This is a genomic window from Methanoregula sp., from assembly GCF_035543475.1.
Classification (GTDB): Archaea; Halobacteriota; Methanomicrobia; order Methanomicrobiales; family Methanospirillaceae; genus Methanoregula.
The window spans coordinates 165941-221132 of sequence record NZ_DATKKA010000023.1; the positions used below are offsets into that span (position 1 = coordinate 165941).

Below are 55192 nucleotides of genomic sequence, written 5' to 3' on the forward strand. Positions count from 1 at the left end.
ATTCTCGATCTCGGCACCGGGCCGGGAGTCATACCGCTTGCCATTGATGATTTCTGGATGTGTCTTGATTCGGCCCGGGCGACCGTCCATTCGATCGAGCGTTCAAAAGAGAACATTGAGGCATTCGGTGCCCTGGCACAGAGCATTGCCACAAACAATTCCCCGGTGATGATAGAGCCCCCGCAGGAAGCGGATATTATCTCCTCCGGAGATGTGGCAATCCCCGACCATGTAGACCTGATGGTCTTTTCCAACGTGCTCAACGAACTGGCCGGCCTCCCGGTGGCAGCACGGGCAGACCTCGTTATGGAGTACGTAAAACGGCTTGCACCTGACGGGACGATCCTTATTATCGAACCGGCGGAAGAGGCGACCTCCACCGGCCTGCGTGTCCTTGCCCTTGCACTCAAGAAGCGGGGGCTCTCCATCTATGCGCCCTGCACCTTTGTCTGGGGGACCAACTGCACACCGGACCGGTGCTGGAGTTTCCAGACGGCCCCCTCCCTCCGGCCCACCCGGATCATGAACACGCTCTCGGCATGCAACGAACCGTTCCGGTACGTGAACACCGACATCAAGTACAGTTACGTGATTTTGCGCAAGGACGGGAAGGTCAGAACTTCCTGTAGTATCCCCAGGGGTACGAAAGCACAGCGTTTGTCCAAGGTACACCTGAACGTGGGAAAACGGATCACGGTAGTGGCGGCGAAGATGTCAGAGGATCTCGGGGATAAGGAGACCCATATCTTCAGGCTCTGCGACGGCTCTGCGGAAAAACCGGTCTACGCGGTGCTGCCCACGTTTCATATTATGCCCTCCAATCGCGAGCTGGGGTCTGCACCGTACGGGACCGTTCTTGAGATCCGGGACGTGCTGGTGCGGTACAACCCGGCGCACGATGCGTATAACCTACTGGTGAACAGGGAGACGGGGGTAACCCCCGTATCAAACCAGGGTGATCCGACCCGGTCTAATCCGGGCTCAATACGGCCTCCGCTGGGCATCCGGCACTCCCCAGAAAAGCCCAAATCGGGCTCCGTTTCAAAATAACCTTAAATCGGGCTTATTTTGGCAAACGGACGAAATAAAACGTTCACGTATTGCGTTTCTGTGGGCAGATCTCAGTTGAGATCGTGTCTTTGACTGTTGGAGAAATAACTGCCCTGCAAATGGCCTCCATGGGGCTGTAAAGGGTATTATATGGGGCTCAAATTAGGCGTATTTTTCGAAACGGAGCGCTATAATTGGGTTATTTTACGACCTCTCGAATCGGGGGTCAATTTGGGGTTTTCGTAATTTTCGCTCCTAAAATCCGGCAACCGGCCGGAGTACAATTAGAAAAAATCCCTTATGAGTCTGCATTCATTTCAGGGCTAATTCAGGACAATGCTATCGTGGTATCGGGTATTATTACATTCTTGCTCGGGTTTTTTCTTACAAAATGAGAGAAAGATGTACTGAGGGAGAGTAGTGTGCTCTCCGGCTCTCCCGGGTCTTTTTTTGCCAACCGGAAAACGGGGGATTGTAATCGTTGAAAAAATTTCCGGAGATCTTGAGGAAAAAGACACGCGGCTCTTCAATATCTGTAACGGTTTTTTGGAAAAACCGGTCTACGCAGTGCTGCCCACGTTTCATATTATGCCGGCCAATCGCGAGATGGGGTCTGGGCGCCGTACGGGATCGTGGTTGAGAGCCGGACGTGCTGTTGTGCGGTATAACCTGGCACATGAAGCATATAACCTGCTGGCGAGCAGGAATACGGAAATCAATTCCCAGCCCTGTGTGTAGAAAGACCTAATAAAAATCAGGGAGAACGGGTGGGTAGGCACGATCCCATTTGTTAACATGTTTTTCCAGATTGCCGGAAACCAAGATCTCCAGTCTAGGGGCCATTGATAGCCGTTTGTTGTGACGACGTCTTCATTCTGTTTTCGCCCAAGAATTAATAGTATTTTAGTATGACGATACCGATGTATCCAGCGCCTCCTGAAGTACCTGTCTGACCGCCGCCGCCACCGCCACCACCGTAGTAGGTAGCAGGGCTCCCTGAAGAAGCACCGGCGCCACCGTTGCCTCCACCACCGGCACCACCAGTACCAGCTGTTTGCCCGGCATAGGCACCGCCACCGCCACCACCGGCATATTGTGTGTTAGTCCCGGATATACTCGAATAGAGCCCAGGTCCACCAGCACCTCCTGTATAAGGAGCTGAACCGGTAACGGATCCACCAGCACCACCGGCGCCACCACCGCCACCGCCCATATAACTGCCTCCTGCAATGTTTGCTGTTCCACCGGCATATCCTTGACCCGCGGTTCCCGTTCCGGCAGTACCGGTCCTTGTGGCACCCCCGCCGGAACCTCCATTTGCTCCGCCATAAACCCCCGCGGCACCGCTACTACCGCCACCGCCCCCACCGGTTGCGGTAAACGTTGAAAATGTAGAGTTAGTCCCGTTTGTACCACGAGCGCTTGTACTTGTTGACCCTGCTCCACCGGTACCAATAGTTACCGAATAAGAAGTGGATAATCCACCTGTTATGGTGCCAGTGAGGAATCCACCAGCGCCACCGCCACCGCCGTAACGCCCGCCGCCACCACCGCCTCCCACTACGAGGTATTGGACGTTTGCGGCACCCGAAGGTACGGTCGATGTGCCTGATGATGTGAAAGTCTGGATTATGTAATAATCGTAGGCCCCTGTTCCGGTAGCGCTACCACCAGCTGTGGTGACAACAACGTTTGCTAACCCGGCTGATCCCGACGGAGTAGATGAAGGAGTGGTTGCGGTGAGCGAACTACTGTTACTGACCGAGATGCTGGTTGCTGTTATACCACCAATGGTGACACTGGTCGCTCCTGCAACAAAGTTCGTTCCGGTTATGGTGACACTGGTTCCTCCTGACGAAGGGCCGGTTGCCGGTGAAATACTGATAAACGTCGGAGCTGCTGTATAGGTGTATGCGTTGATCCCGGTTGCGCTGCCTCCAGGTGTGGTGATTATAACGTTTACCATCCCGGCTGCTTGGGCGGGTGTAGTTGCTGTGATTGAAGTATCGTTGTTCACTGTGAACGATGCCGGTGCACCGCCAAAGGTTACTGCAGTGGCACCCGTAAAGCCCGTCCCGGTGATTGTTACTATGGTACCTCCCGTTAACGGGCCGGCTGTTGGACTAAGGCTGGTATACATCGGGATCAGTGTAAACGATGCGGAAATAGTGTGAGCCGTTGTGACATTAGTAAACGTGTAACTCGTTATTGCACCCTGGGATACGCTGTCCACGGAAACCCCGGTGATATTGTACCCGGTATTCGGTGTGATGGTGAAGGACTGGCTCCCACCATAGGTCACACTCACGGTGCCACTCGGGGAGATACTTCCGCCAGCTGATGCTGATGCAGTTATCGTGCATGGTCCCGCCGGCCCGAAAGAGGAAGAGGCCACAATTACCGGAGATCCCGAACCAATATACTCGATCTGCACGCTCGATGGCGGAGTGGTTCCTGGGAGAGTATAGGTGAGGGTCTCTCCAATTGACCACGTTGCAGGGGGATTGAACTTCGACGTAAGGTCATTACCGTTTATCAGAATTAAATAGGTCCCGTTTTGAAGTGCATCCCCTCCATCATGCTTGATAGACACGGTCTGGCTCTGGATTGAGGTGACGACGCTGACCGAAGGGATCTTCTGGGCCTGGGGCTGGGAGAGCACAGCGACGGCAATGACCGATCCGGCAAGGACGACTATCGAAATCAACAGGACTGTCCCGATGATCTCGGAGACTGCATAATCCTGTCTTCTGCCGGATATTTTCATGAACTCCCCGCACTCTGCACATTGGCCGAAAGGTTTGCAGCTGCCACTTGAAGTGTAATATGTGGATTGCCATCGTTTATTCCATTTAATTGGATGTAACTGCCGTTGGTGACAGTACCAACGGTATAATACGTAGTCGGGATCCCCCCAGTCTGGTTTGCCGCTGAGTTCAGGTAGTTCGCCCACATTGTGGCAGCATTTGGATCCGGTGTTGTGATATTAATGCTTGCGTTCCATGTATTGGGACTGACTGGCGCATACGGCAGGCTGCCGGAATTGGAATCAAGGGACGTTGATACCTGTGCCGGGCTGGTACCACCGATCGCACCTGAGTTCGCAGGATCATATGCAATTACGATAATGTTCACGGTAATGTTTCCGTTCCCGTTGTTGACGAATATTATCTCCGGCGGAAGTTTGTACGTGATTCCGTCGATTTGGGAGAGAAACACCCCGCCCATCTGAGTATAGTAACTCTGGGGAATCCAGTAGTTGTTGCTGGCAGAGTACTCGATGGCACCGAGCGGAACTGAATAGGTATAGTTTGACTGGGCTTTGTAGGCATACTGGGTGGTTACTGTTGGAGAAGTGAGTGGTGGAGTCCCAATTGTTGAAAAAGTCATTGTTGCAGGATATGTGATAGTCGATTGTAATCCGTATGCCGCATCGAGCAGATTGATTGAATAAGGCGTATTGGGATTAATATTGGAATATACTACTGCCCTGTTCAGGGTTGTAACGCCATTTTTCATCACAGTCACCGTAATATCGGAACCATAACAGGATGACTGATAGGTCACATTGACATTATTTAAATTTGAGGAGGATGCAATCAGGCAATCGGATATATCCGGGGTAACATTGACAGAAACGTTCCAGCCACTCCCTGTGATCGCGACACTTCCGGGAGTCCCCCCCGTTGAGGTAATGTTCCAAAATGCATTTGGCGTTGAGAGGTTTATCAAGAGGCTCGAAGGAGCATTCGAATAAGTCTGGGTTGTGGGAATCGATATCGGACCAACTGATGTTGCTGCACTCGTATTGGAGATATAGGAAGTCGATGAAATCGTAAAAATTTCGGGGGTAGTTGTCCGCTGGTTAATCGCAAGTGAGCCACTCGACCCGACAGGCTGCAGGATTGGAATAATGCTGGTGCTTCCCTGTGCAGTCTGGCCGGCAGTGCCCAGCGGGAAGCTGGTACTTATAGCAAGACCAGTCTGGTGATTTGTCCAGAGCGAATCGACATTTATTTTGTACGCGATAAACTGGTCTTGTACATCGTTCATATGATTGATCTCATTTTCCCGGCCCTGCAATGGGACGCCGTAAACGAGGTACAGGGAGAATGCGGCCATAACGATCCCGATAATAAGCACGAACCCTATCACTTCAGAAAGGGCCTGCTCCCTGCCAGACCCCGCAGAACCGCATCTCATGTTCAGATTATTCGTATATGGCTCGGTTTATAAAGTTGTTAGTGTCCGTTTTCTCCATCCCTTGAGATCTCCGGCTGGATTTTCCTGAAAATCCCTTCATGCAGCCTGGGGGGATCAGGATCAGTATCTGGGATCTCTACCTCCGTGGAATTATATCGGCAAGATGTTTATAACCGGAGGTATAGATTAAAGCAGGGGGTTATCGATCTGGTCAAGAAAGGAAAATCCGGTTCAGGTACACCACAGAATATCTCGGGCAACGATGTCTTCAAAATGGTCTTTGACAGGATCCAGACCGGTATCCTGATCATCGATCCTGAGACCCATACGATTAGCGACGTTAACAACCATGCCGAATCGTTGCTTGGGGTAACAAAAGACAATCTTATCGGGAAAGTCTGCCATGACTTTGTCTGCCCGGCGCATTGTGGCCAGTGCCCGATCACCGATCTGCACACGCCGCTCCATAACGCTGAATGGGCCCTCATAACTCCCGGCGGCGAAAAGATCCCTATCCTGAAAACTGTGGCAAATGCGACTCTCGAAGGAAAAGAGTACCTGATTGAAAGTTTTGTGGATATCCGCGACCGGAAAAAGGCCGAGGATCGCCGGATCGCCCTCATCAGCTACCTCAACGAATCAGTCCTCCGGGTTAAAAAGCCCCTTGAGCTTACCGGTAAAAACCTCCTTGATATCGAACAGCAGCTCGGGTCCGGTGATTATTCCCCGGAGGATATACGGTTGCAGATACGGCTTCAGGCAAACAATATCATAACCATGGCAGCTACCCTGCAGGAACTGGCAGACAAGGCGGCAGAAGAACGGGAAGATATACCAGAACGGTTCCGGGAATTTTTCATCGGGAAGTGACGATATGGACCTTGTTCCGGACCTGAACCTTGCTACTGATACCCGGCTCTACCTCCTGCTCTCTGCTCCCCACGATATCAATGCGATGAATCTTCAGGTGATCAAAAAGATCCTTGCCTCGCAGTGTACTCCGCTCATCATCTCGTTAAACCAGCCAAGTCAGGTACTGGTCAAATCCTATGCAAAAGAAGGAATTGCCCTGGATCAGTACTATGTCATCGATGCCGTCACCCAGTATTCGGGAGGCTCCCCTCTCCCGAATGAACATATCCGGTATGTCCACCACCCGGCCGATCTGACCGGCCTTGGAATCGCCATCACGGAGTCTCTCCACCATATCCCCTCCCGGCGCATCTGCATCATCTTTGATTCGGTAAGCATGCTCCTGATCCATATACCCTCGGCGAGCGCCTCAAAATTTCTCCATTTTGTGATCAACAAGCTCAAGATATCTGAGATATCGGGAGTGTTTTTATGTGTTGAAAACGGTCTTGACCCTTCAATCCTTGCCCAGATGGAGGCGTTTGTTGATAAAATCGTGAGTTACGATGATCTCAAAAGGTCCTCATGACTCAAGCAGCGTTTTTGATACGATATATTCCCCTTTTGCTTCGCGGGTTGTACCAACAATAAGCCATTGTTCCGGTCCGTGCTGCTCCAGGATCCCGCAGGCCTCGATCGTCTCTCCCGTGAGTGCCTGTCCGCTGTATGTATGGGTGAACGAAAGGACCCGGCTCACCGACTCATGGTCAATGATATACACCGCCGGGTTGTCAAACGCAAGTGAGGCATCGGTCACGGTTGCCTCGATTGTCACCTTGCCGAGGTTTTCTCCTTTCCCGGCACCGGCTCCGGTGAGGTTGTCATAGGATCTCGTGTACAGGATATCGAAATAGGTACCGTCGATCTGACCCCGGTTCCACTTCCGCTGTTCATGGAGAACAAAAACCTCGTAGGAGATATCCGGTTTCCGTTTCTCATACACCCTGCGCCACATCTCCGGGGACATGCCTTCGATCCTGCCTTCGGCGATACCGCGCCGGACCTTAGCCTGTGCAAAAAACCAGTCTGTGCCGTACACCACCATGTCAATATCCGAACTCTCGTTTTCAAGACCGCACAGGAGCGACCCGGTACATCCGACTGCTCCCTGTGGCAGGGAGAAAAGTTCAAGCAGGCGCCTGACCCGGCTGTGAGATGAGGCGATACGGGCGATCTCCAGATCCGGCTTTAGTACCTGGCGCAGGTCCCCGAGCGGTATGCGCTGGACAAGCCCGGCGTACGCCGGTTTCTCGCGTGCAATCCGGGCATAAGCATCCTCAAAATCGTACTTGCGGTACTGCTGGCCGGAGGGACCTGTCCGCTCCCCCCCGCTCTCCGGAATATAACGAAGTACGCATCCCACTTCGTTTTCGTTGTCGTAGGTAGAGACCGCATAGATCCAGCCGTCAGGATCGACTACAAAATCGCGGAGCCGGATGGGAAGCATGAGAGCAGCCTCTGTGTCAGCAGGAACGGAGGAACGCTTCAATAGCATCTGCCTCGGCTCCACGCCGGACTATCTCTTTTCTGACCAGATCCACGACGGTGCTTGGGGTTCCTGGAAGCCTTCCTCCATCGATAAAAAGATCGCGGGGCACGGTGCATTCCTCCGGTGTCTGCGGGTCTTTTGCCCCCGAGAGATTCGCGCTGGTCGCGGTAATCGGTGCATCGAACCGCTCGATGACCTGGAGGGCTAGCTCATGGGCCGGGATACGGATGCCGATCATGCCGGTTCCGCCGGTCAGGATGCCGGGAAGCATCGTACGCGCCGGTACCACAACCGTCACCGCCCCCGGGAGAAACCTTTCTATGAACTCTTCCATAGTGCTGTCCACATGGGAGACTGCAGCCAGCATCTCAACATCACAGACCGCTATGGATATCGGTTTTGAGAAGTCCCGCTTCTTGGCCGCATAGACCTTTTCGATGGCCTCATCGGAAAAGGCATCGGCTCCCAGACCGTAGAGCGTATCGGTAGGGTACACGACGAGGCCGTCATGCATCAGCACCGAGACTGCCCGCTCGATGATATCCATTAAAATTCCCTGCCGCGGACCCTTTTTATATCGAATACTGCCTTGCTGCTTACCTGCATCACGGCAAATACGCCGGCCTGTATCGGATCGGTGACCACGAGATCGGCATGTTCGGGTACGGTCCCTGCCATCTTGAGTGCAATGACCGGGATGCCGGCCTCCCGGACCCGGTCTACGGCATTTGAGATCTCTCCGCCCATGATCGATCCGGCAAGCACGAGAATGGAGGCGCGGGGGAGACGGGAGACTGCATCAACCGCAAGCGCCAGAGTGCGTTCTCCTACGAGAGGGATGGTATCGACCGATATCCTCTCGCCACGGATATTGTGCCGGTCAGCCTCGTTGACAGCACCAAGTGCAACCTGGGCAACCTGTGCCCCGCCGCCAATGATGATGACCCGCGAACCGAAAATATCCCCGAACGGCTGAAAGCTCTTCACGTCCCTGACGGACTTTATCGCTTCGAGGTCGCGCACCAGATGTTCGCGGTCTTCGGGACCGTGTTCATATTCAAGGTAGAGCTCCCCCATCCCGGCATAAGGGCCGGAATCGAAGATCTCCTGGTTGATCATGAGGATATTTGCCCCATGACCGGCAATCACGGTTGCGATATCCCGCAGAACGCCACTGGTATTTTCCGCTATAATCCGCATTGCACAGCGTTCGTGTTCCGTGTCCATAACAACAGATGCGATAGCCGGGGATCGAACCCGGGTTAGAAGCTTGGGAAGCTCCTGTCCTGCCGCTAGACTACTATCGCGAGAATTACACCTGCTCTATGATATTGCCTTATTTCGAAGATAAATATAGTGTTCCCCCGGGGCATGGGCGGGTTTTAGAGATATTTTTATGAACGGCGGTGAAGCATTATAAACATACATTCAATGCGAATGCGATGGCAGCCCGGCCCATACCGGGACGCATCCACGTGATCATAAAAAATAACCGTATTCCGGGAGATCAGCATCATGAAATCATACCACATTTTCCTGATCCTTGTGCTGGCTGGAGCAGCCAGTATCCTGCTTTGTCCGGCAGTAATGGCGGACTCGGGGACCTCTGGTGTACTTTACCAGAACAATTTTGCGACCAATCCCCAGCTGACAACCAATAACCCCTCGTCGGACTACTGGGATCCCACCCAGGAGATGTACCATTTCGGTATAGAACCGAGTACCGGCAATTATGCCTATACCGCACCGATAACCTACAACAGTGGCTCGTTCACGCTGGAGTATGATATTATCATCGCACAGATGGATCCCGGCGCAACGTTCCGGATGGGTTTTACCGGGACCGATATGGACTTTAACAAGGGCCCCAACGTGATCACCGCTTTTACCAACAACAAGAATGGCCTGATCATGGTGCTTCATACAGTCTCCCCCAGTGCCATCCAGAAAGATGTAACCAGCGAGATGGCATCATACGGGGGGCCGACCGTTAATTACCAGCTTAATACCACCTACCATGTCAAGGTGGATTATAACAATGATACGAGCGTTGTGACCGAGACTGTCAGCAATAAACAGACCGGCCAGACGCTCTGGAGTTACTATACCACATCCCAGTCGCCTCTCAAGGGAATGAACCGGGTTTACTTAGGCAATGTCGGCGACTACGGCACAATGGGCCTGTATGCTATCGGGTGGATCGATAACATTCGTCTCTCGGTTCCGGTTGCCCCCACTCAGGCAACCCCTACCACTCAGCCCATAATCACCCAGCCCACGTATGCGATTAACCAGACCGTGACGACAAATCCCCTGGTCACCTACACTCCTATCCCCACGGGTACAAAGAAGTCCCCGTTATCTGGATGGGGTGCCGTGGTCGCTCTCGGGATCATCGGATTCCTTGCCGTCCTACAAGCTGCAGATAAAAAGAGATAAGGACCTCTTAACATGGAGCGCCGCGTGCTGCCGGTGGTGCGTCCATTCCCCATTTTTTGAAGCACCCTCGGGCGATCCGCTGGCAGGGACTCGGAATTATGTACTCCCGGGGGCCGGTTATATTCGCCGTAAGAACGGAAATTTTTCTTTTTAAGAAAAGATCGTGTTGTGATTTTTTAGAATCTCATCAGGGTACTGTCCGATGAGTACGTATTTTTTTAATGGGTACCTGCCTCCTGCTTTCCCTCTCATAATCATGGATTGGCCGACTAAAAGGGTCGAGGGGCTCCCGGATTTAATCAAAATGGCATTGTGAGAAGGGAACTGTATCTAAAAAAGTGGGTATGGGGTGGCTTATATGAAGCCTGGAGGATGTGCATTAGGGTTCCCTGACAGGACCGCTCCATGGGTGGTGCGTCCTTTCCGGGTATGGTGGGATGTTGCTGCTCATCTTAACTGTCAGACCATCCCTTCTGTCACTCATGGAAAATCCAGAGGCGTTTCAGGAAAGGATGCCGATGCAGTGGTCATTCGTTCATACGGATGCATGGTGCTGCCGGAGGAACCGGGCCCGGACAGGCAGGCTGCGTTGGAGCCATCCGGGGCCTGCCCTGAACCCCCGATGACCGTTTCCTGCCAAGCCGGAAACATATCCCCGGTCTTTCCTGCACTCACCGGATGTACCACAAGGCCGATCATGAGCAGGAGCATTGCCGTTCCCATCAGGATCTTGCCGGTATCCATGCGAGTGCCTCCGTTTCGTTCTGTTCATGGGTCGGTGACACGCCGATATATGTCCCGGGTATCACCTGATCTCAAAGTTACATCCAGCGACACATATATTGCCCCCATGATATCGGTTAGAGCATAGAACCTGCTGGTTACATGATACTACCACGAAATACCCAGACCTTACTTCTTTTTCTGCTGTGCGTGCAATAGGGTTATAGGACGATAAGGCAACCTACCTCTCAGGAAGAACATGAATCCTGCAGACAAAAATCCCACAATAGTTGTCGAGGATACGGAGGATTCTCTCGATGAACTCTCCGAATACCTGGATGTGCTTTCCAGCAGCGCACGGTTAAGGATTGTGAAATTCCTGGAAAAGAAACCGCGCGATGCGCGGGCTATTTCCCATGAGATTGAGACCAGCTACGAGAATACCAAAAAGCATCTCGACAAGCTCATGAGCATCGGGGTGATAAAAAAAGAAGCAGGTCTTGGGTCCCCCACCTCAAAAGGTATCCACCCGGTCTGGCAGTATTCTCTTGTCCCGGGAGGGCTGGAGTCCATTATCCGGAACCTCGGACTCTTCTCCAATACAAGGGTACAGATCATTGGCGGAGAGATTTCACGAAGGCTGGAATCGGTAAAAAGTACGCTTTCCAAAGAAATATTGGGAAATGTACCTGCAGTCATTGTCCTTGGCGGGCATGATGATGGCAAAACATACCTGTTAAGGAACGATGGTGTCCGGGTAGGACGCAGCGATCCGGAGCGTCCTGCAGGAGCAACCGGGGACGGAGATGTTGAAATCTCCGGGACATACACGGCAGTGACCCGAATCTCTAAGCCCCATGGGAAATTTCTCCTGAAAAAGGAAGGATGGTATTATGAAGATTGTGGGAGCACCGGGGGATCTGTCCTGAATAATGCGCGGCTGGAGCGCAATGTGCCCACTGCAGTCCACGATGGCGATCTGCTTGAGCTGGCAAAAGGGGCCGGCGGGGCAAGGCTGCTGTTAATTATCCCTAAAAATCCATAATTATATGTTATCCCCTTACGAACCTGCCGATGCATTCACCCGGCATAATTCCATAACCGCTGAATAAGGACATGATCGCAAAGACCGTACTCCCGCGGATGAGGCAACCCATAGCTCTGGTCCTCTTTTGCGGTGCAGCATTGCTTCTTATGAGCATGACCTGTATTCCCCCTGCAGCGGGTGCACAGTACGTGGTTGCACCTTCCGGGGCCGGTTTTTCGAGTATCCAGAGTGCGGTCACTTGGGCCTCCCCGCTCGATACAATCATCGTAAAGAGCGGGACATACCCGGGTACAGTCAAAATTGACAAGAAGATCACCTTGATCGGGGAAGACAGTGGCGCGGGGGCACCGGTCATTGATCCGGGGATGAAGGGTACCGCCATTGAAATTGATGCTGATGGATGTACGGTGGATGGTTTTACCATCCAGAACAGCGCGTCAGCAAGTGGTGTTCTCCTCACTTCAAGCGGAAATACGATCTCCAATAACAGTATTAACGGAAACGCAGTGGGGATCCAGATCTCAGGGGGAAACAGCAACTCCATTCTTGATAACAGTATTACGGACAGCAGCAGGGCTGGTATTGTGCTCAGGAATGCCCAGAATAACCTCATAGAGGGAAACCGGGTAACGAAAAATACCCTGGGAATATCCCTCGATGAACTTTCAGGATCCAACACAATCACGTTCAACACGTTCTCCAATACGGAAAACGTCCTGTCCCGGGGCACCAGCCAGCAGTGGGAATCCTCTGCAGTTCTCTCCTACATGTACATGGGGAAGTCGTTTACCGGAAAGCTCGGGAATTACTGGAGCGATTACCGGGGCAGTGACCAGAATTCGGATGGTATCGGAGATTCGCCGTATGTGGTCGGATCCGGATTAATTCGCACGTCAGGAACGGCCGTCGTCCAAAATGACGCCGACACTGCACCCCTGATGGATCCTATCGATTATTATCTGCAGGTTCGGCCTGCAGGTACCGGCACTTCGATCGCTCCGACGGTTCAGCCGGAAGTGTCTGCTACAGGGGCAGGAACCACATCAACAGGAGGAGGGTCCGGTGCACCTGTGGAACGTGCCGACCGGGGCCTCATCACGCTTATTGTCCTGATTCTTATCATCGGGATCCTTGGTGCCGGGGGAATACTCTTTATCCGCTCCCGTTCAAACCGCCCTGTCCGGTCATCTTCTGCCTCGTCATCTCCGGTGGATACCCATCCCCGCCCGGTGCTGGATCTGCATGGGGATGCCCAGCCTGAACCACCGGTTACGAACAAGGTTCAGCAGGATCCCGGTCCAAAGATTACCACACCTACACCGGAAACCGAGGTGGTACCTGCCCCCAAGGAAACCCCCCCTGCAGGACAAAAGTTCTATTTCCCTCCCGAACTCGAGAGCCGGTACACGGATATCCGCCATATCGGACGGGGAGGAGTTGCGCACGTCTTTGCCGCACATCGCAAATCTGACAATCTTCTGGTGGCAGTCAAGATCCCGATCAGTTTCGATGAGGTGACCGGCAAATGTTTCTTAAACGAGATTGCCGCATGGCAGACCCTCCGTCACAAAAACATTGTTGAGGTGCTGGAAGTCAACATTCTCCCCGTTCCCTATGTCGAGATGGAGTACGTGCCGGGATCGCTTGAATCGGTGGCAAAACCCCTGCCGGTCTGGAAGGCGGTGCATCTGGTCCACGGAATTGCAGACGGTCTTGCGTACGCCCATGCCCATGGAATTATCCACCGCGACATCAAGCCGCACAACATCCTTGTAACCGGAGATTTTGTTCCGAAGATCACGGACTGGGGCATGAGTAAGGTTATCGCGACCACGATGGAGAAATCAAGCGTTGCCGGCTTTTCTCTCTCGTATGCCGCGCCGGAGCAGGTCTCCCCGGCAGAATTCGGGAGGACCGATATCCGTACCGATATCTACCAGCTGGGTGCGCTCTTTTACGAACTGGTCACCGGATCGATACCGTTTGGGGGGGAGAGTATTGTGGAGGTTGGCAATGCGATTGTCAGGGAAGAACCGATACAGCCGACCGAATATAATCCCGATGCGGAGGCCGTTGAGAAGATAATCCTTAAATGCCTTGCCAAAAATCCTGCAGACCGGTACCAGACTGCCGGCGAGCTGCTGGATGCGCTGTCCCGCTACCTCGATGAGGATGATGAGTAAAGGGGATAAGCGCATGGGTGACAAACCGGTAACGTATGAGCCTGCTGTTTGCGGCCATTGCGGCGGCGAGGGGTGCCTCTACTGCAACAAAACAGGAAGTGTTCTTGTACGGGCGCCCAAAAAGATCTGTCCTGAATGCGAAGGAGTGGGCTGTCTCTATTGCGGGTTCACGGGATGGTCGCGCCCAAAAGGGAAATACGACTGACTCCCCTTAACGGAACGTTCCCTCTATCCGGTGCGGAAGGACGCATTCCTCAAACCGTTTCAGGAAATACCGGTCGGTCATGCCGGCAACAAAATCCCGGACAAGCTCTGCCGGTTCAGCAGCGTGGAGATATTCGCTGTTGACCCAGGACGCATGGATAAAGTCTGTAAAAATTTTTGAATGGTGCCGGCCTGCCTCAATATCGGAGAGATAGGTGGAAAAGAGGGTCCGGTACATTAACCTGATCTTTTCGCGTTCAGCCGTCAGTACCGGGTTATTGTAAATGCGATTCCGGGAGAAGGCACGGAGGAGGGAAAGCGCATATTCGACCTCCCGACTATAGGAGATATAACCTTCATCCTCAATATCGCTATTCTCCAGGAGATCATGGATCAGCGTGTCGATGATCGCACGGTTATCTACTCCGAAGATCTCCTGGCATGCTTTCGGGATCTCATACGGATCCCTGATAAGCCCGACCTCCTGCGCATCCTGGAGATCCCGGCCTATATAGGCAATCGTGTCAGCAAATTTCACCACGCACCCCTCCAGGGTCATAGGCGGGCCGGCACGGTTTCCCCTCTCGTTTGCCCTGACTTTGCAGTCAAAGGAAGCCCAGTCTGCGCAGGGTACAGGGGATATGCGCAGATCATCTGCTTCCCCATTGTGGCAGAGGATCCCATCCAGCACCTGCATGGTCAGATCCTGATCCTCAATTCGATCCAAGGATCTGACGCTCTGAACATTATGGAAAAACTTCCCCACACCATGTTCTTCACACAGATCTGAGAGGCATGCTTCACCGAAGTGCCCGTAGGGGATGTGACCGATATCATGCCCAAGGGCGATTGCCTCGATCAGGTCCTCGTTCAGGCGCAGGCATCTCCCTATCGTGCGGGCAATCTTCGAGACCAGCTGGACATGGATCACCCGGTGGGTGATGTGATCGTTCTCGACAAGATAGAAGACCTGAGTCTTGTCGATGTATCGCGTATATGCCCGGGTATGGATAATCCGGTCCGCGTCCCGGGAATAGGGGGTCCTGATGTCTTCCGGCTTCCGGTTCTTTCTCCGCCGGGCCTGGTCGCTTCGCGCAGCATGGAACGAGAGCAGTGCTTCGCGCTCCCGGGTATACTGGTGGATCGCGGGTGTACGGTCCTCTCTTTGCTGCACTTCCGGTTGAACCATACGTAGTTTCAACTTGGGAAGCGGCGGGCATTAAGGCTGACGCATATCGTATCTTTATCTCCCGTAGGTTACATAGGTCTCGCCGTACTGGACGACGTGGCCTGTCATTGCCTGTACCATCTCCTCTTTTGTGGCACCGGGCGCGAGTTCAAGCTCCGCGTCCAGACCATAGATCTTAAAGAAGTACCGGTGTGTCTGGCCGTGAGGCGGGCATGGTCCGGCATATCCAATCGTCCCGAAACTGTTCGTTCCCTGGACGGCCCGGATCGGGAAGGTGACTTTTGGATCCTTCGGGATTTTTTCCGGTATAAGCCGTGCAAGTTCTATATTCCAGGCCAGCCAGTGGATAAACCCCCCGCCGCCAGGGGCATCAGGATCGTTGCAGATAACGGCCAGACATTTCGAATGCCCTACATTTACTCCTCCGACTTCAATCTCGGGCGATATATCCTCGCCATCGCAGGTATAAGCACTTGGCAGGTTTTTTACGGAAATTCGTATGGTTAATGGTTCCATAACATGTAACCCCACATCTTGCATCATGGGCGGCGCGGCACATAAAAATTCTGCTTATCCGGTCAATTGAAGGATATCCAGACGTATCCGGATTGGACGCGCTCCACCTTCAGATATTCCCGATTGATCCGCTGTAAGGCAGCCGGACCTTTGCCCTCTCCACATATTTATTGTCTCACAAGGCGAACCTGAGAGGAAAGAAGTACTCAAGCGTACTCCAGAGGCAATCCATGGCAAAGAAATCTGCCGGCACCCTGCCGGATAAATCCAATAAAGAGACCTGCTCCCATGAATGCTCCAGCTGCGCGACGGCGGGGACTTGTTCTGACGCAAAAGCCGGCCTCCCTCCCAAGGCGGATATCGATGTACGACACGTTGTTCTGGTGCTCTCCGGGAAAGGGGGCGTGGGAAAATCCACCGTATCTGTCAACCTTGCCTATGCACTCTCCAGCCACGGTTTTAAAGTCGGCCTTCTTGATCTGGATATGCATGGCCCCAACATCCCCAAAATGCTCGGGATTGAGGATCATAAACTTGCTACCTTAGGAAACAAGATCGAACCGGTCCGAGTCACCGGTGCGCTTTCTGTAATCTCCATGGCCTTCCTGCTGCCGGATACGAGTACACCGATCATCTGGCGCGGGCCCATGAAGATGGCGGCGATCAACCAGTTCCTGACCGATGTCAACTGGGGATCCCTTGACTATCTTGTTGTGGATCTTCCTCCGGGTACCGGTGATGAGGCTCTCACGATTGCCCAGCTTGCACCCAACGTGCGCGGAGCCGTGATCGTCACGACACCCCAGGATGTTGCCACTCTGGACTCCAAAAAAGCAATAAAATTTGTGGAAAAACTTGGCCTGCCTGTTCTGGGCGTTATTGAGAATATGAGCGGAATGATCTGCCCCCACTGCGGCAAGGAAGTCGATCTCTTTGGTAAAGGTGGAGGCAGGAAGATTGCCGAAGAACTATCGGTTCCCTTCCTCGGCGCCATCCCGATCGATATCGACATGCGGAAGGCAGGGGACGAAGGCCGGCCGTTCATTGTCCGGCGTGGAGACAGCCCGACATGGGCGAGCGTGGACAAGGTTATGGAAGCGCTCATAAAAGAGGTCGAAGGATAAGCCGGTATGGATTACCTGAGGATTCTCTCCGGAAAAACTGCTCCTCTTCCCATCTATGAGCCGGTTATTGCCTGTCTTGAAAATCCCCAGGCATTTCCCGATCTTCTGGAACCAGTATACCGTGAGGCTATGAAACTTGACGATGAAACGCTCGACCAGTTCCGTTTCGCACTCCTGCGCCTCCAGCTCTACGCTGACATCCACCGGAATGAGGACCTGGAAAAAGCGATGCACATCCGCTATGTCTCGCAGGTGCTGGAAAAAGTGATCTTTGGGACTCTGGTAATGGAACCGCAGGAGCCTGAAGCCTCCTGATTTTTCCTGTACCGCAAAGATATTATCGGGTATCATATGCACGGATGATACCTATAAGTGTCCTCCCGGCCCATGCATAATCAGATATCCCTTAATAATCTGAGATTCTTTCTCCTTTCATACTCCCTCAACACGCTGATAAGATACCAACAAACGGATACCCATGACATCACGCATGCATGCCCCACATACCACCTGCCCTGGCTGTCAGGAAGAAGTATTTCTTGACGAGTTAGTGGGAGGCAAATGCCCCCTGTGCGGCTGCTCCCTTGAGGACTTCGAGGAGGCCGTCGGCGAGTATGATGGCATCCTTGACCGCTCCGATCTGTCGTGGCTAATTTTCAATTATTTTGTCTTCAAAAAATTTGTCGACCTGGGGGTTCCACCCTCGCAGATCATGGATTTCCTCTCCAGCTATGAGCAGGATGCAGAGAAACCCCGGGCGGAAGGGACAAAAACCGGGTTTTCGCTGGAACTCCCCATGGGTATAACAGACAGGATCCGGCCTAAAAGATGTGCAAAATGCCACCGGCTCTTTGTGCGGGGGGGACATAAACAGATTGTAGGGGACATGCAGTCCACCGTAGTGGGGATCCAGTACGTGTGTGACCGGTGCTAAACATTCTTTTTTCTTTATCCAAAATCAGTAGTTTTCTCACAATTTATTCCGGGCTGCAGGGGTATATCGCAAGGTAATGCACCACATGTGCCCCTTTTTACTTCCGAACTGAGGCCAGCATGATGATCGCGATGATCGCAAGGGCCGCACAACTGATAAGAAGTGGGAGGAGAACCCCGTAAGCGGTCACCCCGGCAGGCAATTCCGGCTGCAGCGGGAGGGAGGAGTTGGCGGCGATCCGGTACTCAAAAATGTTTATCCGGGCCGATGCAGTTCCCCCCGAGGTGTATTTTTGTTCACTGATCGTAATGGTATAGGTTCCTGCAGGCAGGCCGGGTTCATCCAGCGAATAGGTCCACTGGTTGGAATTGGGCCCCTGTACTACCGGCACCGTCTGTGAGGTTATAAGATCTCCCGAAGTTGCATTTTTTATTGCGACCTGCAGCTGGTCCTCGGGCCCCATATTGGTTGTACCCGTAATAAGGAGTGCTTCTCCGGTAGTCTGGTCGGGAAGATTACCCGTGTCATCTACACGGTTGATATGAATTGCCGGCTCTTCCACGTAGAAATAATACGGGGCAAACGTATCGTCTACATCAGGACGATCTGAGGCATTGATAATGGTTTCAGCCACCGGAGTGATATCTCCGGGAAACGAGGTGGGAGCACCGATGTTGGCGATGACTTTTCCCTGATCTGCAATGCGTATGCTTCCGTCGTTCCAGGGCAGAGGACCGATCTCAAAGCCGCGGTTCGCCCCCGGATCCTGGATCAGAAATGCATACTTCCCGGCAGAAAATCTTGTGGTCTCTTCAGGTTTAATGGTAAAGGTATAATTTCCTTTTTTATCCGGTGTGGTGGATTTTGTAGCAAAGTAATTCCTCCCCACAATCCAGAGCGTGACCGAACCGTTCTGGGCACCGGTACCTGAAAGGGTCACGGTATCCGCCTTTACAATGGTCTGGGGGCCACTCGTGAGCGCGGTAAGATCGGCGGAGCAGGGCATACTCAGCAGACATAAAAGTACCAGGAATGCAAACAGGGTTGTAGAGATCGTCCGAGATATCATTTGCTCCTCTGGCAACGAGTAAACTGCCCGGTGCGCTTTTGCTTGTGTAAATAGGGGGCGGTACTCTCTTTTAACATTAACTCCCCCATAGACCCTCATAAACCGACAGGCTGACTCCACCGGGTTACGGGAAGATCAATACGTCCTGCCGACAAGGGTGGCCTTGCCGGGTTTACCGCAGATGATGCAGGGCCCGTCTGTGGCATCGATATATTCCGAACGGACCTCAGTGCCGAGAAGGCTCGAGTTCGCCTTTTCTTCGATGGCGTCTCCGCAGGTACGGTCACGACACCAGTGTACCACGGCCACTTTTCCTTCGTTGAGGGCAGCGTTCAGCGTTTCCATCGTGGGTGCCGTGCAGAGCCGGGACCTGGCGTGCTCATCGGCTTTAGCCCGGATCTCCCCGGTAATCTCACCAAGGACCCTGTTGGCATCGCATCCTGCATTCTCAAGGGAGATCGTTGTCTTCTCCCCGGTCCGTTTGACCGCCATCGCTTTACCCGCATCGAGATCCCGTGGCCCCAGTTCGAGCCTGAGCGGGACACCCCGGATCTCCCACCAGTAATATTTGGCACCGGGCCGGAGATCCCGTTTGTCAAGCACAACCCGGAGTCCGGTTGCCTCGAGATCGCGTTTTAGTTTTTCTGCAGCCGAGAGTACATCGTCACGACGGTTACCGATCGTGATCGGGACAATAACCGCTTGGAATGTGGCAACCGCGGGGGGAAGAATCAGGCCTTTGTCATCTCCATGAACGGAGATCAGCGCCGCTATGCAGCGCTCGGAGATGCCATAGCAGGTCTGATAGGCATTTTGCTGCTCCCCGTTTTTATCCTCATACCGGATGGCAAATGTGCGTGAGAAGTGCTCCCCAAGGTGGTGGACAGTGCCTATCTGGAGGGTTTTGCCATTGGGCATGATCGCATCGACAGCGATGGTATAATCGGCCCCGGGGAATTTGTCCCAGTCGGGACGTTTGGAGATGATAATAGGAATACAGAGACTCCGGTAAAATTCACGGGTGAGGGCGATCTCGGACTCAACCTGGTCCTCTGCCTCGTCCCAGGTCGCGTGGACAGTATGGGATTCCATGAAGGAGGTGATCTCGCGTAGCCGGATCAACGGACGGGTTTGCTTGGTCTCGTACCGGAATGTATTGACGACCTGGTAGATCCTGATCGGGAGGTCAGCGTGGGATCGCACCCACAGGGCAAACATAGGGTAGATTGCGGTCTCACTTGTTGGCCGGAGGGCGAGCTTCACATCCAGCGGTGTTGTCCCCCCCTGGGTGACCCAGTAAACCTCGTTTTCGAATCCCTTGATGTGTTCGGCCTCTTTCATAAACTCCTGTTCCGGGATTAGGAGGGGAAAGAGTGCCTCCCGGTGGTCCCGGTCGAGCAGTTCGCGCAGGTGCTGGTACACGAACTTACGGATCGCAAACCCGTACGGGAACCAGACATAGAGTCCCTTTACCGGGTAGCGGACATCCATGATCTCCGCACGCCATAAAAGTTCGTTATACCATTCGGAAAAATCGGCCTTTTTTGGCAGGGCACCCGCATCCTCGTCCATGCACAACCTCTTAAGCTACTATCTGTATGATTGCCGGCGTAATAAAAGCCTCGACCACTGCTGCGACGGCGATAAGGGGCAATACGTACAGGAGGAAGGCCCGGGCAAGTCGCTGTGCTTCAGTTGCAGTATCGGCCGTCCCGTACCATTCTGCGATGAGGGCCTGTGCCATGCAGAACCCGAGTGCAGCAGCTATGATGAACGCCGGTATTTCGAAAATCCCATGGGGGACAATGGCAGCAGCGATAAAAAGGACCGAGTGGCCCTTGCTGATGATCTCGCTCACCGCACCGATTACGATGCCGTTCAGGCTCAGGATCAGAAGCGTGAGGATGCCAAAGGTAGCTCCCCCAAGAAAGAGCAGGATGCAGGCTTCGAGATTGTTTGCGAAGATCTTCAGGCACATATCAACAGGATTTTCAAGGGTAATCTGGCCGGCAATCTCTTTCTGGAACAGGGAGAGGAGTTCATTTCCTATCGCCGGGTTGTGCACCGTTCCCATCCATCCTGCAATCATAGAGGTGATAAAAAGAAGAACGGTGACAAGTGCGACTGTCCCAAGCGGGGAGAGCTCGGGAAGGGGCAAAACACCCGGTTCAGACATAGAGGACCATCCGGATCATATCGCGGACTCCCGGAGCAAGTCCGACAACAATCATCGCAAGGAGCACCAGGTGCCAGAATGCGGGATTTGCCTCCTTGCGGTAGAGCTGCATGATGTAAATGGCCGGGAAGAGGATGACCAGCTTCAGGGGATACATCACAAAGGCAGTTCCTGTCATATCGATAAGGTTGGAGCCGACCACATGCTGCTCGATATAATGTACTGCCGGGTGGAATGTGAGCCCGTAGCTGGTGGCGCTCGCATCCAGCATCTGGCCGAATATAAGGGCGATATAGAGCGGGTCCCGCACATACACCCAGGAGAGGACATATCGCATGCAGCCCCAGACAAGGACCGTCGCGGCAACCGCCATGAGCAGGATTATTGCCAGGATGAAGAGGTCGACGTGTGCATGGGCCATGCCCCAGGAGAGGAGGATAAGCGAGATAACAAAGACCGCCATACAGCCGATAAATGCATAAAATGACAGGAAATCCTTGATCAGGCCATGTTTCTTTGCGGTGCCCCCGATAAAGATCATTCCAAGGGTAAAAAAGAACAGGACAAAGTAGATCGGGGGTGTAACAATCAGATATTGCCAGTCTCCCGCCACCATCCCGGTATCCTGGATCACCCGGAGTACACCGCCGAGGACCACGTAGGGCAGGGTTGCAAGGACAAACGAGGAATCGAGTTTTATACCATGCTCTGCAAGCCATGCTGAATTCGAGAACCACCGGTATAGTAAATATACGCCCAGTATCAGGATGATGGCATAGGTGAGGGTCTCGACAATATTGTATGGCTCACCGTACTTCACGGGATCGATGTAATATTTGTATATGAAATCACTAATCATTCATTATCCGGATGAGCCCAGATACGATAAAAGTGCTTAAAGAGAAGGTCTTTGACAAGTCCAAATGGATGCAGTTACCCCGTGATGTGGTGATTGGCCATGATGTCCTCGGCCAGATACCCTCCGTCTGCAATGACCTCAAACTGGGTCGATCCGCTCTTCTCATCTCCGGCAGGAATACGATGGAACGCGCCGGAACATCCGTCCGTGACCTGCTCAGTAGTTCGGGTACTGTTGAGGTCTTTCTGGCAGAGGAAATCAGCCCGAGGATCATCACGGAAGCGGAGAAGGCAGCTGCGGGCATGGACTTTGTGATCGGTGTCGGGGGAGGCAGGGTGATCGACACCGCAAAGATCGTTTCGTACAACCTTGATCGCCAGTTTGTTTCGGTTCCGACGGCGGCATCCCATGATGGCATTGCCTCAGCCCGGGCATCGGTTCCTACCGGTGAGGGCAACGTTTCGCTCGAAGCACACCCGCCAATTGCGATCGTTGCAGATACTGCCATCATTGCTTCTGCGCCCCACCGTCTCCTTGCGGCGGGTTGTGCCGATGTGATCTCCAATTACACAGCAATCCTTGACTGGGAGATGGCCCACCGGGTCAAGGGCGAACCCATGAGTGAGTACGCGGTGGCCCTCTCGAAGATGACGGCAGAGATCCTGGTGAAAAATGCCGACCTCATAAAACCGAACCAGGAACAGTCGGCATGGTTTGTCACCAAAGCCCTTGTATCAAGCGGCGTTGCGATGAGCATCGCGGGATCGTCCCGGCCAGCAAGCGGCGGGGAGCACAAGTTCTCCCATGCCCTCGATCGTCTTGCCCCGAACAAAGCGCTGCATGGTGAGAGCTGTGGGATCGGGACGATCATCTCGATGTATCTCCATGGCGGTGACTGGCGGGGGATCCGGGAATCGCTCCGGACTATCGGTGCGCCGGTAACGCCGGCCGATGTCGGGATATCGGATGAGATCGCGGTCGAGGCACTCCTGATGGCAAAGACTATCCGCCCGGAACGCTTTACCATCTTTGATGTGGGCATCACCAGGGAATCTGCCGAGAAGCTCGTCCAGATGCTCTATGCCGAATGAATGGTGTATGCCTAAAGTAAGGGAAAAATACTATGGCTGAGACAAAAACAAAAGTGACCCTGGTGGGGACCGTTCTTGCAAAACCCGGGATTGAATTTGTCTACGAAGGCGAATCTTCTGAATGTGGAACCTGTAAAGTTAAAAAAGCCTGTAACAATCTCATCCGCGGCCACCGCTACCGGATTGTCACGATTCGCAGTACTCATCATGAATGTGCTGTTCATCTGAACGGGGCAACTGCCGTTGAGGTTATGGAAGCCCCGGTGAGTATGCTCATCTCTGCCGATATGGCAATGGTCAACTCAAAAATAAAGGTTGAGTTCTCCTGCAATAAGACCGATTGCCGGAGTTATCCCCTCTGCCGGCCTGATGGTGTGGTAGAAGGCGAAAAATATATGGTGACCGATGTGCTGGGAAACGCATCTGATATCTGCAGCAAGGGACGGTCCCTGAAGCTGGTCGAGATCAAACCGGTGTAATGGTTTTTCGTTACCTCTCTGGCAGTTCTGGGCCGGTTAATACCCTTTTTCCGGAACCTGACAGAATGAGGGGGTTGTGCTGTATACTTTTAGTTACTGCCTGTCCACCCGGATGTCCCACAATGCCCCTGCAATACGGAGCAGGTCGTCGTACCCTTCCATTGTCCTGCTCCACCGTTTCGGAATCGCTTCTATTCCCCAGTATGCTCCCGCAAGCGCCCCGCAGCATGCACCCACTGTATCCGCGTCACCGCCGAGATTGACCGCGGAGAGAAGGGCGTTCTCGAACGTGCGGGCGTTCATGAAACACGAAAGCGCTGCATGTGCACACAGCACGGCGTCCAGCGAGGGGATCATGCGGTACCTCTCGTAGCTGCCCAGTACTGCGAGTACTTCTGCATCCCGGCATTGTGAGCGTGCATGCCTAAAAGCCTGTCTTCGGGTTGCACCCCGGCATAAATCCGCCGCCATTATGTTCAGCCAAGCGGAGCAGTGGGCTACGACCGGATCGTAGTGGGTAAGATGCGAACACTCCATGCTAATCCCGTACACGGCACCCCCCGGATAAAAAATGCCGAGAGGAAAACCCCTCATCACGCTCCCGTTTGTCCGGCTTCCTCCATGAGCCCGGTGGACAAGCCATGCAGCACGATGCGGCGGGGTGCCGGAACTGATTAAAGTAAAAAAAGCTGAAGAGGTCGGACCATACCATTCCGGCCGATCCCGGTAACCGGAAAGAAGGCGCCGGATGAGGTCTGATGGCTGAAAACCCCCGCAAAAGAGAAGGGATTCTGCAACCGCACGAGCCTGAAGGGTATCATCCGTGTATTGGCCGGCTCTCCGGAAATGGCGCCCTCCGGGTCGCATATTTGTCATCCAAGCCTCATTTTGAGGAAATCCTTCCAAGGGCGCACCCAACGCGTCCCCAATTGCGAGTCCTGCGAGCAATCCCCTTGGGTGAAGGTATTCTCTTATAAATCTCACCAAAAAGGTATATGTGCAGTACAGAAAAATTAACTTTTCAGAGAGAAGGCGATAGTGTGCAAAAAGAAGAGTTACTGCATCTGCATATGCTGATGGTTCACATCAGGAAGTACTACGAGAACACAACCAACGAAGAAATAGTAACCGAACGCTACGATGCTCTCGAAATTTCCCCGGTTCATATCCATAAAGATAAAAAAGCCCACAAAGATGCACTCCTCACTCTTGGTGATGAGGTTGTTACCCATATAAGCGGACACCACCGCGTGCACGTGGTGAACTATTCTCCCGAGACCGCAACTGCCCCGACCCAGCAGGTTGCAGTCGAACATTAAGTCATGGATGAGGCACTGGCAATCCAGGAGATCATCTCCCGCCTCCTCACCCTTGCTCCCGGTGAAAACGGGATTGTAGCTGCCAAGATCGAAACCTGCCGGAAATACCGGCTGAGTGCCGTTCCCAAAAACTCGGCAATCCTTGCTGCCGCCACGCCGGAGGAGCGGGAGATCCTGCGCCGCATCCTGCTGGTCAAGCCTACCCGGACACTCTCGGGTGTCGCCCCGGTCGCGGTGATGACCTCGCCCTATCCATGCCCTCACGGCCGGTGCCTGCCTTGCCCGGGTGGCCCATCCCACCCGTTCAGTTCGCCCCAGAGTTATACCGGAGAGGAACCGGCAGCAAAACGGGCACGGGAGCATGGCTACGATCCTTTTGCCCAGGTCCATGCCCGGCTCGGCCAGTTCGAGACACTGGGCCACCGTGTCGAAAAAGTGGAGCTGATCGTGATGGGAGGGACGATGACTGCCCGCCCGATCGAGTACCAGCATGATTTTGTCTCCCGGTGCATCGAGGCGATGAACCTTTATCCTGAAAATACTCCTGCGGCATCTCCTCCTGCAGTTGAAGCAGTCCAGGCCGCAAACGAGACCGCGGACGTCCGGTGCGTGGCGATCACGTTCGAGACCCGCCCTGACTGGTGCAGGAAAGAACATATCGACCGGATGCTCGACCTCGGTGTCACCAAGGTGGAACTGGGCGTCCAGCACCTCGATGACGAGATCCTTGCGTTCAATCGCCGGGGGTGTACTGTTGCGGACACCGTTGAGGCAAACAGGCTTCTGCGGGACGCGGGAATCAAGGTCGGGTTCCATATGATGCCCAACCTGCCGCATTCGACGATAGCCGCGGACAAGGAGATGTTTGAGACCCTCTTTTCCGATCCCCGGTTCAAACCGGATTTTTTAAAGATCTACCCAACGCTGGTCACTCCCGGTTCGGAGATCGAGGAACACTGGGAACTCAAGAGGTATGCGCCATATGATGAGGATGAGCTCATCGATCTTATAGCGTACGCAAAAACGCTTATACCGGAGTACACGCGGCTCTCGCGGGTGCAGCGCGACATCCCGGCCAAGTTGATCGTGGCCGGGTCGCGGCATTCCAACTTCCGGCAGCTGGCCCAGAACCGGCTTTCCGCGCAGGGCCGGCATTGCCGATGCATCCGGTGCCGGGAGATTGGCCGTCTCCCCTCTGCAATCGAGGCGGAACTGCGGGTGATCCGGTACGAGTGTTGTGGAGGAACGGAACATTTTATCTCTGCGGTATCGGGAGATTCACTGATCGGGTTTACCCGGCTTCGTTTCCCCTCGTCAGAATTCCGCCCGGAACTTGCCGGTGCTGCGCTTCTCCGCGAGCTTCATGTCTATGGGAGCCTCGTCCCGGTAGGTATCGAGGCGGCAGAACAGGAAGAGTGGCAACACCGGAACTTCGGGCGGATACTCCTTTCAAAAGCCGAGGAGATCGCCCAGGCCGCAGGCTTTGAGCGCATGGCAATCATGAGCGGGATCGGTGTCCGGCCCTATTACCGGCGGCAGGGATATGAGCGGAAAGGGCCCTATATGGTAAAGGAGATGCCATGAACCCGGCCACTACCGAGTTTGTCCGGCAGCGTTTTGCGGAATACTATCGCAAGGCGATGCTGGTTTCCCCGTCATCGCTTGCACAGCGTGAATGGGGGCTGGTTCTCTTCAACCCGGGAGCCACCGAGATGCGGATGCGCCGGCATCTGGCCTTCCCCGAACGTACCGAGCTCTTCGATTATATCAGGAACCTGGTCCCCTCCCACGTCTATTACTCGAGTGCTTACTACGAGAAGCCGGATGCGCCCACCATGGCTGAAAAAGGCTGGTGCGGTGCCGACCTGATCTTCGATCTCGACGCGGATCACATCGTCAAAGGGCCCTACGGCATGATGCTCTCCCGGGTCAAAGAGGAAACCGGGAAGCTCCTCTTTATGCTCACCGGAGAGCTGGGGATCGATCCCAAACAGATCGAACTGGTCTTTTCCGGCGGGAGAGGGTACCACGTTCACGTACGGGACCTTGCCTTCCGCGGGTGGGGGAGCGCTGAACGGCGGGAACTGGTTGATTATGTCTGCGGGATCGGGATCGATCCGGCGGTGTTGCTGAACGGATCTCCGGAACCCGGATGGCCGGCCCGGTTCCGCAGTGCGCTGACAGATTACCTCGCGTGGCTGGGGACCTTAAACGAAGATGAGGCGATGGCCCGCCTTACTGCCCTTGAAGGTGTAGGAAAGGAATCAGCGGCCAGTTTTTTGAAAAAGCGGGATGAAATCATTACCAGCCTCCGTGGGGAAGTAGATCCGACACTCCTCAGGGATCGGGTTATAAAAGCAGTCGTGCACGAGACCGAGGGAGAGTTCCGGAAACGATTAAATGAGAAAGCCGCACTCGCGGATGAGCCGGTCACCACGGATATTAAGCGACTGATCAGGATGCCCACATCCCTCCACGGTGGCAGTGGGATGAGAGTGCAGTCCCTCGAGATCCGGGATCTTCCGGAGTTTGATCCACTCGTGGACGCGGTGGTCTTTTCATCCCGCGAGGTGCGGGTGGATACACGGTTTGGGCTTGCCATGCCGATGCTGGGAAGCACTTATCAGATCCAAAAAGGGATCTCTACAGTACCTGAGGCTGTGGCAGTCTTTCTCTGCTGTCGCGGCATCGCGGAAATTGCATAAATCTTCCGGCTCCGGGGCGCCATTCCATGGGATTTGATGATCTGCGAAGTATCCTTCTCACCGAACGTGAGACCGGCAAACTCATGCAGGTATCCCCGGATATCTTCGATCGCACCCATGCAGAGATTGCTGATCTCTTAAAGAAGGTCTATGCAATCGAAGATCCTCTCTCCGAAGAAGCCCGGGCGCTCATTGAAGAGACAATCGCCATGAAAGAGACCCTGCATGAGCTCTTCTCCATCCGTTCGCGCAAGATCCTCGCCCTTGCCCTGATGCATGCAGAGGGCAACTACTATGACCGCGAGGAGGTCAAGAGGATGCTGCCGGCCGAACGCGGGATGTTTGACCGGGTAGCTGCCGGTCTTCTTGAATGCCAGGATACCCTGCTCCACAACGCCCAGCATCTGCTCGTTCCTGTGCCTGCTACTGTGCAATCTGCGACCGCAACTGAAGAGGATGGCATGGATCTGGTTGGTGAGGACGTTGTTCTTGCTGAAGAAATCACTGGCGCCGCTCCCCCAACCTCTTCTCCCTCCACCTCGCCCTCCCTTGTCCCCCCGTATCTGCTGGTCCGGGTGCTTGAGGGAATGGATACTTTCATGGGAGTAGACGGGAGGATCTATACTCTTACCAAAGGGGATATTGTCACGCTTCCCGAAAGAAATGCCTCGGTCCTTTCTGACAGGAACCTTGTCAGCCCCATCACCCTCCCGTCCGGAAAATAACCGGATTACGGTTATCCCAGACAGATGAACGCCCGCCCACACCCGGGTGCATCCTAATCTTTTTAACATTCCGGCACCAAAACCTAAACACTCTTCGCCACGATGAGAATTTCATAACGATGGGGCAACAGTACGGTATACTGCCGTTGAACCCATATCTTAAATATGAACCTTAGCCAATAATACTGGGATTCAATAGCCAGTACGATCGGTGAAAACATCATGAAGATGCCAGCGAAATTCAAAACATACTGTCCTTTTTGCAGGAATCACCAGATCCATGAGGTGGAGAAGGTCAAGAAGAGCAAGACGACCGGCCTCCACTGGATCGACCGCCAGAAGGCACGCAGAGGCAAAGTGGGCAACATGGGCAAGTTCTCGAAAGTCCCCGGTGGCGACAAGCCCACAAAGAAGATCAATGTCAGGTACCGCTGCACCACGTGCGGAAAAGCCCACCTGCGTAAGGGATTCCGGGTAGCAAAGTTCGAATTGACGGAGTGAGTGATATGGTACGTGAAGCACGAGCGAACCGGAGCAGTTTCTTAAAGGTAAAGTGCCCGGACTGCGATAACGAGCAGACGGTCTTTTCCAAGGCGAGCACGACAGTCAAGTGTGTTGTCTGTGGCCGCGATCTCGCGACCCCCGCAGGTGGAAAGGCGAATTTAAAGGCTGAGATTATCTCAGAGTTCAAGTGAGTCCCGCATGCAGGAAAGAGACAGGGAATGGCCCCAGGAATCGGAACTTGTTGTCTGTACGGTAGAAAATGTCAAGGATTTCGTAGCGTTCGTATCGCTTGACGAGTATGGCGGCAGGCAGGGGCTCATCCCCATCTCTGAAATTGCAACCGGCTGGATAAAGTATATCCGTGACCATATCCGCGAGGGCCAAAAGATCGTCTGTAAGGTCCTCAACGTTGACCGGAGCCGTGGCCACATTGACCTTTCTTTAAAAGATGTCAATGAGCACCAGCGCCGCGAGAAGATCCGCGAGTGGAAGAACGAGTCCAAGGCGCGCAAATGGATCGGTTTTGTCGCGGAGAAGTCCGGTGAACCTGCAATCGCCATCGAAGATGTAATCCTTGATAAATATGGCGAACTGTACGCAGTCTTCGAAGATGTCGTCACCGACAGCGATGCAACAATCAAGAAACTGGGCCTCTCCAAAAAGGCGAGCGAAGCCCTGATCCACATCGCCCACGAAAGCGTCAAGATCCCCCGGGTCGAAGTCACCGGCCAGCTGATCCTGACGTCTGCTGAGGCGGATGGTGTGATGGTTATCCGGACTGCTTTGAAAAAGGCGAGCGAAGCAAAAACAGCCGGTGCAGAAATCGAGCTCCTGTACTTGGGAGCCCCGGTCTACCGGATCAAGGTGGTTGCCGCTGATTACAAGAAAGCGGAAAAGGCACTTGAGAAGGCGGCAAACGCCGCCATTTCCGTTGTAGAAAAAGGTGGCGGCGAAGGCAGACTCATCAAAAAACCCAAATCCGGGAAGAGTCAATGAGCGGAAAGATCCGTCGCTGCAGCGCAGATCATACATATACTCTTTCTTTGCAGTGTCCTGTATGCGGCAGACCGACGGCGATTGCCCACCCGGCCCGTTTTTCGGTACAGGATAGGTTCGGTCTTTTCCGGCGGATGGCGAAAAACAGGAATGCGTAATGATTGATGATATCAGCATCCGGTACACCGATACATTTACCGACAAAAACCTCACCGATCCGATCCTTATTGGGGGCCTCCCCGGCATAGGTCAGGTGGGCAAACTTGTTGCCGAGTACATGATCCACATGCTCGGGGCAGAAAAAATCGGGGAGATCCATTCCATTTACCTCCCGCCGCAGGTCATCATTGAAGAGACAGGTGTGGCCCGGTTGCCCCGGAATGAGATCTACCTGTACAGGGCCGGGCACCGGGACGTAGTTTTCATCGTAGGTGACTTCCAGAGCACTTCCAACGAAGGGCATTATCTCATGACCGATGCATATCTCGATATTGCTGCGGAACTGGGAATTAAATGCATCTATACTCTTGGGGGGTTCGGGGTCGGTCATCTGGTTTACGCACCGCGTGTCTTTGGAGCCACGAATAACGAGGCACTCAAGGCTGAAGTCATCCAGGCGGGCGTGACGTTTGACCGTGATGAGCCGGGCGGCGGGATCGTGGGGGCAGCCGGCCTTCTGCTCGGCATGGGCGGGATGAGGGGGATCGATGCAGTCTGCCTGATGGGCGAGACGAGCGGGTATGTGGTCGACCCAATGAGCGCTGCAGGTGTCCTTTCGGTTCTTTCAAAACTCATTGCAGTGCCCGTTGATCCCACTCAGCTCAATGTTCGTGCGGCCGAGATGGAAAAAGTCGTGCAGGGCCTTCTTGAGAGCGAAAAGAACCATCACGACGAAGAGCTGAGTTATATCGGCTGACAACCGGCGATCTCTCTTCTTTTATCCCATTTATCCTGGTGGCAGATTCCCGCTGCGTGCAGCGCAGCTCTCTCTGGTCTGTCTCATGTATGAATCATATCAGTTTATTTTATTAAGCAATGCAGTCCTGATTATACATTGGATAAATATACGAACGTTCTGAGGTGTTCCTATGCTTTCTGTCATGGTTATTGACGACGATCCCGCGATCCTGGACGTTACCCGGCAGGTGCTGGAACGGTCGCACGAGATCATCGTTCATCCGGTCAGTTCCTCACGGGAAGCCCTTGACGTACTCCAGAAGAACCGGTTCGACGCCATTGTGCTCGATTATGATCTACCGGATATCAACGGGATCGAACTGCTCAAGATCATCCGCGGCAAAGGGGATGTGACTCCGGTTATTATTTTTACCGGTGTTGGCAGGGAGCATGCAGCGATTGCCGCGCTCAACAACGGTGCCAACTTTTTCTTAAAAAAAGGCGAGAACGTGGAGATGCCGTTTGTCGAGCTGCAGCAGATGATCCGGCATGCGGTCGATCAGCGGTTTATGGGAAAGGCCATGGGCCTGTCCCGGAAGATCGTCTTTGATCTGATCAATTTCTCTCTTGATGCAGAGTTTGCGATCGACCCTGAAGGGAATGTCCTTGCATGGAACCGGGCCATAGAGCACCTTACCGGGGTTCCTTCGCCATCAATAGTTGATAAAGGAAATTTTATCTATGCAGAGCCGTTCTTTGGCAAGCACCAGAAGATGCTTGTCGATCTGGTCTTCTCATCTGATGAGGGAATACGGAAGGCCCGGTATATGCTCATCAGCAGGGAGAAGAATGGCCCTGTCGTTGCAGTAACCCGGGCACGCAAACCCGATGGGACGGAATGGACCCTCTGGATGAAGGCAACACCGCTCTTTGATAACCACGGGGAGTTTATCGCAGCTGCATGCATTGTACGGGATGTCACCAGCACCTTCAAAGATGTCAGTATTGAAGAGGAACCGGCAACTTCATCACTGCAGTCTGCCAATGGCGAGGCAGTAGCGACTGCCGGGAGCAGTTTTATTGACAGGCTTTTGGGCAGAGCGATGGTGCAGTACAAGGAGGGAGTTAATCTCTACGCCCGCAACCGGAACTACCGGGCTGCGATCGAGGCCTTTGAGCGTGCGATCGAGATTGACGCGAAACTCCCTCATGTCTGGAACGACCGGGGGATCTGTTTCCGGATGCTGGGCGATTATGATGAAGCGCTCAAGTCGTTCTTGCGGGCCGTGGAACTGGCGCCGGGAAATCCTGAGATTCTCTATGAACTTGGGGAGACGCTCGAGCAGATGGGTGTCATGCAGATGAACAATAAGTACCTCGAAGCCGCTATTGAAACCTTCAAGATGGTGGTGAGCCTTCTGCCCAACAGTATGGACACGTGGAATCATATCGGCATCTGTCTAAAGGAACTGGGAAAGCCCGAAGAATCCAAGTTCTATTTTGACCGGGCCCGGGATATCCGGCTTTGGAAGAAGGATACACCCATTCCCCGGAAACGGAATGAGTACCTCTAGGTACCCGTGGTATAGATTGAATCCTGTGGATGCATTATGCGCATCCACCTTATATGGCAGAAAGGAGTAATCCGGAAGGTATCCATGCTCGCCACTGCCGATCTGCATATCCATTCCCCGTATTCGATTGCTGTCTCCCGTTTCATGCAGCCGGAGGAGCTGATCCGTGGCTGTATCACAAAGGGTATCCAGGTCCTTGGCACAGGCGATGCCCTCCAACCGGACTGGCTTGCCGGGTGGAAGCCGCTCCTTGAAAATGATGCTGGTATTATTATTGTTCCCCAGGCAGAGATCGAGGACAGAAACCGGGTTCACCACGTAATCCTTGCGGCAGAGCCTGCCCAGTTTGACCAGCTGCGTGACCTGCTGACGGGAACCTCCAAGAGCTTTGTCTCAAGCGGCAGGCCACATGTCTACCTCGGTGGAGAAGAGATTGCCGGATTGGCTCATGATGTCGGTGCGCTTGTCGGACCGGCCCATGCTTTCACTCCCTGGACGGCGATGTATGCCTACTTCGACAGCGTCCCGGCCTGTTACGGGAGCGAATCGATCGATTTCGTTGAACTCGGTCTCTCCGCGGACAGCTCATACGGGGCAGCCATCCCGGACCTCTATGACCTCCCTTTCCTCACCAACTCCGATGCCCACAGTCCCACCCCGGATAAGCTGGGGCGGGAATTCAACCGGCTTCGGCTTGCCGGTCGCACTGCAAAGGACGTTCTGGCTGCGATCCGGACACGGGATGTTGCGATGAATGCCGGTTTCTTCCCTGAAGAAGGAAAGTACAACCGGACGGCCTGTACCCGCTGTTATACGCAGTATTCCCTCGAGGACGCGATCGGACATCACTGGAAATGCCCGGCTGACGGAGGGATCATCAAGAAAGGGGTCTCTGACCGGGCAAAAGAGCTCTCGAAGGGGGGAACGGCAAAGCCCCGGCCCCCTTACCTCCATGTGCTGCCGCTGGCCCAGATCATCCAGACGGTTGAAGGTGCAGCTTCTCCCAATACAAAAAAGTGCAGGGCTATTTATTCATCTTTTATCAGCGCATTTGGTAACGAGATTTCTATCCTCATTGACATCCCTCCCGCTGAGATCAGGACTATCCATCCCCGCGTTGCGGATGCGATCTCTGCCCTGCGCGAAAACCGTGTTACACTTCACCCCGGTGGAGGGGGAAAGTACGGGACATTCTCCCTTACCTGATGTTTCCCTATATCCGGGAATTACTGAATCGCCCGTTGCTTAGGAAAAAATGGGTGGAGTTACATATCGAAGTACAGGTGGAACTCCCATGGGTGAGGGCGGAGGCGGATCTCATCGATCTCTGCCCGTTTATACTCAATCCAGGTATTGATGACGTCCTGGGTAAACACGCCGCCTTCAAGGAGGAATTTGTGGTCTGCCTCCAGCGCATCGATTGCCTGTTCGAGCGAACCGGGCACGGTAGGGATCTTCTTTGCTGCCTTCCCCTCAAGCTCGTACGTATTTCCTTCGAATGGCTGGCCGGGTTCGATCTTCTTCTTGATGCCGTCGATACCTGCCATCAGAAGGGCCGAGAACGAGAGGTACGGGTTGCACATCGGGTCCGGGGGCCGGAATTCGATCCGTTTGGACTTGGGGTTCTCTGAGTACATCGGGATCCGGACTGCTGCTGACCGGTTCCTGAGCGAGTATACGAGATTGACCGGGGCCTCATAACCCGGAACAAGGCGCTTGTAGGAATTAGTAGACGGGGCACAGAAGGCCATGAGTGCATTTGCGTGCTTGAGAAGACCGCCGATATAGTACTTTGCGGTCTGACTGATCATACCGTAGCCTTTTGCATCGAAGAACAGGTTCTTTCCACCCTTCCAGATCGACTGGTGGGTGTGCATCCCGGACCCATTGTCGCCAAACAGGGGCTTAGGCATGAACGTTGCAACCATCCCGAATTGCTGGGCCATGTTCTTGACGATGTACTTGTACATCATGCAGTGATCCGCCATCCTGACCAGCGGGCTGTACCGCATGTCGATCTCATTCTGGCCAGCGGTCGCCACTTCGTGGTGGTGCACCTCCACAGGAATTCCCGTCTCGAGCATCATGTTAACCATATGGCTCCTGACATCTTGGAGCGAGTCGTGCGGAGGTACCGGGAAGTAACCCTCTTTGTGTCGGGGCTTGTAACCTAGGTTGTTCTGCTCGTCCCGCCCTGAGTTCCAGATGCCCTCAACTGAGTCCACCGAGTAAAACCCCTGATTGACGGTCTGCGAGTATCTCACATCGTCGAAGAGGAAAAATTCGTATTCCGGTCCCCAAAAACTCTCGTCAGCAATCCCGGTGGACTTGAGGTATTGCTCTGCCTTCTGGGCAATGTACCGCGGATCACGGGTATATGCTTCCTTGGTTACCGGGTCAAAGACATTACAGATAATGGAAAGCGTGGGAACTTCGCAAACCGGATCAGCGACTGCGGTTGAGGGATCCAGGAACAGGACCATGTCGGATTCCTGGATCTTCTGGAACCCCCGGATAGACGATCCGTCAAACCCGATGCCGTCAGCCCAGATACCGGCCTTTGGGTCGGAATCTTTTACCAGCTCAGATGCCGGGATGGAGAAATGCTGCCAAAGGCCAGGCAGGTCGTTAAATTTGAAATCGACCATCTGGATATTCTTCTTTTTAATAAGAGAATGGATCGAGCTTATCTGATCTTTTGTCACGCCCGTCATTCTGGTGCTCTTGCTCTTTTGAACCATGTAGTCACCTGTTCATACCGGCAGGCATGTGCAAGCATGAATGCGGGGCCCAAGCTCTCATAAGAGGATGGTGCGAATACCTGCTGGCAATAGGAAGAGTGTTTCCCCCTTATAATATTTAAATATAATTTAAACTTCCGCTCTTTTCATGAGCGTTTTCATCTGTGTGATCCTGTTGTCGGCCATACCATTGGCCCGTCGGGAAGGGCGGTTTCCCGTGCTTCCGGCAATCCGTAAAGATTAATGAAACCGGCCTCCAACATATCAGCAGAATGCTTAACGTTCACCGGGATGTCTGCGGGTATTGCGGGTGCTGTGTGTCAGTCTGCCCTGAAGGTGCGCTGGAACTGATCGACGCATACCTTTCTGTTGAAGAGAACTGTACGAGCTGCGGTATCTGCGCCAAGGTCTGTCCGCTTGGTGCACTGGAGGTCGTCCATGAAAAGTAAGTATGATGTGCTGGTTGTTGGCGGGGGTCCTGCCGGTGCTCTTGCAGCACGGACGGCTGCAGAGAAAGGGCTCTCGGTCTGCCTTGTAGAAAAACGCCCGGCAATCGGTGCCCCGGTTCGCTGTGCAGAGGGGATCGGCAAGGAAGCCCTTGCCGAATTTATTGCACCCGACCCTCGCTGGATCTCGGCCGAGATGACCGGTGCGGGCATCGTCGCACCCGACGGTTTCGAGATGACGCTCGAATCCTCTATGGCCGGTGGGAAAGTGGGGTATATCCTCGACCGCAAGGTCTTTGACCGGGAACTGGTCTGGCAGGCGGCTGATGCCGGTGCAGAGATCTATGTCAAGACCCGGGCCTCAGCACCGATCATGCACGAAGGCAGGATCAAGGGGGCCGTCCTTGAGTCTTGCGGTAATTCCGCAAAAGTCATGGCAGATGTCGTTATCGCAGCTGACGGTGTTGAATCGAAGTTTGGCAAATGGTGCGGTATTGACACGACCGTCCCGGTGCGCGAGATCATGAGCTCGGTGCAGTACGTCATGACTGATATCGATATTAACCCGCATGCAACGATCTTCTATCTTGGCAACGACGTGGCTCCCGAAGGATACCTCTGGGTATTCCCCAAGGGGAAACGGGCTGCAAACGTCGGGATCGGTATCTCCGGCAGGAAGAGCGGCAAGGGGCACCGGGCCAAGGATTATCTCGACAAATTCGTAAAGCAGAAGTTCCCCCATGGTAAGACGATCGAATGCATTGTCGGTGGAGTTTCGGTTTGCCGTCCTCTTGACTGCACAGTTGCGGATCACCTGATGCTGGTTGGCGATGCAGCCCGGGTTGTTGATCCACTAACGGGCGGCGGGATCTACAACGCGATGTATACCGGTAAACTTGCTGCCCAGGTTGCGGCCGACTGCCTGGCCAAAGGTGATCTCTCGAAGAACGCCCTCATGGCCTATGACCGGGAGTGGCGAGCCTCCAAGATGGGTAAGAGCATCGAGCGGAACTACCACATCAAGGAATACTTGATAAAGCAGCCAGATGAAAAGCTCAACGCAATCATCCACTCGGTCTCGAAGCTGGATCTTAAGGAATTCTCCACGCTCACATTGATAAAAGAGTTATTGAAGGTAAATCCCAAACTGCTCGTGGAGCTCGGGGCGCTTGCTGCTTCAATCCGCTGATTTTTTCAACTGCTTGTTGAGCAGGCGCAGGCAGTCTTCCTCTGCCTCTTTTTTGGTAAAGACCGTAAATACATCGCCTGGCTGGATCTTCACGTTCCCACTGGGGATAATGAGTGCCCCGCTGGCCCGCCGGATCGCAATAAAGACGAAATCCTTGACCTTGATCTCGCGGATCTCGTGACCTACGATCGGTGCGGTCTCCTCTGCCACAATCTCAAAGATCGACCCGCCGGGAATGGACGCCAGCTGCTGGAGTTTTGGATTCTCGGTCCAGTAATAGAGGCGCGAAGCCACCAGATCATCAGGATTTTCGCTGATCCGGACTCCCACCTCCTTGAAAAATTCAGAGTGGGTGGGCTGGTTGACGATTGCGACCACATTGGGGACACGGAATCTTTTGGCCAGCCAGCAGGTCATCAGGTTGACCGCATCGTCGCTTGTGGTGGCCACAAATGCATCCGTCCGGTCAATGCCAGCCTCTTCGAGGGTGGACTTGTCGGTAGCGTTACCGGTGATCGCAAGGATGTCGTAGTGCTCAAGGATCTCGCTGCACCGGGCCTCATCCTGATCAATGACCACGACGTTATTGCCGTGTTCAACAGCCTGTCTGACCAGGCTCCTGCCGATGCCGCCGAGCCCCACGATAATGATGTACATACCTACCGTTTACCATCATGGCCATTGAAATAATTTGCGCAGAAATCTCTTTGTGTGATCTGCGGAGTGGACGAAGCCGGGAAAGGTTCTGTTTTGGGACCGATGGTGGTTGCAGCAGTTGGCGTTCGATCCGCGGATATTATTGCAGGCCTGGGGGTCAGGGACTCCAAGCAGCTTTCTCCTGAAGAACGGGAACGCCTTTTTGGCCTCATCAAAAAAAAATGCAGGGTGGCCACGGTAATAATTCCGGCTGAAGAGATCGACGCAATCCGGCGTGAGATGACGATGAATGCCTGCGTGGCCCGGGCCCATGCAGAGGTTATTTCCCGGCTTGCCCCTCAAACCGCGGTTGTCGATGCCTGCGATGTCAACCCGTTCCGTTATGCTGAAATGGTGCGGGGCCATCTCGTGCACTCCTGCGAGATCATCTCTGAGCACCATGCGGACTGCACGTACCCGGTGGTCTCGGCTGCAAGCATCGTGGCAAAAGTGACCCGGGACCGGGAGATTACGAAGCTTGCAAAAAAATACGGGAAGATCGGGAGTGGCTACCCGTCTGACCCGGAGACCGTTGCGTTTCTCTCCGCCTATATCGATCAGCACCGTACACCCCCGCCCATTGCCCGGAAGAGCTGGAAAACCGTGAGTGTGATGCTCGCCAAAAAATCCCAGAGCAGCCTCTCTGCTTTTTTTTAGGGAGAACCAGAATCGCTTTTCTGGTGGCTTCACCATTGCCTTAATGTGGTTATCCAGTCCATGAAGTACAGATGGACTGGCTCGTGATCCTGATTGCCCTTGTGGCAGTCTATGCCATCGTCGCATATTTTATTTTCCGGAAAAAACTCTGGACTGACACCATTGTTTTCTATGGGCCGGTTATGGCGATCCGGAGCCGGCGTGTAGGTTTTTTTGACCGCCTTACGAGGTTCCACCGGTTTTTCCGGGTCTATGGCACCTTCGGCGCGGTCATGGTCATTCTGGTCTCGGTCGCGATGGTGGGTACACTCTTTTATTCCCTGTATCTCAGCATGGTGTACCATCCGGCCCCCACCGCAGTCAACGATGTCAGGAATTTTCTTGCCATTCCAGGGGTAAACCAGTTCATTCCGTTTACCGTCGCTGTCTGGTTTGCATTCGTATTTACCCTCGTGGTTCATGAATTCGGCCACGCGTTCCTGGCGCGGGTGGAGAAACTGAAAGTCAGTTTTATCGGTATTCTCTGGTGCGTAATCCCCATCGGTGCCTTTGTCGAACCGGATGAGAAAGAGTTTGAGAATCTGCATGGATTGCCAAAGATCCGCATGCTGGGTGCGGGGATCACGAACAATATGGTAGCCGGCCTAGCCTGTTTTCTCCTGCTTATCCTGCTTCTCGGTTTCGCGGTTCCCCTCCAGACACCCCTGATTAATTCCGTATACAAAGACTATCCCGCTGATCGGGCCGGGATCGTACCGGATTCGGTTATCACTAGTATCAATGGTGTCCCGGTGGCTACCGAGACTGATGTTGCATCGATCCTCAATACCACGCGGCCCGGAGATCAGGTGGTGATCGTAACGGAGAAAGACGGGACTCTCTCCTCGCATGCCCTTACGCTGGATTCATGGCCCCAGAACATGAGCCAGAGGGAGAGCGGATTCATGGGAGTGACATACTATGATGCCGGCGGGATAAAGCAGGTCTTCAGCAGTTTTGCCAGCCCTCTTGGTTTTTTTATTATGCTGGCGATCCCTATCTATATTATTCTCTCGCCCGTTGAGTGGGGGCAGTTTTTAATCCTGGTCAATGATTCGGCAAATGCGGTTGCCTGGAGCGTCCCGTTTCCGGGGTACTGGTTTGTTGTCCAGATCCTTTTCTGGTGTGCGTGGTTTAATATCACGGTCGGCCTTTGTAATGCCATTCCGATGCTACCATTCGATGGGGGGTATATCTTCAAGGAAGGGATCGACCGGTTGCTCGACCGGCGCGGGCTCATCAGGTATTCGGGGTATATCGTGGGAGCCGTCAGCTATCTGATGATCGTGGTACTGATCTCCCTGTTCCTTCTCCCGACACTGCAGCACATGTAAGTCCCGCATCCGGGGGCCGGGGGGAACCGGATATTAACACCCCGGTGAATCATCGTTTTCCCGTGAGTCCGGCCACGATGAATGCCTGCGCATACTCTTCGGGTTTAAGTCCCCGCGTCCGGCCTGCCACCGATCCCAGGCTTACCGGCGCAATACGACCCTCCTGCAACCCGACCATGCAGCCGAAATTGCTTTCGAGTATCTGTTCTACAGCCGCAATGCCGAAACGCGTGGCAAGAACCCGGTCCTGTGCGGTCGGGCTCCCGCCGCGCTGCACGTGACCGAGTACCGTCACCCGGGTCTCGATCGCGAGGCGCCGCTCCAGCTCTTTTCCCAGGAAATTTCCTATCCCGACGAATTTTTCATGACCGCATTCGTCCCTGTCGCAGGCAGGGACTGTGGTCCCGGCGATATCCTCATGGCGTGTTCCCTCTGCTACCACCACGATCGAGAATTTTTTCCCGGCACGGTACCGTGCCTCAAGAGAGGCACAGACCTCGTCCATGGAAACATGCACTTCCGGTACAAGGATCTGGTCAGCACCCCCGGCCATTCCGGCCGCAAGCGCGAGCCGGCCGGACTGGCGCCCCATCACTTCCAGCACCATGATCCGGTGGTGGGACTCTGCGGTGGTATGGAGCCGATCGATCGTTTCGGTCACAATCGAGACTGCAGTATCGAACCCGATGGTGACCTCTGTCCCGAAAACGTCGTTATCGATCGTTTTAGGGATCCCCACAAGTCGGACGCCCCGGGTGGATACCTCATATGCTGCACTGAGCGTGCCATCACCTCCGATCACCACAAGAGATCCAATACCCTGTGTATCAAGCGTTCGTTTGATGGTCTCGAAATTCTCCGGATTTTTTACCGGATCTGTGCGGGAGGTTCCGAGGATTGTCCCGCCCCAGGAGATGATCCCGGAGACCGAATGATCCTCTAGGGGGCGGGTATCGTTTGCAATAAGGCCCTGCCACCCGTTACGGATCCCGATCACCTCGTATCCATGGACGATCGCGGTACGGACCACCGCCCGGATCGCTGCATTGAGACCGGGACAGTCCCCGCCGCCGGTCAGCACACCAATTTTTCCCCTCATGGCCGAATCCCGTTTCCTGGTATGTGCATTTTGCAGGAGAGGGTATTGAGGTTTTGTATCAAACACTGGAGTGGAATCCCGGAATTTGGTTTGAAGGGGAGAATATGACCGGTAAGATTATTCCCGGAGCATCGCGATCTTGGAACCTACCGGGACACCGGCCTCGTGCGCCACCGGCTGGCATTTTGCTGCCATCAGGTAAGCCACCGGAGGGAGGTCGCAGCGCTCAAAAAGGGACTCAAAATTTGCCATGCCCTTTGCTATGACTACCGTGCAGCGGGCAAGGGCGTCCCGGAGGGCAAGTGGTGCCTCCTCGGGACAGAGCCCAATCTCGGCGCTCTCACAATTCGTGGTAAGGGAGTCGACCATACGGTCAAGTCCGAGCATCTTTGTATCCTCCAGGGTTGCATCGTTGAGCGCCGGCCGGGCCTTTACTGCCAGCGTAATGTGGGAACCCCGGGATTTGAGGTACTGTATCAGGAGCCGGTCAAAGACGATCTCCCCGCAGTTATCGCTCAGATAAACCACCCTGCTGGTAAGCGGGAGGATCCGGTCTGTATCATCGATCACCAGACCCTTTGCAAATTCCTGCCGGAAGAACGCGGAAAAATCGTCCGTAACGGTATGCCCCTTGACCCCATAATCGAAGGTATTCCCGATGACTGAGGCCAGGACATAGTCACGGAATGTGGACAGCCCGGTCCTGACCTCACGGCAGACCCTGGTGGCCTCTGCATTGCCTGTAATCTTAAGTTCCCGGAACGGATCGGATGTATTGAGCAGCCTGTATGCGTGCAGGTGGACCCTGCTTGCGATCTGCGGATGGCTCAGCGGCTCCTCTTTCAGGGAGAGCAACAGGTCGCGGCAGGAAGCCAGGGTCTGCTGGGTCGTTATGGGATCTGCCCCAACCAGACTGCATTCGAGTGCCACACGCGAGATCAGGCAGTCAATGCAGGAGTCCGTAATCCTCACGGTACACCACCATACAACAAAATAATCAAAAATGGGGCCATCGCGATTTGAACGCGAGTCAGAAGACCCCCAGTCTCCTAGGATGGCCAGGCTACCCTATGGCCCCGCGGTGATAACATTGGCTCATATTCCATATGTATCTTGTTATTCGAAAAAATGGAGAATAGACTACAATGGGGTGGAAAAAATTCTGGTCTAAAGGCTGCTGCGCTTGAAATCCTCGACCTTCTGGATCAGCGTGTCGAGCTCATGATCGGTGATCCTCATCTTCCCTTCGATTGCATTGATCTCCGTAAGGAGCTGCCTGATCCGGACGTACATGAGGTACATGATGAACTGCTGGACTACAATTACTGTACCGAATAAAACAACCATGTAACTTTCAAATGCCATGTACTCCTTCCCGCCGGAGGTCCTCCCGGATTAATAATTACCCTCAGGAAAACGATCTTTTCCTGCAGGACATCCAGCCCCGCCCCCGTACCTCATGATCCTGTTCTGGCAGGTACAGTGTTTTCCCTCTTTTCCTATAACAGAATTTCCCTTGTCCGGCCCGATCTTCCTGCGTACGGTGGAATATTGATGCAGGGCAGGATCGTTTTAAAAAACAACATTGTGATGGTAAAAAATTTCCCGGATCCTTCAGGACGGGGAATACTTTCATATCATTGAATGAAATTGGTCAGAAATAAAAAAGATATGTATATAAGGAGCCATCGGGTATTATGAAATACAGCGGATAATGCACAGCAGGAGCCATGCGTATGTTAAAGGACAAAATCGCGGCATTTATTGAAAAAATCCGGGCTGTTGACGGGGTGACCGCATGCGCCCTGGTGTCACGTGACGGTATCATTGCCGGGAAATATTTTGATCGTGACTTTAACGAACCCTGGTTTGGTGCTCTTGCTGCGACGATCCTTGCATCTGCTGAGTCCGCGGGAAACCTCATTGGTATGAAATCTCTTGCCACGGTGTCTGTACGGGGAACAGATTCTTCTATTCTTGTGATGGGCGCCGGGGAGCATTTTCTGATTGCAGCGCTCCTCAAGGGTGATGTGCCTCAGGAAGATGCATGTCTGAGGATTCATGCCGTTGCTGCAGAGATCGGGCGGGTGATGTAAATGTATACGATTATGGTTGTGGATGACAGTCCCTTTATCGTTGATGTCTTTGTTACGATGCTCGAACGGGGGGGATATCGCACTGTTGCTGCTTATGGCGGGGAAGAATGTCTGGGAATTCTGAAGACCGTAACCCCGGACCTTATCCTCCTTGATATCATGATGGAGCCGATGGACGGCTGGGAGACTCTGGAGAAGATCAAGGAGAACCCGGCAACCAAGGACATCCCGGTGCTTATGCTCACCGCAAAGCAGCTGACCCCGGCCGAGGCCGAGGAGTACGGGATTTTCATCGAGGATTATGTCCTCAAACCCATCACCCACCGCGAGCTGTACGATGCGATCGAGCATGTGCTCGGTCGCCGGCAGACCCTCCGGACCGATATGGACCGGGCCCGGCAGTCCGGCGTTGATTTTGATATTGTCAATGAATATGCCCTGCTCTCGAAAAGTATCGATGTCAACAAGCGCCTGATGAAAATTCTCGAAACTACCTATAATTTCAACGATGCGAAAGTCCGCATCAGTGACGATATCTCCCGGGCATTGAAAAATATGGATACCAATATCAAGTTCCAGGAGGCCCGGCTCCAGCAGATCAAAGGAGAACTGGCCGGGAAGATCCAGTGATTACCCGCATCCGGTTACGTGGCAGTGTGCATAAACATTTGAATAGCATTGCATCCAAAGAATCATGATGTGGCATTGAAACCATGCTCCTGCAGGTCATGATGTATCCTGCCTGTATATCCCCGGATAATGGAGATCCCGTATGGACGCGACAATCCTGATTGTTGATGACAGCCCGTTCATCGTGGATGGACTTGCCGCTCTTCTCACCCGCAAAGGTTACACCCCGGTCTCTGCCAATGGTGGCGATGAATGCCTCTCTATTCTCAAAACCGTGACCCCGGATCTCATCCTCCTCGATATCATGATGGAACCGATGGATGGCTGGGAGACGCTGGAAAAGATCCGTGAGAACCCGGCAACCAAGGACATCCCGGTGCTCATGTTCTCGGCTAAGAAGATTACCCCTGCAGAAGCCCGGGAACACAGCGTGAATATTGATGATTTTGTCTCAAAACCGGTAAGCCCCGCACAGCTTCTCGATTCGATCCAGCGTATCTTCTCCCGCAGGAGTGAGTTGTCCGTCAAGCGGCTCGCCGCCCAGGATAAAGGCCTTGATACGGCTGTTATTGACGAATACACCGCACTCCACAAAAATACCGAGGTGGACCGGAACCTGCTTGCGGTTCTCCGGGCCTCAAGCGGGATGGATATTGCCGGCAAGGAGATTCCCCGAGAAGATTACGATGCCATCCGGGATCTCGAGGTTAAGATCTATCGCGAGGAGCGGCGGTTAAGGGAGATTGAAACCCAGCTCGAGAAAATGCCTGGTCATAATCGCGAAAACTAAAGCCGGAGAGAAATAGGGGTTAACTTTAAATATTTTTCTGGCATTGTTATAATGCTGTACATCTTGTCCCACAGGGTTCGTAGCTCAGTTCGGTAGAGCGCCTGGCTTTTAACCAGGTGGTCGGGGGTTCAAATCCCTCCGGGCCCGTTACCACGACCAATCGTGGATCTTTTGCGGTGATGCATCTGAGAGGCAATCGTTTCAATGTTAAGGGGGTTTTTCCTTGAGCACCAAACTGAATGTATTGAGCCACATAATGGTGCCGGATCACCAGCTCATGAGCGAGGAGGAGGTATCTGCACTGCTCTCCCGCTATCATATTACTACTGAACAATTACCCAAAATCTACCATGACGATCCTGCAGTAAAGGCGATCGATGCGAAAGTCGATGACGTGATACGGATTATCCGGAAGAGTCATACCGCCGGCAGGGCCGAGGCGTACCGACTTGTTATCAGGAGACCCAAAAAGTAAGGGCCGGGGTTGGTCTATCTGATTGACAGAAGCGTTTTATCGAGGGCATACTTTGCACGGGAGCATGTTGCGCGCCACCAGCTTGACTCCTTTAACTATTTCCTGACAGAAAATCTCCAGAAAGTGGTCAACGAGCAGAAGATCATCGAGACCGATATCGAGAACCGGGGCCGGAACAACGACCCGGTCTGGGTCGAGCTCGGCAACATCGAGGTGAAAAAGCCGCTCGTGCGCGAGGCGGACGGGTCGCAGGGCGAACTGTACCCAAGCGAGGCGCGCCTGCGCAATCTCACCTACGCGGCACCTATCCAGCTTGGCCTAACCCTTGTCCATGGAGAGGACCGGCAGGAGCCGATTGTCACGACTATAGGGCAGCTGCCTATCATGGTCGGCTCGGTTGCCTGCAACCTGTATGGCATGAGCGACGACGAGCGTGTCTCCCACGGGGAAGACGCGTTTGATCCGGGCGCCTATTTCATCGTGAACGGTACCGAGCGCGTGCTTATGACGCTGGAGGACCTTGCCTCCAACAAGATCATGACAGAGTTCACCGAGCGGTACAACGAGCGGATCTATGTTGCAAAGGTGTTCTCACAGTTCCGCGGCTACCGTGCGCTCGTTGTGGTCGAGCGAAACAAAAAGAACCTCCTCGAGGTCTCGTTCCCCTCGGTGGCAGGACACCTGAAGTTCGTGGACCTGATGCGGGCCCTGGGCATGACCAATGACCAGGAGGTCGTGAACGCGGTCTCGACCGATGAGGACATCCTCACCTTCATGATGCAGAACCTCGAAGAGAGCGAGTGCGACTCGGTCGAGGGCGGTGTCATGTACGTGGGCAAGAAACTTGCTCCCAACCAGACCAAGGACTACCAGAAGAAGCGCGCCGAGTTCGTGCTGGACAACTACCTGCTCCCGCACCTCAACTATGCGCTGCCCTCCACCCTTAAGGAAGGTGACGAGGGCTATGCCGAGGCCGTTGCCTCGGTCAGGCTTGCCAAGGCCCACTTCCTCGGCCGTATGGCAGAGGCCTGTTTTGACCTAGTCCTGAACAAGCGCAGGATCGATGACAAGGATCACTATTCCAACAAAAGACTCAAGCTTGCCGGCGACCTTATGGAGGACCTCTTCCGGATCTCGCTCAACCGCCTGACCCGGGATATCAAGTACCAGCTCGAGCGGGCAAGCATGCGGCACCGTGACCTTTCCATTGCTACTGCGGTCAGGGCCGATGTGCTTACCGAGCGCCTGCTCCACCCGCTTGCCACTGGTAACTGGGTGGGCGGAAGGACCGGTGTTTCCCAGCTCCTGGACCGGGTTGACCACATGGCCGTGCTCTCTCACCTGCGCCGTGTCATCTCCCCCCTCTCGCGCTCCCAGCCTCACTTCGAGGCCCGTGACCTGCACCCGACCCAGTGGGGCCGGATCTGCCCCAGTGAAACCCCTGAAGGTCCGAACTGTGGCCTGGTGAAGAACTTCGCGCAGATGGTCGAGATCAGTAAGGGTGTCAATGATGAAGAGGAGATCATGCGCATCCTGCACTCGCTCAATGTCGAACACATCCGGGGTGAGGTCCGATGAAGAAGTCACGCGTATTTGTCGACGGTGCCCTGATCGGCCTTGTCGATGACCCCAAGGTCCTTGTAGAGAACATCCGGTCCATGCGCCGGCAGGGTGCCATCTCGTCTGAGGTCAACGTCTCGCTCAAGGAGTTTAACGGCGATGTCATCCTGCTCACCGACCGGGGCCGCGCCCGCCGCCCTCTGATTGTCTTAAAGGACGGTAAAAGCCTGATCTCCGATGAGGACCTCAAAAAGCTTGCAAAGGGCGAGGTCGACTTCTCGTACTTCGTGCAGCGGGGCATGATCGAGTTCGTGGACGCCGAGGAGGAAGAAGACCTCCTTATCGCTATGAACCCTGCCGATATCACCCCGGCGCACACACACCTCGAGATCGACCCCTCGCTTATCCTTGGTATCGGCGCGGCGCATGTTCCGTTCCCGGAGCACAACGCCAGCCCGCGTGTCACGATGGGTGCAGGGATGGTCAAGCAGGCACTCGGGTTTGCCGCGGCCAACATGAAGCTCCGCCCCGATACCCGGGGCCACCTGCTCCATTATGTGCAGAAGCCGCTCACCCATACCCAGACATCAGAACTGATCGGATCGGATGACCGGCCTGCCGGGCAGAACTTCGTGGTCGCCATTCTTTCGTACGAAGGCTACAACATCGAAGATGCGCTTATCTTCAACAAGGCCTCGATTGACCGCGGCCTTGGGCGTTCGCACTTCTTCAGAACCTACGAAGGCGAAGAACGCCGGTACCCGGGTGGCCAGATCGACCGGATCGAGGTTCCTGATGAGGATGTAAGCGGAGCCCACGGCGCCGAATCCTACAAGAACCTTGACGAGGATGGTGTAATTAATCCCGAGACGATCGTTGCCGAGAAAGATGTCCTGATCGGCAAGACCTCGCCGCCCCGTTTCCTCGAAGAACCCTCCGGTGAGCTTATCGCCGTAGAGAAGCGCCGCGACACTTCGGTGACCATGCGGAGCAACGAACATGGTATCGTCGACACGGTCATCATTACCGAAGGAGAAAACAGTTCCCGACTCGTCAAGGTCCGCACCCGCGACCTCCGTGTCCCGGAGATCGGCGACAAGTTTGCGTCCCGACATGGGCAGAAAGGGGTCATTGGCCTGATTGCGAGTCAGGAAGATATGCCCTTTACCGAGAGTGGTCTCTCTCCTGATCTCGTCATCAACCCCCACGCAATCCCGAGCCGTATGACCATCGGGCACATGCTGGAGATGATCGGAGGCAAGGTCGGGTCGCTTGAAGGCCGCCGGATCAACGCGACCGCGTTTGGCGGCGAAAGCGAAGCAAATCTCCGTGCATCACTGAAGAGCCTTGGGTACTCCCACACCGGCCGCGAAGTGATGTACGACGGGATTACCGGAAAATCGTTCAAGGCCGATATTTACATCGGTGTAATCTACTACCAGAAGCTGTACCACATGGTCAGTTCCAAGATGCACGCCCGGTCCCGCGGCCCGGTGCAGGTGCTCACCCGCCAGCCGACCGAAGGACGTGCCCGTGAAGGAGGTCTCCGGTTCGGTGAAATGGAGCGTGATGTCATGATCGGTCACGGTGCCGCCATGGCCTTAAAGGAGCGGCTGCTTGACGAGTCGGACAAGGTGCAGGAATATGTCTGTGCTCACTGCGGGATGGTGGCGATGCTCGACCGCAAGCGCAACATGACCCGGTGCCTTGCCTGTGGGAATGAGACCGACATCTACCCGGTCGAGATGAGCTACGCGTTCAAGCTTCTGCTGGATGAAATGAAGAGCATGGGGATTGCACCCCGCCTGAGATTAGAGGACGTCGTATAGGAGGTGCGTCATGCCAAGCCCAAAGAGAATTGGAAAAATCGAGTTCGGCCTGCTCTCCCCCAAGGAGATCCGGGAGATGAGTGTCAGGAAGATCATCTGGGCGGATACCTATGATGATGACGGCTTCCCGTATCCCCAGGGTCTCATGGACCTCAACCTCGGGGTCATTGACCCGGGGCTCCGGTGCAAGACCTGCGACCAGAAGGCAAGTGACTGCCCGGGACATTTCGGGCACATCGAGCTTGCCAAGCCGGTCATCCATGTCGGCTATACACGGCTGATAAGAAAACTCCTGCGTGTTACCTGCCGGTCCTGTGGCCGGCTGCTCCTCTCCCCGGATGAGGTCGAAAAAGTGGTCGGGACCGACGAGGATCTTACCGGCGATCAGATCTCAGAGAAGGATGTGAAAAAGGAGCGCGTCTGCCCCCACTGCGGCGAACAACAGCTCAAAATCAACTTCGAGAAACCAACCACATTCTCGGAAGTCATGGTCGAAGATGGCAAGAAGGTAGAACATAAACTCACGCCCGCCGATATCCGCGCGCGCCTGGAAAAGATCCCGGACGAGGACCTCATCCCGCTCGGCATCAACCCGAAGGTCGCCCGGCCCGAGTGGACCATCCTGACCGTGCTCCCGGTTCCCCCCGTCACGATGCGACCGTCCATTATCCTTGAGAACGGGCAGCGGTCAGAAGATGACCTCACCCACAAGCTCGTGGACATCATTCGTATCAACCAGCGGTTCAAGGAGAACCAGGACGCCGGCGCACCCCAGCTGATCATCGAGGATCTCTGGGAACTGCTCCAGTACCACGTCACCACCTACCTCGATAATGAAGTCGCCGGCTGCCCGCCGGCCCGCCACCGCAGCGGCAGGCCGCTTAAGACCCTCTCCCAGCGACTCAAGGGAAAAGATGGCCGGTTCCGCGGTTCGCTCTCGGGTAAGCGTGTGAACTTCTCCTCCCGTACCGTCATCTCGCCCGACCCCAACTTATCCGTTATGGAAGTGGGTGTTCCGCGTGCAGTTGCAAATGAGATGACGATTCCCGTACGGGTCACCTCGTACAATATCGAAGAACTCAAGCAGATCGCGAGAAACGGCCCGCTCCGGCCCGATGTCAATGCACCCTGTGGCGCAAACTACGTTATACGGCCGGACAACCGCCGCCTCCGCCTGGGTGCGGACAACCTTGATACGGTCGCCGACATGATCGAGCCGGGCTGGACGGTCGAACGCCAGCTCCGCGATGGCGACATCGTGCTCTTTAACCGTCAGCCCTCGCTCCACCGCATGAGCATTATGGCGCACCGGATCAAGGTCATGGAAGGCCGGACCTTCCGGCTCAACCCCGCAGTCTGCCCGCCCTACAACGCCGACTTCGATGGTGATGAGATGAACCTCCACGTTCCCCAGACCGAGGAGGCTCGTGCAGAGGCATCCATCCTCTGTTCCGTGCAGGAGAACATCCTTTCGCCACGGTTCGGCGGCCCGATCATTGGAGGCATCCACGACCACATTTCGGGCATCTTCATGCTGACCCATGACATGCGCTGGTTCACCAAGGAAGAGGCGCTCTATCTGTTAAAGCCTGCCAAAATCGAGCATATGCCCCCTGCCGGCAAGGCCGACAAGGGTGTCGAGTACTGGAGCAACAAGCAGGTATTCTCGCAAATCCTCCCGACCGCGCTCAACATGGTCTTCAAGGCCAGTTCCTGTCAGAACTGCGACACCTGCAAGAAGGAACTCTGCGAACGCGATGCCTATGTACGGATCATTGAAGGCAAGCTCGAATCAGGAACCATCGACAAGAAGGCAATCGGTGCATTCGACGGGCAGATTGTCAACCGTATCATCCGGCAGTACGGCATGCGGCGAGCCGCGGAGTTCATCGACCAGGTGACCAAGCTCTCCATCCGCGGGATCATGATTGACGGGTTCTCGTTTGGTATCGATGACGAAGACCTCTCCAAGACCGAGTACGGCCAGATCGATGATGTGCTGAATAATGCCGCACTCGATGTCTCCCGCAGGATCAAGATTTACGAGGACGGACAGCTCGAACCGATGCCCGGGCGTACTGTCGAGGAAACCCTTGAGATGCAGATCATGCAGGTTCTCGGGAAAGCCCGTGACCAGACCGGTCAGATTGCAGGCCGGCACCTTGGTCTCGGGAACAGCGCTGTCGTGATGGCAGTCTCCGGTGCCCGTGGTTCGATGCTGAACCTGACCCAGATGGCAGGTTGTATCGGCCAGCAATCGGTGCGTGGAGAACGTATCGTCCGTGGGTATGATGACCGTACCCTCCCGCACTTTAAACGGGGTGACCGGGGTGCTGATGCACATGGATTTATCGCGCACAGCTACAAGGGCGGCCTCAACCCGACTGAGTTCTTCTTCCATGCAATCGGTGGCCGTGAAGGTCTCGTGGATACGGCAGTCCGTACATCCCAGAGCGGGTACCTCCAGCGCCGGATGATCAATGCGCTGCAGGACCTCAAGGTTGCCTACGATGGCACGGTCAGGACCACAGGCGGCCGGATCATCCAGTTCCAGTACGGCGAGGACAGCACCGACCCCACCAAGAGTGCATTTGGTGACCCGGTCGATGTCAAAGGTATCGTCGAAGCAGTGCTCAAAGAGGAGGTCTGAAGATCATGGTTGCTGACAAATACGACAAGAAGATTGAGGCAGCCGATCTTCCCCAGAAGACCAAGGACCAGCTGCGCACCTTCCTTGAGAACAAGGATATCACTGATGCACAGTTCAAGGAGGTCCTCGAACGGGTCGTCAAAGAGTACCTCTCCACCCGTATCGAAGCCTGTGAGGCGGTCGGTGTGATCGCTGCTCAGTCGATCGGGGAACCAGGCACGCAGATGACGATGCGTACCTTCCACTATGCCGGTGTCGCTGAAATCAACGTAACGCTGGGCCTGCCCCGGCTCATCGAGATTATGGATGCACGAAAAGAGCCCAGCACCCCGACCATGACCGTCTACCTCGAACCCGAGTACGGCATTGACCGGGACAGGGCGCGTGAGGTCAGCTGGCAGATCGAGGCGGCACCGCTCCATGAGTTCGGGGACATCACCACCGACATGGAGAACATGCAGGTCGTCGTTCACCTCAACATCAAGGTCTGCGAAAAGCGCAAGATCTCCCCTTCGGAGATCATGGACGTGGCGCCCAAGAAGATCCGCGACCGCCGTCACTACCGCGACTTTGAGCATGACATCGATGAGGCCAAGGCCACCCTCACCTTTACACCGAAGGACCGGGAGAGCTACCAGAACCTCTTCCAGCTGGCCGAACATGTGCGCAATGTTATCGTGCAGGGCATTGACGACATCCTCCGTGTCGTCGTGAGGAAGGAGACCGGGGAGTATATACTTTATACTGAAGGATCCAACCTAAAAGATGTCTTTGACGTTGCTGGTGTGGACACCACACGGACCCGCACCAACAACATCAGTGAGATCGCCCAGGTACTCGGTATCGAGGCGGCCCGGAATGCGATCATCCACGAAGCGCAGTCTACCCTCAACGAGCAGGGTATCCTCGTGGATGTCCGTCACATCATGCTCGTTGCGGATATGATGTGCATGGAAGGCGAGGTCAAGCAGATCGGCCGTCACGGTATTGCCGGCGAGAAGGAGAGTGTGCTCTCCCGCGCCGCATTCGAAGTGACCGTCAACCACCTGCTGGATGCCGCAGTCGCAAACGAGACCGATGAACTGAGCGGTGTCACCGAGAATGTTATCGTCGGCCAGCCCATTCAGCTGGGCACCGGCGATGTCAGGCTCGTAGCAGTCGCCAAACAGCGTGATAACTAAAGACCACTTAAAAAAACCAACCCCCTTTCAAGGAGAATTGCAGATGGATTTTAATGCTTCATTGAGAAGAGCGATCAAGACCGGAAATGTTATTCTCGGTCAGAACAACACGGAAAAATGCATAAAAGAGGGCAAAGCCCAGATGGTTGTCGTTGCGGCAAACTGCCCGGAGAACTTTAAAAAACAGCTTGGCTCGTACGAAAACCTCTTTATCCACACGTTTGAGGGCTCAAGCGTGGCGCTCGGCAAGGCCTGCGGTAAGCCGTTCATGGTGAGCACCCTTGCGATCGTCAGCCCCGGCGAGTCAGATATTCTCTCCTTAAAGAGGACGGCATGATATGGTCGAAGTCAAACTGACCGAAGACTGCATGCGCCTGATCTCCCAGTTCGAGTCGCTGACCGGCGCGGGAAGCCGCGACTGTGTTATTGATGACCGGAACGAGAGGCTCATCTTTGTCGTCAACCCCGGGGACATGGGGCTTGCGATCGGCAAAAAGGGAGCCTCCATCAAGAAGGCATCCGAAGTGATGGGCAAGAAGATCGAGGTGGTGGAATACAACAGCAACCCTGAACAGTTCTTAAAGAACTGTTTCCTTCCCGCACAGGTCACCAGCATTGTCTTTACCGGAGAACCCGGTGCACAGGCAGCCACTGTCGAGGTCCGCGACGAGGACCGGGGTATTGCGATCGGTAAGGACGGTAAAAACATCTTCAAGGCAAAGAAACTAGCCCTGCGGCAGCACAATATCGTTGATGTGCAGATCCTCCAGAAACCGGTGGATGGCGCACCAGATCCTGCCGAGCAGTAATCTTTTTTTCCCTTTCCGCGTTTTTAGCGCAGGGTTAACCCTTTTAATCTGGCAGAGTCCGCACCTGTATCGAGCCCGCGCTCCTGAGAATTCATCTCCAGAGTACTATGGTAAAAACGGATGACGGGCTTGGAGGGATTTGAACCCTCGACATCCGGGTTAGAAGCCCGGCGCTATGTCCAGGCTAAGCCACAAGCCCTCGCAGTGCCTCTTATGTTCGTTTTCCGGGCTAATTAATCTGCGTTCTCTCCAAAGCCCTAGGGGCCGTTTTGGCCGTACCATGCCACCCATAAGGATGGAGATCTATGGGGGGAAATAAGGAGAACTCTATCCGGCCATCAGCCGGCATGGTAACACGACGACTTGAGCACTTCTACCGCGGTCGGGGAATAGATCTTCTCCCGGAAGACCTCGCGGACCACAGAAGAGAAGCAGTACTTCACCTGTACCCGGGCAGACATCCGTTCCCTCTCCTCATAATAGTTCCCCTGGGAGTACTCCACAATCCGCTTCATGGAGATGGCAGACGAGAGGAGATCTACGCAGATACCCGAATCTCCCGGTCCCAGGTCTTCCGCATCGGTGGAGGTCAGGAAGATCTGGACATCCGGCCCGGGCTCAACGTTTGCTATGGTCACGATATTCTGGGTGCTCTGGATCTCGATGGTGCGCGGTCGTCCTGACCGGAGGTCACGGATCAGGTCTGGCGAAATTCCGGTTAATGCAGCACACTTCATGACAGGTCACCCGTACATTGGCAGATCTTTTTTGGGCGTTGTATCATCAGCGGACTGCTGGACCTCTTCGGAGATCCGATGCATGCTCTGCTCGATCTCCTCGGCCTGTTCAAGGAGCGGCTTGACATCCAACCCGAGGTTGTACATCTTGTTGAGCACCTCGATGGTGGCCGCGGAGGACCTGGGATCGGGCGCATTCACGGTCTCGCCCAGGAGGCCGTACCCGGGAATGTTCCGGATCTTGCAGCCCGTCAGGATGCTGGAGGCGATCCCCGAGATGCTCCCGATGGGGAGGATCAGCGTGTGATCCTGGATTCTCGTTAATGCCTCGGTTGTTGTCGCCACGCCAAAGACCCTTTTTTCCGGTTCGTTGGTGACAATCCCGGCAATGGTGAGCACTTCCTTTGGCCTGAGGGGGGCCAGCCAGTCGAGGATGCCGGTGGAGATCTCGTAGCAGATCATGGGGTGGATGGGGATATCGGCAACGATGGCGGCGATATCCTTTTTCATATACAGCCTGACGGGATCGTTGACCACGCCCTTGTTCATCATGGCAAGCGGGGGGAAGTACCGGGAGGTCATGGTGCCCACGAGATCGAACTCGAGCTGGTCGACCATGTACTGGAGGGCAATCGTACCGACAAGCCCGCTCCCGGGGAACCCCATCAGTACCGCGGTGCCTTCTCCGGGCGGCGGGTTGGCATAGATTGTGAGGTCCTGCGATGCGTTTGTCGTCATTAAGTTAACATACACGCACTACCTAAAAAAGTAGTATGCAGGAGTACCCCATCAAGCGAGGCCTCACCAAAGATCTCGAACAACGCGTTGCCGCAGAGCTCAAAACCTGTTTCGGGGTCGAGCCGGAGAAGACCGGAAATGCATACCGGATCCGGTACGGTGCCTTAAAAAGACTGGAGGCAATCCCCGGCGCCGGAGGGAAAACCTTACGGATTGACACCGAATCCGACATCTCGGTGAACGATGAAGTGATTATCGATACCAACAAGCGTTTCAGGAAGTTCCTGGATGCGGTTACCGGTTTTTCCACCAAGGAGCGGGTGAAGCGGGCAAAGAGTGTAGAAGGAGAATAAGCCTCCACTCCGCGCACTTTTTTGCTTCCTGTATGTTCGGGGCGGCTCGTTACCGGTTTCCATGGTCTCTTTTGTCTGCGATCACTGTGGGAAGTGCTGCACAAGCATTGGCGCGTACATTAAAATCGAGCGCCAGCTCTCGGAGCAGGACTATTACTGCAAGAATACGATTACCGGCGAGGTCTTCCCGGTGCACGTGGCACCGGAGTTCGCGGAAGAGATCGATGAAGACTTCGCATCAGGTTCCGCCGCCTCCCGGCCGGGCTGTATCTTCCAGCGCCGGAACCCGAACGGCCCCGGGCAGGTCTGCGCTATTTACCCCACCCGGCCCCGGCTCTGTCGGGAGTTCCGGTGCTACCACATGGTGATCTTTAATCCCATGGGGCAGTCTGTGGGCCGGATGGTGGGGCGGACGGATATCCAGACCTCGGATCCTGTGCTTGCACGTCTATGGAATGAAGAAGTCAAACCCCAGCCCGGCCCGGCAACTCCCTGCAGCGATCCTGCGTGGGTAAGCCGGGTTTGTACGATCCTTGCCGGGCATGGGTACAGAGGGGAGATGGTGGAAGGCGGGAATCGGTGATGGCGCGATAGGTGATCTCTTTTAACGGAGACCGAGGGATTTTCCTGACTATACTCCCTCGCCACCACCGCCTCCCTCTTCGCGCTCCATTTTTGAGGGAAGTAAGTGCCGGAAAAAGTTTCCAGCAACCCCCTTGCCCTGCCGTGCCCCAT

The 55192-nt window shown here is 54.5% G+C and carries 59 protein-coding genes and 4 tRNA genes (1 of these 63 only partly in view); 40 read left to right on the forward strand and 23 right to left on the reverse strand.

The genetic code is table 11. The features are described 5' to 3' along the window. Nucleotides 1-1050, forward strand: partial view of a small ribosomal subunit Rsm22 family protein gene (locus VMS83_RS08340; protein WP_325411726.1) — the 3' portion only. Its footprint begins 495 nt before the window's first position; the window shows 1050 of its 1545 coding nt (coding positions 496-1545); the start codon falls outside the window, past its left edge; it ends in the stop codon at nucleotides 1048-1050. An 892-nt stretch (nucleotides 1051-1942) separates the two neighbouring features. On the opposite strand, the gene VMS83_RS08345 is transcribed toward VMS83_RS08340, so the two are convergent. Together VMS83_RS08345 and VMS83_RS08350 are read right to left on the reverse strand one after the other, a co-directional pair. Beyond that, a complete protein-coding gene (locus VMS83_RS08345) occupies nucleotides 1943-3817 on the reverse strand; it encodes an IPT/TIG domain-containing protein (protein WP_325411728.1) in 1875 nt (624 codons plus the stop codon). Next, complete coding sequence (locus VMS83_RS08350; RefSeq protein ID WP_325411730.1) at nucleotides 3814-5253, reverse strand: hypothetical protein; 1440 nt, start codon at nucleotides 5251-5253, stop codon at nucleotides 3814-3816. Before VMS83_RS08350 ends, VMS83_RS08345 begins: the two co-directional genes overlap by 4 nt. A gap of 273 nt (nucleotides 5254-5526) precedes the next feature. Between VMS83_RS08350 and VMS83_RS08355 the strand changes: the two genes are divergently transcribed. Beyond that, nucleotides 5527-6123: a PAS domain-containing protein gene (locus VMS83_RS08355; protein WP_325411732.1), complete on the forward strand. Its 597-nt coding sequence runs from the start codon at nucleotides 5527-5529 to the stop codon at nucleotides 6121-6123. A 4-nt stretch (nucleotides 6124-6127) separates the two neighbouring features. Beyond that, on the forward strand, nucleotides 6128-6694 hold the full coding sequence (locus VMS83_RS08360; protein WP_325411734.1) for a DUF7504 family protein: 567 nt from the start codon (nucleotides 6128-6130) through the stop codon (nucleotides 6692-6694). Here VMS83_RS08360 and VMS83_RS08365 read toward each other — a convergent pair. The 4 genes from VMS83_RS08365 to VMS83_RS08380 form a co-directional block, all read right to left on the reverse strand. Next, entirely contained in the window at nucleotides 6689-7612 is a 924-nt protein-coding gene (locus VMS83_RS08365) for a DNA polymerase subunit beta (protein WP_325411736.1), read from the reverse strand. The two genes, VMS83_RS08360 and VMS83_RS08365, sit on opposite strands and share 6 nt — an antisense overlap. A 16-nt stretch (nucleotides 7613-7628) precedes the next feature. After that, a complete protein-coding gene (locus tag VMS83_RS08370; protein ID WP_325411738.1) occupies nucleotides 7629-8201 on the reverse strand; it encodes an L-threonylcarbamoyladenylate synthase in 573 nt (190 codons plus the stop codon). Beyond that, nucleotides 8201-8881: a DUF5612 domain-containing protein gene (locus VMS83_RS08375; protein WP_325411740.1), complete on the reverse strand. Its 681-nt coding sequence runs from the start codon at nucleotides 8879-8881 to the stop codon at nucleotides 8201-8203. The genes VMS83_RS08370 and VMS83_RS08375 overlap by 1 nt, the downstream gene beginning before the upstream one ends. 9 nt (nucleotides 8882-8890) lie before the next feature. Continuing rightward, a tRNA-Gly gene (locus tag VMS83_RS08380) sits at nucleotides 8891-8961 on the reverse strand. Nucleotides 8962-9169: 208 nt separating this feature from the next. Here VMS83_RS08380 and VMS83_RS08385 point away from each other — a divergent pair. Continuing rightward, nucleotides 9170-10093, forward strand: a complete 924-nt coding sequence (locus VMS83_RS08385; protein ID WP_325411742.1) for a hypothetical protein — start codon at nucleotides 9170-9172, stop codon at nucleotides 10091-10093. Between the two features lie 480 nt (nucleotides 10094-10573). Here the strand turns inward: VMS83_RS08385 and VMS83_RS08390 are convergent, their stop codons facing one another. Next, on the reverse strand, nucleotides 10574-10837 hold the full coding sequence (locus VMS83_RS08390) for a hypothetical protein (RefSeq protein WP_325411744.1): 264 nt from the start codon (nucleotides 10835-10837) through the stop codon (nucleotides 10574-10576). A gap of 238 nt (nucleotides 10838-11075) precedes the next feature. Between VMS83_RS08390 and VMS83_RS08395 the strand changes: the two genes are divergently transcribed. From VMS83_RS08395 to VMS83_RS08405, 3 genes are all read left to right on the forward strand, one after another. Continuing rightward, on the forward strand, nucleotides 11076-11861 hold the full coding sequence (locus tag VMS83_RS08395) for an FHA domain-containing protein (RefSeq protein ID WP_325411746.1): 786 nt from the start codon (nucleotides 11076-11078) through the stop codon (nucleotides 11859-11861). A 71-nt stretch (nucleotides 11862-11932) separates the two neighbouring features. Then, nucleotides 11933-14047: a protein kinase domain-containing protein gene (locus VMS83_RS08400; RefSeq protein WP_325411748.1), complete on the forward strand. Its 2115-nt coding sequence runs from the start codon at nucleotides 11933-11935 to the stop codon at nucleotides 14045-14047. 13 nt (nucleotides 14048-14060) lie between these two features. Then, nucleotides 14061-14252: a hypothetical protein gene (locus VMS83_RS08405; RefSeq protein ID WP_325411750.1), complete on the forward strand. Its 192-nt coding sequence runs from the start codon at nucleotides 14061-14063 to the stop codon at nucleotides 14250-14252. Between the two features lie 6 nt (nucleotides 14253-14258). Here the strand turns inward: VMS83_RS08405 and VMS83_RS08410 are convergent, their stop codons facing one another. Beyond that, nucleotides 14259-15440, reverse strand: coding sequence for a deoxyguanosinetriphosphate triphosphohydrolase family protein (locus tag VMS83_RS08410; RefSeq protein WP_325411752.1), 1182 nt, complete (start codon nucleotides 15438-15440; stop codon nucleotides 14259-14261). A 54-nt stretch (nucleotides 15441-15494) separates the two neighbouring features. Next, nucleotides 15495-15956 (reverse strand): YbhB/YbcL family Raf kinase inhibitor-like protein, encoded by a 462-nt coding sequence (locus VMS83_RS08415; protein ID WP_325411754.1) that lies wholly within the window; start codon nucleotides 15954-15956, stop codon nucleotides 15495-15497. A 230-nt stretch (nucleotides 15957-16186) separates the two neighbouring features. Here VMS83_RS08415 and VMS83_RS08420 point away from each other — a divergent pair, with 230 nt between their 5' ends. From VMS83_RS08420 to VMS83_RS08430, 3 genes are all read left to right on the forward strand, one after another. Further along, on the forward strand, nucleotides 16187-17080 hold the full coding sequence (locus VMS83_RS08420; RefSeq protein ID WP_325411756.1) for an Mrp/NBP35 family ATP-binding protein: 894 nt from the start codon (nucleotides 16187-16189) through the stop codon (nucleotides 17078-17080). Between the two features lie 6 nt (nucleotides 17081-17086). Beyond that, on the forward strand, nucleotides 17087-17395 hold the full coding sequence (locus VMS83_RS08425; protein ID WP_325411758.1) for a hypothetical protein: 309 nt from the start codon (nucleotides 17087-17089) through the stop codon (nucleotides 17393-17395). A gap of 163 nt (nucleotides 17396-17558) precedes the next feature. Then, nucleotides 17559-18014, forward strand: coding sequence for a hypothetical protein (locus VMS83_RS08430; RefSeq protein ID WP_325411760.1), 456 nt, complete (start codon nucleotides 17559-17561; stop codon nucleotides 18012-18014). Nucleotides 18015-18111: 97 nt separating this feature from the next. Here VMS83_RS08430 and VMS83_RS08435 read toward each other — a convergent pair whose 3' ends face one another. The 4 genes from VMS83_RS08435 to VMS83_RS08450 form a co-directional block, all read right to left on the reverse strand. Further along, complete coding sequence (locus tag VMS83_RS08435) at nucleotides 18112-19020, reverse strand: hypothetical protein (protein ID WP_325411762.1); 909 nt, start codon at nucleotides 19018-19020, stop codon at nucleotides 18112-18114. Nucleotides 19021-19218: 198 nt separating this feature from the next. After that, on the reverse strand, nucleotides 19219-20655 hold the full coding sequence (proS, locus tag VMS83_RS08440) for a proline--tRNA ligase (protein WP_325411763.1): 1437 nt from the start codon (nucleotides 20653-20655) through the stop codon (nucleotides 19219-19221). A gap of 10 nt (nucleotides 20656-20665) precedes the next feature. Then, nucleotides 20666-21259 carry a stage II sporulation protein M gene (locus VMS83_RS08445; protein ID WP_325411765.1) on the reverse strand — a complete coding sequence of 198 codons (594 nt, stop codon included), beginning with the start codon at nucleotides 21257-21259 and terminating at the stop codon, nucleotides 20666-20668. Next, entirely contained in the window at nucleotides 21252-22118 is an 867-nt protein-coding gene (locus VMS83_RS08450; protein ID WP_325411766.1) for a DUF63 family protein, read from the reverse strand. The genes VMS83_RS08445 and VMS83_RS08450 overlap by 8 nt, the downstream gene beginning before the upstream one ends. Nucleotides 22119-22129: 11 nt before the next feature. Between VMS83_RS08450 and VMS83_RS08455 the strand changes: the two genes are divergently transcribed. Further along, nucleotides 22130-23209 (forward strand): NAD(P)-dependent glycerol-1-phosphate dehydrogenase, encoded by a 1080-nt coding sequence (locus VMS83_RS08455; protein ID WP_325411768.1) that lies wholly within the window; start codon nucleotides 22130-22132, stop codon nucleotides 23207-23209. 32 nt (nucleotides 23210-23241) lie between these two features. Next, the gene (locus VMS83_RS08460) at nucleotides 23242-23688 is read left to right on the forward strand and encodes a UPF0179 family protein (RefSeq protein ID WP_325411770.1); all 447 of its coding nucleotides are present in this window, start codon (nucleotides 23242-23244) and stop codon (nucleotides 23686-23688) included. Nucleotides 23689-23781: 93 nt separating this feature from the next. On the opposite strand, the gene VMS83_RS08465 is transcribed toward VMS83_RS08460, so the two are convergent. Next, nucleotides 23782-24672, reverse strand: a complete 891-nt coding sequence (locus VMS83_RS08465) for an ADP-ribosylglycohydrolase family protein (protein WP_325411772.1) — start codon at nucleotides 24670-24672, stop codon at nucleotides 23782-23784. 56 nt (nucleotides 24673-24728) lie between these two features. Here VMS83_RS08465 and VMS83_RS08470 point away from each other — a divergent pair, with 56 nt between their 5' ends. The 11 genes from VMS83_RS08470 (at nucleotide 24729) to VMS83_RS08520 (ending at nucleotide 33614) form a co-directional block, all read left to right on the forward strand. Continuing rightward, entirely contained in the window at nucleotides 24729-25007 is a 279-nt protein-coding gene (locus VMS83_RS08470; protein WP_325411774.1) for a UPF0058 family protein, read from the forward strand. A gap of 3 nt (nucleotides 25008-25010) precedes the next feature. Further along, on the forward strand, nucleotides 25011-26591 hold the full coding sequence (locus tag VMS83_RS08475; RefSeq protein ID WP_325411776.1) for a tRNA uridine(34) 5-carboxymethylaminomethyl modification radical SAM/GNAT enzyme Elp3: 1581 nt from the start codon (nucleotides 25011-25013) through the stop codon (nucleotides 26589-26591). Continuing rightward, on the forward strand, nucleotides 26588-27712 hold the full coding sequence (gene priS, locus VMS83_RS08480; RefSeq protein ID WP_325411778.1) for a DNA primase catalytic subunit PriS: 1125 nt from the start codon (nucleotides 26588-26590) through the stop codon (nucleotides 27710-27712). Before VMS83_RS08475 ends, priS begins: the two co-directional genes overlap by 4 nt. A 26-nt stretch (nucleotides 27713-27738) precedes the next feature. Then, a complete protein-coding gene (locus VMS83_RS08485) occupies nucleotides 27739-28437 on the forward strand; it encodes a hypothetical protein (RefSeq protein ID WP_325411780.1) in 699 nt (232 codons plus the stop codon). A 222-nt stretch (nucleotides 28438-28659) separates the two neighbouring features. Further along, on the forward strand, nucleotides 28660-28938 hold the full coding sequence (locus tag VMS83_RS08490; RefSeq protein WP_012107523.1) for a 50S ribosomal protein L44e: 279 nt from the start codon (nucleotides 28660-28662) through the stop codon (nucleotides 28936-28938). A gap of 5 nt (nucleotides 28939-28943) precedes the next feature. Continuing rightward, nucleotides 28944-29132: a 30S ribosomal protein S27e gene (locus VMS83_RS08495; protein WP_325411784.1), complete on the forward strand. Its 189-nt coding sequence runs from the start codon at nucleotides 28944-28946 to the stop codon at nucleotides 29130-29132. Between the two features lie 7 nt (nucleotides 29133-29139). Then, entirely contained in the window at nucleotides 29140-29937 is a 798-nt protein-coding gene (locus VMS83_RS08500; protein WP_325411786.1) for a translation initiation factor IF-2 subunit alpha, read from the forward strand. Further along, nucleotides 29934-30095: an RNA-protein complex protein Nop10 gene (locus tag VMS83_RS08505; RefSeq protein WP_325411788.1), complete on the forward strand. Its 162-nt coding sequence runs from the start codon at nucleotides 29934-29936 to the stop codon at nucleotides 30093-30095. The genes VMS83_RS08500 and VMS83_RS08505 overlap by 4 nt, the downstream gene beginning before the upstream one ends. Next, nucleotides 30095-30853, forward strand: a complete 759-nt coding sequence (locus VMS83_RS08510) for a proteasome assembly chaperone family protein (RefSeq protein ID WP_325411790.1) — start codon at nucleotides 30095-30097, stop codon at nucleotides 30851-30853. Before VMS83_RS08505 ends, VMS83_RS08510 begins: the two co-directional genes overlap by 1 nt. Nucleotides 30854-31025: 172 nt before the next feature. Continuing rightward, nucleotides 31026-32408: a response regulator gene (locus tag VMS83_RS08515; protein WP_325411792.1), complete on the forward strand. Its 1383-nt coding sequence runs from the start codon at nucleotides 31026-31028 to the stop codon at nucleotides 32406-32408. An 84-nt stretch (nucleotides 32409-32492) separates the two neighbouring features. After that, on the forward strand, nucleotides 32493-33614 hold the full coding sequence (locus VMS83_RS08520; protein WP_325411794.1) for a PHP-associated domain-containing protein: 1122 nt from the start codon (nucleotides 32493-32495) through the stop codon (nucleotides 33612-33614). A gap of 59 nt (nucleotides 33615-33673) precedes the next feature. On the opposite strand, the gene glnA is transcribed toward VMS83_RS08520, so the two are convergent. Further along, nucleotides 33674-35122, reverse strand: coding sequence for a type I glutamate--ammonia ligase (glnA, locus tag VMS83_RS08525; RefSeq protein WP_349255359.1), 1449 nt, complete (start codon nucleotides 35120-35122; stop codon nucleotides 33674-33676). 299 nt (nucleotides 35123-35421) lie between these two features. Between glnA and VMS83_RS08530 the strand changes: the two genes are divergently transcribed. Both VMS83_RS08530 and VMS83_RS08535 read left to right on the forward strand, forming a co-directional pair. After that, nucleotides 35422-35598, forward strand: coding sequence for a 4Fe-4S binding protein (locus VMS83_RS08530; protein WP_325411798.1), 177 nt, complete (start codon nucleotides 35422-35424; stop codon nucleotides 35596-35598). After that, nucleotides 35588-36784: an NAD(P)/FAD-dependent oxidoreductase gene (locus VMS83_RS08535; protein WP_325411800.1), complete on the forward strand. Its 1197-nt coding sequence runs from the start codon at nucleotides 35588-35590 to the stop codon at nucleotides 36782-36784. The genes VMS83_RS08530 and VMS83_RS08535 overlap by 11 nt, the downstream gene beginning before the upstream one ends. Here VMS83_RS08535 and VMS83_RS08540 read toward each other — a convergent pair. Continuing rightward, nucleotides 36773-37441 (reverse strand): TrkA family potassium uptake protein, encoded by a 669-nt coding sequence (locus VMS83_RS08540; protein WP_325411802.1) that lies wholly within the window; start codon nucleotides 37439-37441, stop codon nucleotides 36773-36775. The genes VMS83_RS08535 and VMS83_RS08540 overlap by 12 nt on opposite strands. A 54-nt stretch (nucleotides 37442-37495) precedes the next feature. Here VMS83_RS08540 and rnhB point away from each other — a divergent pair, with 54 nt between their 5' ends. Both rnhB and VMS83_RS08550 read left to right on the forward strand, forming a co-directional pair. Beyond that, a complete protein-coding gene (gene rnhB, locus VMS83_RS08545; RefSeq protein ID WP_325411804.1) occupies nucleotides 37496-38137 on the forward strand; it encodes a ribonuclease HII in 642 nt (213 codons plus the stop codon). 71 nt (nucleotides 38138-38208) lie between these two features. After that, nucleotides 38209-39510 carry a site-2 protease family protein gene (locus tag VMS83_RS08550; protein WP_325411806.1) on the forward strand — a complete coding sequence of 434 codons (1302 nt, stop codon included), beginning with the start codon at nucleotides 38209-38211 and terminating at the stop codon, nucleotides 39508-39510. A gap of 49 nt (nucleotides 39511-39559) precedes the next feature. Here VMS83_RS08550 and VMS83_RS08555 read toward each other — a convergent pair whose 3' ends face one another. The 4 genes from VMS83_RS08555 to VMS83_RS08570 all read right to left on the reverse strand — a co-directional run bounded on the left by VMS83_RS08555 (nucleotide 39560) and on the right by VMS83_RS08570 (nucleotide 41974). Then, complete coding sequence (locus VMS83_RS08555; protein WP_325411808.1) at nucleotides 39560-40609, reverse strand: ATP-dependent 6-phosphofructokinase; 1050 nt, start codon at nucleotides 40607-40609, stop codon at nucleotides 39560-39562. A gap of 117 nt (nucleotides 40610-40726) precedes the next feature. Next, nucleotides 40727-41581 carry a damage-control phosphatase ARMT1 family protein gene (locus VMS83_RS08560; RefSeq protein WP_325411810.1) on the reverse strand — a complete coding sequence of 285 codons (855 nt, stop codon included), beginning with the start codon at nucleotides 41579-41581 and terminating at the stop codon, nucleotides 40727-40729. 32 nt (nucleotides 41582-41613) lie between these two features. Continuing rightward, nucleotides 41614-41687, reverse strand: a tRNA-Pro gene (locus VMS83_RS08565). A gap of 89 nt (nucleotides 41688-41776) precedes the next feature. Further along, a complete protein-coding gene (locus tag VMS83_RS08570) occupies nucleotides 41777-41974 on the reverse strand; it encodes a hypothetical protein (protein ID WP_325411812.1) in 198 nt (65 codons plus the stop codon). 371 nt (nucleotides 41975-42345) lie between these two features. Between VMS83_RS08570 and VMS83_RS08575 the strand changes: the two genes are divergently transcribed. The 11 genes from VMS83_RS08575 (at nucleotide 42346) to VMS83_RS08625 (ending at nucleotide 52629) form a co-directional block, all read left to right on the forward strand. Continuing rightward, nucleotides 42346-42705: a roadblock/LC7 domain-containing protein gene (locus tag VMS83_RS08575; RefSeq protein WP_325411814.1), complete on the forward strand. Its 360-nt coding sequence runs from the start codon at nucleotides 42346-42348 to the stop codon at nucleotides 42703-42705. Beyond that, the gene (locus VMS83_RS08580) at nucleotides 42706-43335 is read left to right on the forward strand and encodes a response regulator (RefSeq protein ID WP_325411815.1); all 630 of its coding nucleotides are present in this window, start codon (nucleotides 42706-42708) and stop codon (nucleotides 43333-43335) included. A 142-nt stretch (nucleotides 43336-43477) separates the two neighbouring features. Beyond that, nucleotides 43478-44125: a response regulator gene (locus tag VMS83_RS08585; protein WP_325411817.1), complete on the forward strand. Its 648-nt coding sequence runs from the start codon at nucleotides 43478-43480 to the stop codon at nucleotides 44123-44125. A gap of 73 nt (nucleotides 44126-44198) precedes the next feature. Beyond that, nucleotides 44199-44272 (forward strand) — tRNA-Lys (locus VMS83_RS08590). Between the two features lie 76 nt (nucleotides 44273-44348). Beyond that, nucleotides 44349-44600 carry a DNA-directed RNA polymerase subunit H gene (locus VMS83_RS08595; protein WP_325411819.1) on the forward strand — a complete coding sequence of 84 codons (252 nt, stop codon included), beginning with the start codon at nucleotides 44349-44351 and terminating at the stop codon, nucleotides 44598-44600. 9 nt (nucleotides 44601-44609) lie between these two features. Beyond that, on the forward strand, nucleotides 44610-46178 hold the full coding sequence (locus tag VMS83_RS08600; RefSeq protein ID WP_325411821.1) for a DNA-directed RNA polymerase subunit B'': 1569 nt from the start codon (nucleotides 44610-44612) through the stop codon (nucleotides 46176-46178). Continuing rightward, nucleotides 46175-47989 carry a DNA-directed RNA polymerase subunit B gene (gene rpoB, locus VMS83_RS08605; RefSeq protein ID WP_325411823.1) on the forward strand — a complete coding sequence of 605 codons (1815 nt, stop codon included), beginning with the start codon at nucleotides 46175-46177 and terminating at the stop codon, nucleotides 47987-47989. Before VMS83_RS08600 ends, rpoB begins: the two co-directional genes overlap by 4 nt. Before the next feature lie 10 nt (nucleotides 47990-47999). After that, complete coding sequence (locus VMS83_RS08610; protein ID WP_325411825.1) at nucleotides 48000-50639, forward strand: DNA-directed RNA polymerase subunit A'; 2640 nt, start codon at nucleotides 48000-48002, stop codon at nucleotides 50637-50639. Between the two features lie 5 nt (nucleotides 50640-50644). Further along, on the forward strand, nucleotides 50645-51820 hold the full coding sequence (gene rpoA2, locus VMS83_RS08615) for a DNA-directed RNA polymerase subunit A'' (protein WP_325411827.1): 1176 nt from the start codon (nucleotides 50645-50647) through the stop codon (nucleotides 51818-51820). A gap of 43 nt (nucleotides 51821-51863) precedes the next feature. Further along, nucleotides 51864-52157: a 50S ribosomal protein L30e gene (locus VMS83_RS08620; RefSeq protein ID WP_325411829.1), complete on the forward strand. Its 294-nt coding sequence runs from the start codon at nucleotides 51864-51866 to the stop codon at nucleotides 52155-52157. Nucleotide 52158: 1 nt separating this feature from the next. Then, nucleotides 52159-52629: a NusA-like transcription termination signal-binding factor gene (locus VMS83_RS08625; protein WP_325411831.1), complete on the forward strand. Its 471-nt coding sequence runs from the start codon at nucleotides 52159-52161 to the stop codon at nucleotides 52627-52629. A 124-nt stretch (nucleotides 52630-52753) separates the two neighbouring features. On the opposite strand, the gene VMS83_RS08630 is transcribed toward VMS83_RS08625, so the two are convergent. The 3 genes from VMS83_RS08630 to VMS83_RS08640 form a co-directional block, all read right to left on the reverse strand. After that, nucleotides 52754-52828, reverse strand: a tRNA-Arg gene (locus tag VMS83_RS08630). Nucleotides 52829-52967: 139 nt separating this feature from the next. Continuing rightward, nucleotides 52968-53366, reverse strand: coding sequence for a DUF473 domain-containing protein (locus tag VMS83_RS08635; protein ID WP_325411833.1), 399 nt, complete (start codon nucleotides 53364-53366; stop codon nucleotides 52968-52970). A gap of 6 nt (nucleotides 53367-53372) precedes the next feature. Then, nucleotides 53373-54104: a proteasome assembly chaperone family protein gene (locus VMS83_RS08640; protein WP_325411835.1), complete on the reverse strand. Its 732-nt coding sequence runs from the start codon at nucleotides 54102-54104 to the stop codon at nucleotides 53373-53375. Nucleotides 54105-54139: 35 nt separating this feature from the next. Here VMS83_RS08640 and VMS83_RS08645 point away from each other — a divergent pair, with 35 nt between their 5' ends. Together VMS83_RS08645 and VMS83_RS08650 are read left to right on the forward strand one after the other, a co-directional pair. Then, nucleotides 54140-54457, forward strand: a complete 318-nt coding sequence (locus VMS83_RS08645) for a DUF5611 family protein (protein ID WP_325411837.1) — start codon at nucleotides 54140-54142, stop codon at nucleotides 54455-54457. A 61-nt stretch (nucleotides 54458-54518) separates the two neighbouring features. Next, nucleotides 54519-55040: a YkgJ family cysteine cluster protein gene (locus tag VMS83_RS08650; protein WP_325411839.1), complete on the forward strand. Its 522-nt coding sequence runs from the start codon at nucleotides 54519-54521 to the stop codon at nucleotides 55038-55040. Nucleotides 55041-55192: the final 152 nt, after the last annotated feature.

What these genes read in the sequence shown, in the direction of transcription:
- VMS83_RS08345 (WP_325411728.1), bottom strand. Translation starts at nt 3,817, where the DNA reads ATGAAAATATCCGGCAGAAGACAGGATTATGCAGTCTCCGAGATCATC.
- VMS83_RS08350 (WP_325411730.1), bottom strand. Translation starts at nt 5,253, where the DNA reads ATGAGATGCGGTTCTGCGGGGTCTGGCAGGGAGCAGGCCCTTTCTGAA.
- VMS83_RS08355 (WP_325411732.1), top strand. Translation starts at nt 5,527, where the DNA reads ATGGTCTTTGACAGGATCCAGACCGGTATCCTGATCATCGATCCTGAG.
- VMS83_RS08360 (WP_325411734.1), top strand. Translation starts at nt 6,128, where the DNA reads ATGGACCTTGTTCCGGACCTGAACCTTGCTACTGATACCCGGCTCTAC.
- VMS83_RS08365 (WP_325411736.1), bottom strand. Translation starts at nt 7,612, where the DNA reads ATGCTTCCCATCCGGCTCCGCGATTTTGTAGTCGATCCTGACGGCTGG.
- VMS83_RS08370 (WP_325411738.1), bottom strand. Translation starts at nt 8,201, where the DNA reads ATGGATATCATCGAGCGGGCAGTCTCGGTGCTGATGCATGACGGCCTC.
- VMS83_RS08375 (WP_325411740.1), bottom strand. Translation starts at nt 8,881, where the DNA reads ATGGACACGGAACACGAACGCTGTGCAATGCGGATTATAGCGGAAAAT.
- VMS83_RS08385 (WP_325411742.1), top strand. Translation starts at nt 9,170, where the DNA reads ATGAAATCATACCACATTTTCCTGATCCTTGTGCTGGCTGGAGCAGCC.
- VMS83_RS08390 (WP_325411744.1), bottom strand. Translation starts at nt 10,837, where the DNA reads ATGGATACCGGCAAGATCCTGATGGGAACGGCAATGCTCCTGCTCATG.
- VMS83_RS08395 (WP_325411746.1), top strand. Translation starts at nt 11,076, where the DNA reads ATGAATCCTGCAGACAAAAATCCCACAATAGTTGTCGAGGATACGGAG.
- VMS83_RS08400 (WP_325411748.1), top strand. Translation starts at nt 11,933, where the DNA reads ATGATCGCAAAGACCGTACTCCCGCGGATGAGGCAACCCATAGCTCTG.
- VMS83_RS08405 (WP_325411750.1), top strand. Translation starts at nt 14,061, where the DNA reads ATGGGTGACAAACCGGTAACGTATGAGCCTGCTGTTTGCGGCCATTGC.
- VMS83_RS08410 (WP_325411752.1), bottom strand. Translation starts at nt 15,440, where the DNA reads ATGGTTCAACCGGAAGTGCAGCAAAGAGAGGACCGTACACCCGCGATC.
- VMS83_RS08415 (WP_325411754.1), bottom strand. Translation starts at nt 15,956, where the DNA reads ATGGAACCATTAACCATACGAATTTCCGTAAAAAACCTGCCAAGTGCT.
- VMS83_RS08420 (WP_325411756.1), top strand. Translation starts at nt 16,187, where the DNA reads ATGGCAAAGAAATCTGCCGGCACCCTGCCGGATAAATCCAATAAAGAG.
- VMS83_RS08425 (WP_325411758.1), top strand. Translation starts at nt 17,087, where the DNA reads ATGGATTACCTGAGGATTCTCTCCGGAAAAACTGCTCCTCTTCCCATC.
- VMS83_RS08430 (WP_325411760.1), top strand. Translation starts at nt 17,559, where the DNA reads ATGACATCACGCATGCATGCCCCACATACCACCTGCCCTGGCTGTCAG.
- VMS83_RS08435 (WP_325411762.1), bottom strand. Translation starts at nt 19,020, where the DNA reads ATGCCCTGCTCCGCCGATCTTACCGCGCTCACGAGTGGCCCCCAGACC.
- proS (WP_325411763.1), bottom strand. Translation starts at nt 20,655, where the DNA reads ATGGACGAGGATGCGGGTGCCCTGCCAAAAAAGGCCGATTTTTCCGAA.
- VMS83_RS08445 (WP_325411765.1), bottom strand. Translation starts at nt 21,259, where the DNA reads ATGTCTGAACCGGGTGTTTTGCCCCTTCCCGAGCTCTCCCCGCTTGGG.
- VMS83_RS08450 (WP_325411766.1), bottom strand. Translation starts at nt 22,118, where the DNA reads ATGATTAGTGATTTCATATACAAATATTACATCGATCCCGTGAAGTAC.
- VMS83_RS08455 (WP_325411768.1), top strand. Translation starts at nt 22,130, where the DNA reads ATGAGCCCAGATACGATAAAAGTGCTTAAAGAGAAGGTCTTTGACAAG.
- VMS83_RS08460 (WP_325411770.1), top strand. Translation starts at nt 23,242, where the DNA reads ATGGCTGAGACAAAAACAAAAGTGACCCTGGTGGGGACCGTTCTTGCA.
- VMS83_RS08475 (WP_325411776.1), top strand. Translation starts at nt 25,011, where the DNA reads ATGGATGAGGCACTGGCAATCCAGGAGATCATCTCCCGCCTCCTCACC.
- priS (WP_325411778.1), top strand. Translation starts at nt 26,588, where the DNA reads ATGAACCCGGCCACTACCGAGTTTGTCCGGCAGCGTTTTGCGGAATAC.
- VMS83_RS08485 (WP_325411780.1), top strand. Translation starts at nt 27,739, where the DNA reads ATGGGATTTGATGATCTGCGAAGTATCCTTCTCACCGAACGTGAGACC.
- VMS83_RS08490 (WP_012107523.1), top strand. Translation starts at nt 28,660, where the DNA reads ATGAAGATGCCAGCGAAATTCAAAACATACTGTCCTTTTTGCAGGAAT.
- VMS83_RS08495 (WP_325411784.1), top strand. Translation starts at nt 28,944, where the DNA reads ATGGTACGTGAAGCACGAGCGAACCGGAGCAGTTTCTTAAAGGTAAAG.
- VMS83_RS08500 (WP_325411786.1), top strand. Translation starts at nt 29,140, where the DNA reads ATGCAGGAAAGAGACAGGGAATGGCCCCAGGAATCGGAACTTGTTGTC.
- VMS83_RS08505 (WP_325411788.1), top strand. Translation starts at nt 29,934, where the DNA reads ATGAGCGGAAAGATCCGTCGCTGCAGCGCAGATCATACATATACTCTT.
- VMS83_RS08510 (WP_325411790.1), top strand. Translation starts at nt 30,095, where the DNA reads ATGATTGATGATATCAGCATCCGGTACACCGATACATTTACCGACAAA.
- VMS83_RS08515 (WP_325411792.1), top strand. Translation starts at nt 31,026, where the DNA reads ATGCTTTCTGTCATGGTTATTGACGACGATCCCGCGATCCTGGACGTT.
- VMS83_RS08520 (WP_325411794.1), top strand. Translation starts at nt 32,493, where the DNA reads ATGCTCGCCACTGCCGATCTGCATATCCATTCCCCGTATTCGATTGCT.
- glnA (WP_349255359.1), bottom strand. Translation starts at nt 35,122, where the DNA reads ATGACGGGCGTGACAAAAGATCAGATAAGCTCGATCCATTCTCTTATT.
- VMS83_RS08530 (WP_325411798.1), top strand. Translation starts at nt 35,422, where the DNA reads ATGCTTAACGTTCACCGGGATGTCTGCGGGTATTGCGGGTGCTGTGTG.
- VMS83_RS08535 (WP_325411800.1), top strand. Translation starts at nt 35,588, where the DNA reads ATGAAAAGTAAGTATGATGTGCTGGTTGTTGGCGGGGGTCCTGCCGGT.
- VMS83_RS08540 (WP_325411802.1), bottom strand. Translation starts at nt 37,441, where the DNA reads ATGTACATCATTATCGTGGGGCTCGGCGGCATCGGCAGGAGCCTGGTC.
- VMS83_RS08550 (WP_325411806.1), top strand. Translation starts at nt 38,209, where the DNA reads ATGGACTGGCTCGTGATCCTGATTGCCCTTGTGGCAGTCTATGCCATC.
- VMS83_RS08555 (WP_325411808.1), bottom strand. Translation starts at nt 40,609, where the DNA reads ATGAGGGGAAAAATTGGTGTGCTGACCGGCGGCGGGGACTGTCCCGGT.
- VMS83_RS08570 (WP_325411812.1), bottom strand. Translation starts at nt 41,974, where the DNA reads ATGGCATTTGAAAGTTACATGGTTGTTTTATTCGGTACAGTAATTGTA.
- VMS83_RS08575 (WP_325411814.1), top strand. Translation starts at nt 42,346, where the DNA reads ATGTTAAAGGACAAAATCGCGGCATTTATTGAAAAAATCCGGGCTGTT.
- VMS83_RS08580 (WP_325411815.1), top strand. Translation starts at nt 42,706, where the DNA reads ATGTATACGATTATGGTTGTGGATGACAGTCCCTTTATCGTTGATGTC.
- VMS83_RS08585 (WP_325411817.1), top strand. Translation starts at nt 43,478, where the DNA reads ATGGACGCGACAATCCTGATTGTTGATGACAGCCCGTTCATCGTGGAT.
- rpoB (WP_325411823.1), top strand. Translation starts at nt 46,175, where the DNA reads ATGAAGAAGTCACGCGTATTTGTCGACGGTGCCCTGATCGGCCTTGTC.
- VMS83_RS08610 (WP_325411825.1), top strand. Translation starts at nt 48,000, where the DNA reads ATGCCAAGCCCAAAGAGAATTGGAAAAATCGAGTTCGGCCTGCTCTCC.
- rpoA2 (WP_325411827.1), top strand. Translation starts at nt 50,645, where the DNA reads ATGGTTGCTGACAAATACGACAAGAAGATTGAGGCAGCCGATCTTCCC.
- VMS83_RS08620 (WP_325411829.1), top strand. Translation starts at nt 51,864, where the DNA reads ATGGATTTTAATGCTTCATTGAGAAGAGCGATCAAGACCGGAAATGTT.
- VMS83_RS08625 (WP_325411831.1), top strand. Translation starts at nt 52,159, where the DNA reads ATGGTCGAAGTCAAACTGACCGAAGACTGCATGCGCCTGATCTCCCAG.
- VMS83_RS08635 (WP_325411833.1), bottom strand. Translation starts at nt 53,366, where the DNA reads ATGAAGTGTGCTGCATTAACCGGAATTTCGCCAGACCTGATCCGTGAC.
- VMS83_RS08640 (WP_325411835.1), bottom strand. Translation starts at nt 54,104, where the DNA reads ATGACGACAAACGCATCGCAGGACCTCACAATCTATGCCAACCCGCCG.
- VMS83_RS08645 (WP_325411837.1), top strand. Translation starts at nt 54,140, where the DNA reads ATGCAGGAGTACCCCATCAAGCGAGGCCTCACCAAAGATCTCGAACAA.
- VMS83_RS08650 (WP_325411839.1), top strand. Translation starts at nt 54,519, where the DNA reads ATGGTCTCTTTTGTCTGCGATCACTGTGGGAAGTGCTGCACAAGCATT.